This window comes from Stenotrophomonas veracruzanensis, assembly GCF_032911525.1.
GTDB classification, from domain to species: Bacteria; Pseudomonadota; Gammaproteobacteria; order Xanthomonadales; family Xanthomonadaceae; genus Stenotrophomonas; species Stenotrophomonas africana.
Genome location: NZ_JAWJTI010000017.1, coordinates 1 through 54,392, shown reverse-complemented (window position 1 = coordinate 54,392; position 54,392 = coordinate 1). Strand labels below are relative to the sequence as shown.

The 54,392-nt window shown below is 67.5% G+C and carries 56 protein-coding genes and 1 riboswitch (1 of these 57 running past the window's edge); of the genes, 20 read left to right on the top strand and 36 right to left on the bottom strand.

Features of this window, described 5'->3' with window-relative positions; all coding sequences use genetic code 11:
* Nucleotides 1–557, bottom strand: partial view of a dethiobiotin synthase gene (gene bioD, locus R1H25_RS12415; protein ID WP_241881813.1) — the 5' portion only. 130 nt of this gene lie to the left of the window's left edge; the window shows 557 of its 687 coding nt (coding positions 1–557); it begins with the start codon at nucleotides 555–557; its stop codon lies off the left edge, out of view.
* Nucleotides 558–625: 68 nt separating this feature from the next.
* Here bioD and R1H25_RS12410 point away from each other — a divergent pair, with 68 nt between their 5' ends.
* A complete protein-coding gene (locus R1H25_RS12410; protein ID WP_049444878.1) occupies nucleotides 626–1,108 on the top strand; it encodes a GAF domain-containing protein in 483 nt (160 codons plus the stop codon).
* Nucleotides 1,105–1,467, top strand: a complete 363-nt coding sequence (locus tag R1H25_RS12405; RefSeq protein ID WP_317223719.1) for a TfoX/Sxy family protein — start codon at nucleotides 1,105–1,107, stop codon at nucleotides 1,465–1,467. Before R1H25_RS12410 ends, R1H25_RS12405 begins: the two co-directional genes overlap by 4 nt.
* Before the next feature lie 86 nt (nucleotides 1,468–1,553).
* On the opposite strand, the gene R1H25_RS12400 is transcribed toward R1H25_RS12405, so the two are convergent.
* Nucleotides 1,554–2,132 carry a histidine phosphatase family protein gene (locus tag R1H25_RS12400; protein WP_032128728.1) on the bottom strand — a complete coding sequence of 193 codons (579 nt, stop codon included), beginning with the start codon at nucleotides 2,130–2,132 and terminating at the stop codon, nucleotides 1,554–1,556.
* A 142-nt stretch (nucleotides 2,133–2,274) separates the two neighbouring features.
* Nucleotides 2,275–2,498, top strand: a riboswitch (cobalamin riboswitch).
* Nucleotides 2,499–2,611: 113 nt separating this feature from the next.
* On the opposite strand from R1H25_RS12400, the gene btuB reads away from it, so the two are divergent.
* The gene (gene btuB, locus R1H25_RS12395; protein WP_317223718.1) at nucleotides 2,612–4,453 is read left to right on the top strand and encodes a TonB-dependent vitamin B12 receptor; all 1,842 of its coding nucleotides are present in this window, start codon (nucleotides 2,612–2,614) and stop codon (nucleotides 4,451–4,453) included.
* A gap of 99 nt (nucleotides 4,454–4,552) precedes the next feature.
* Here the strand turns inward: btuB and gph are convergent, their stop codons facing one another.
* The 3 genes from gph to R1H25_RS12380 form a co-directional block, all read right to left on the bottom strand.
* A complete protein-coding gene (gene gph / locus R1H25_RS12390; protein WP_317223717.1) occupies nucleotides 4,553–5,209 on the bottom strand; it encodes a phosphoglycolate phosphatase in 657 nt (218 codons plus the stop codon).
* A 64-nt stretch (nucleotides 5,210–5,273) separates the two neighbouring features.
* On the bottom strand, nucleotides 5,274–6,065 hold the full coding sequence (locus R1H25_RS12385) for a class I SAM-dependent methyltransferase (protein ID WP_107379062.1): 792 nt from the start codon (nucleotides 6,063–6,065) through the stop codon (nucleotides 5,274–5,276).
* A complete protein-coding gene (locus tag R1H25_RS12380; protein ID WP_032128732.1) occupies nucleotides 6,062–6,991 on the bottom strand; it encodes a LysR family transcriptional regulator in 930 nt (309 codons plus the stop codon). The genes R1H25_RS12385 and R1H25_RS12380 overlap by 4 nt, the downstream gene beginning before the upstream one ends.
* Before the next feature lie 107 nt (nucleotides 6,992–7,098).
* On the opposite strand from R1H25_RS12380, the gene R1H25_RS12375 reads away from it, so the two are divergent.
* Nucleotides 7,099–7,737 (top strand): NAD(P)-dependent oxidoreductase, encoded by a 639-nt coding sequence (locus R1H25_RS12375; RefSeq protein ID WP_049444869.1) that lies wholly within the window; start codon nucleotides 7,099–7,101, stop codon nucleotides 7,735–7,737.
* Nucleotides 7,738–7,828: 91 nt separating this feature from the next.
* A complete protein-coding gene (locus tag R1H25_RS12370; protein ID WP_317223716.1) occupies nucleotides 7,829–8,740 on the top strand; it encodes an MBL fold metallo-hydrolase in 912 nt (303 codons plus the stop codon).
* A 274-nt stretch (nucleotides 8,741–9,014) separates the two neighbouring features.
* On the opposite strand, the gene dinB is transcribed toward R1H25_RS12370, so the two are convergent.
* On the bottom strand, nucleotides 9,015–10,109 hold the full coding sequence (dinB, locus tag R1H25_RS12365) for a DNA polymerase IV (RefSeq protein ID WP_317223715.1): 1,095 nt from the start codon (nucleotides 10,107–10,109) through the stop codon (nucleotides 9,015–9,017).
* A gap of 191 nt (nucleotides 10,110–10,300) precedes the next feature.
* On the opposite strand from dinB, the gene fabA reads away from it, so the two are divergent.
* Nucleotides 10,301–10,816 carry a 3-hydroxyacyl-[acyl-carrier-protein] dehydratase FabA gene (gene fabA, locus R1H25_RS12360; protein WP_049445920.1) on the top strand — a complete coding sequence of 172 codons (516 nt, stop codon included), beginning with the start codon at nucleotides 10,301–10,303 and terminating at the stop codon, nucleotides 10,814–10,816.
* On the top strand, nucleotides 10,816–12,024 hold the full coding sequence (fabB, locus tag R1H25_RS12355) for a beta-ketoacyl-ACP synthase I (RefSeq protein WP_049445922.1): 1,209 nt from the start codon (nucleotides 10,816–10,818) through the stop codon (nucleotides 12,022–12,024). Before fabA ends, fabB begins: the two co-directional genes overlap by 1 nt.
* Nucleotides 12,025–12,265: 241 nt before the next feature.
* Here the strand turns inward: fabB and R1H25_RS12350 are convergent, their stop codons facing one another.
* The 3 genes from R1H25_RS12350 to R1H25_RS12340 are packed head-to-tail and all read right to left on the bottom strand — an operon-like array spanning nucleotide 12,266 to nucleotide 14,708.
* The gene (locus R1H25_RS12350; RefSeq protein ID WP_049445923.1) at nucleotides 12,266–12,949 is read right to left on the bottom strand and encodes an HAD family phosphatase; all 684 of its coding nucleotides are present in this window, start codon (nucleotides 12,947–12,949) and stop codon (nucleotides 12,266–12,268) included.
* Nucleotides 12,946–13,647, bottom strand: a complete 702-nt coding sequence (locus tag R1H25_RS12345; RefSeq protein ID WP_317223714.1) for a pseudouridine synthase — start codon at nucleotides 13,645–13,647, stop codon at nucleotides 12,946–12,948. Before R1H25_RS12345 ends, R1H25_RS12350 begins: the two co-directional genes overlap by 4 nt.
* Entirely contained in the window at nucleotides 13,644–14,708 is a 1,065-nt protein-coding gene (locus R1H25_RS12340; RefSeq protein WP_317223713.1) for a class I SAM-dependent methyltransferase, read from the bottom strand. Before R1H25_RS12340 ends, R1H25_RS12345 begins: the two co-directional genes overlap by 4 nt.
* A 156-nt stretch (nucleotides 14,709–14,864) precedes the next feature.
* Here R1H25_RS12340 and R1H25_RS12335 point away from each other — a divergent pair, with 156 nt between their 5' ends.
* Nucleotides 14,865–15,128 (top strand): hypothetical protein, encoded by a 264-nt coding sequence (locus tag R1H25_RS12335; RefSeq protein WP_005407925.1) that lies wholly within the window; start codon nucleotides 14,865–14,867, stop codon nucleotides 15,126–15,128.
* 70 nt (nucleotides 15,129–15,198) lie between these two features.
* Here the strand turns inward: R1H25_RS12335 and R1H25_RS12330 are convergent, their stop codons facing one another.
* Both R1H25_RS12330 and R1H25_RS12325 read right to left on the bottom strand, forming a co-directional pair.
* On the bottom strand, nucleotides 15,199–15,492 hold the full coding sequence (locus tag R1H25_RS12330) for a DUF3247 family protein (RefSeq protein ID WP_317223712.1): 294 nt from the start codon (nucleotides 15,490–15,492) through the stop codon (nucleotides 15,199–15,201).
* 20 nt (nucleotides 15,493–15,512) lie between these two features.
* Nucleotides 15,513–17,501, bottom strand: a complete 1,989-nt coding sequence (locus R1H25_RS12325) for an ATP-binding protein (RefSeq protein ID WP_317223727.1) — start codon at nucleotides 17,499–17,501, stop codon at nucleotides 15,513–15,515.
* A 244-nt stretch (nucleotides 17,502–17,745) separates the two neighbouring features.
* Here R1H25_RS12325 and R1H25_RS12320 point away from each other — a divergent pair, with 244 nt between their 5' ends.
* Nucleotides 17,746–18,309: a DUF3016 domain-containing protein gene (locus tag R1H25_RS12320; protein WP_208044160.1), complete on the top strand. Its 564-nt coding sequence runs from the start codon at nucleotides 17,746–17,748 to the stop codon at nucleotides 18,307–18,309.
* A gap of 380 nt (nucleotides 18,310–18,689) precedes the next feature.
* On the opposite strand, the gene alr is transcribed toward R1H25_RS12320, so the two are convergent.
* A complete protein-coding gene (alr, locus tag R1H25_RS12315) occupies nucleotides 18,690–19,757 on the bottom strand; it encodes an alanine racemase (protein WP_317223711.1) in 1,068 nt (355 codons plus the stop codon).
* Complete coding sequence (locus R1H25_RS12310; RefSeq protein ID WP_317223710.1) at nucleotides 19,736–21,040, bottom strand: D-amino acid dehydrogenase; 1,305 nt, start codon at nucleotides 21,038–21,040, stop codon at nucleotides 19,736–19,738. Before R1H25_RS12310 ends, alr begins: the two co-directional genes overlap by 22 nt.
* Nucleotides 21,041–21,189: 149 nt before the next feature.
* Here R1H25_RS12310 and R1H25_RS12305 point away from each other — a divergent pair, with 149 nt between their 5' ends.
* A complete protein-coding gene (locus tag R1H25_RS12305; RefSeq protein ID WP_019660918.1) occupies nucleotides 21,190–21,669 on the top strand; it encodes a winged helix-turn-helix transcriptional regulator in 480 nt (159 codons plus the stop codon).
* Nucleotides 21,670–21,724: 55 nt separating this feature from the next.
* On the opposite strand, the gene R1H25_RS12300 is transcribed toward R1H25_RS12305, so the two are convergent.
* Together R1H25_RS12300 and R1H25_RS12295 are read right to left on the bottom strand one after the other, a co-directional pair.
* Entirely contained in the window at nucleotides 21,725–21,907 is a 183-nt protein-coding gene (locus tag R1H25_RS12300; protein WP_317223709.1) for a lana protein, read from the bottom strand.
* Between the two features lie 144 nt (nucleotides 21,908–22,051).
* On the bottom strand, nucleotides 22,052–22,426 hold the full coding sequence (locus R1H25_RS12295; protein ID WP_057501662.1) for a hypothetical protein: 375 nt from the start codon (nucleotides 22,424–22,426) through the stop codon (nucleotides 22,052–22,054).
* A 140-nt stretch (nucleotides 22,427–22,566) separates the two neighbouring features.
* Between R1H25_RS12295 and msrB the strand changes: the two genes are divergently transcribed.
* The 5 genes from msrB to R1H25_RS12270 all read left to right on the top strand — a co-directional run bounded on the left by msrB (nucleotide 22,567) and on the right by R1H25_RS12270 (nucleotide 25,793).
* Complete coding sequence (gene msrB, locus R1H25_RS12290) at nucleotides 22,567–23,034, top strand: peptide-methionine (R)-S-oxide reductase MsrB (protein WP_005412124.1); 468 nt, start codon at nucleotides 22,567–22,569, stop codon at nucleotides 23,032–23,034.
* Between the two features lie 91 nt (nucleotides 23,035–23,125).
* Nucleotides 23,126–23,980 carry a flagellar motor stator protein MotA gene (motA, locus tag R1H25_RS12285; protein WP_005407915.1) on the top strand — a complete coding sequence of 285 codons (855 nt, stop codon included), beginning with the start codon at nucleotides 23,126–23,128 and terminating at the stop codon, nucleotides 23,978–23,980.
* Between the two features lie 3 nt (nucleotides 23,981–23,983).
* Nucleotides 23,984–24,922, top strand: a complete 939-nt coding sequence (motB, locus tag R1H25_RS12280; protein WP_049398339.1) for a flagellar motor protein MotB — start codon at nucleotides 23,984–23,986, stop codon at nucleotides 24,920–24,922.
* 93 nt (nucleotides 24,923–25,015) lie between these two features.
* Nucleotides 25,016–25,504: a hypothetical protein gene (locus tag R1H25_RS12275; RefSeq protein ID WP_317223708.1), complete on the top strand. Its 489-nt coding sequence runs from the start codon at nucleotides 25,016–25,018 to the stop codon at nucleotides 25,502–25,504.
* Between the two features lie 13 nt (nucleotides 25,505–25,517).
* Entirely contained in the window at nucleotides 25,518–25,793 is a 276-nt protein-coding gene (locus R1H25_RS12270) for a DUF4031 domain-containing protein (protein ID WP_032959248.1), read from the top strand.
* A 219-nt stretch (nucleotides 25,794–26,012) separates the two neighbouring features.
* Here R1H25_RS12270 and R1H25_RS12265 read toward each other — a convergent pair whose 3' ends face one another.
* On the bottom strand, nucleotides 26,013–26,555 hold the full coding sequence (locus R1H25_RS12265; protein ID WP_135966909.1) for a hypothetical protein: 543 nt from the start codon (nucleotides 26,553–26,555) through the stop codon (nucleotides 26,013–26,015).
* A 90-nt stretch (nucleotides 26,556–26,645) separates the two neighbouring features.
* Between R1H25_RS12265 and R1H25_RS12260 the strand changes: the two genes are divergently transcribed.
* Entirely contained in the window at nucleotides 26,646–26,894 is a 249-nt protein-coding gene (locus R1H25_RS12260; RefSeq protein WP_012509930.1) for a DUF3297 family protein, read from the top strand.
* Nucleotides 26,895–26,995: 101 nt separating this feature from the next.
* Here the strand turns inward: R1H25_RS12260 and R1H25_RS12255 are convergent, their stop codons facing one another.
* The 3 genes from R1H25_RS12255 to R1H25_RS12245 all read right to left on the bottom strand — a co-directional run bounded on the left by R1H25_RS12255 (nucleotide 26,996) and on the right by R1H25_RS12245 (nucleotide 29,993).
* The gene (locus tag R1H25_RS12255) at nucleotides 26,996–28,645 is read right to left on the bottom strand and encodes a Na+/H+ antiporter (protein WP_049443499.1); all 1,650 of its coding nucleotides are present in this window, start codon (nucleotides 28,643–28,645) and stop codon (nucleotides 26,996–26,998) included.
* A 117-nt stretch (nucleotides 28,646–28,762) separates the two neighbouring features.
* A complete protein-coding gene (locus tag R1H25_RS12250; RefSeq protein WP_049443501.1) occupies nucleotides 28,763–29,551 on the bottom strand; it encodes a dioxygenase in 789 nt (262 codons plus the stop codon).
* A 31-nt stretch (nucleotides 29,552–29,582) separates the two neighbouring features.
* Nucleotides 29,583–29,993, bottom strand: coding sequence for a DoxX family protein (locus R1H25_RS12245; protein WP_107379052.1), 411 nt, complete (start codon nucleotides 29,991–29,993; stop codon nucleotides 29,583–29,585).
* A gap of 96 nt (nucleotides 29,994–30,089) precedes the next feature.
* Between R1H25_RS12245 and R1H25_RS12240 the strand changes: the two genes are divergently transcribed.
* Entirely contained in the window at nucleotides 30,090–30,971 is an 882-nt protein-coding gene (locus tag R1H25_RS12240) for a LysR family transcriptional regulator (protein WP_088480663.1), read from the top strand.
* 19 nt (nucleotides 30,972–30,990) lie between these two features.
* Here the strand turns inward: R1H25_RS12240 and R1H25_RS12235 are convergent, their stop codons facing one another.
* Nucleotides 30,991–34,053, bottom strand: coding sequence for an EAL domain-containing protein (locus R1H25_RS12235; protein WP_317223707.1), 3,063 nt, complete (start codon nucleotides 34,051–34,053; stop codon nucleotides 30,991–30,993).
* Between the two features lie 176 nt (nucleotides 34,054–34,229).
* Here R1H25_RS12235 and R1H25_RS12230 point away from each other — a divergent pair, with 176 nt between their 5' ends.
* The gene (locus tag R1H25_RS12230; protein WP_317223706.1) at nucleotides 34,230–36,341 is read left to right on the top strand and encodes a M13 family metallopeptidase; all 2,112 of its coding nucleotides are present in this window, start codon (nucleotides 34,230–34,232) and stop codon (nucleotides 36,339–36,341) included.
* Nucleotides 36,342–36,491: 150 nt separating this feature from the next.
* Here the strand turns inward: R1H25_RS12230 and R1H25_RS12225 are convergent, their stop codons facing one another.
* The gene (locus tag R1H25_RS12225) at nucleotides 36,492–37,664 is read right to left on the bottom strand and encodes an MFS transporter (protein ID WP_317223705.1); all 1,173 of its coding nucleotides are present in this window, start codon (nucleotides 37,662–37,664) and stop codon (nucleotides 36,492–36,494) included.
* Nucleotides 37,661–38,875, bottom strand: coding sequence for an MFS transporter (locus R1H25_RS12220; RefSeq protein WP_317223704.1), 1,215 nt, complete (start codon nucleotides 38,873–38,875; stop codon nucleotides 37,661–37,663). Before R1H25_RS12220 ends, R1H25_RS12225 begins: the two co-directional genes overlap by 4 nt.
* 133 nt (nucleotides 38,876–39,008) lie before the next feature.
* On the opposite strand from R1H25_RS12220, the gene R1H25_RS12215 reads away from it, so the two are divergent.
* Nucleotides 39,009–39,596, top strand: coding sequence for a TetR/AcrR family transcriptional regulator (locus R1H25_RS12215; RefSeq protein ID WP_099589376.1), 588 nt, complete (start codon nucleotides 39,009–39,011; stop codon nucleotides 39,594–39,596).
* A gap of 110 nt (nucleotides 39,597–39,706) precedes the next feature.
* Here R1H25_RS12215 and R1H25_RS12210 read toward each other — a convergent pair whose 3' ends face one another.
* Nucleotides 39,707–40,636: an oxygenase MpaB family protein gene (locus R1H25_RS12210; RefSeq protein WP_317223703.1), complete on the bottom strand. Its 930-nt coding sequence runs from the start codon at nucleotides 40,634–40,636 to the stop codon at nucleotides 39,707–39,709.
* 310 nt (nucleotides 40,637–40,946) lie between these two features.
* Here R1H25_RS12210 and R1H25_RS12205 point away from each other — a divergent pair, with 310 nt between their 5' ends.
* Complete coding sequence (locus R1H25_RS12205) at nucleotides 40,947–41,561, top strand: hypothetical protein (RefSeq protein ID WP_049443519.1); 615 nt, start codon at nucleotides 40,947–40,949, stop codon at nucleotides 41,559–41,561.
* 39 nt (nucleotides 41,562–41,600) lie between these two features.
* On the opposite strand, the gene R1H25_RS12200 is transcribed toward R1H25_RS12205, so the two are convergent.
* The 13 genes from R1H25_RS12200 to R1H25_RS12140 form a co-directional block, all read right to left on the bottom strand.
* Nucleotides 41,601–41,945 (bottom strand): hypothetical protein, encoded by a 345-nt coding sequence (locus R1H25_RS12200; RefSeq protein WP_049443521.1) that lies wholly within the window; start codon nucleotides 41,943–41,945, stop codon nucleotides 41,601–41,603.
* 33 nt (nucleotides 41,946–41,978) lie between these two features.
* Nucleotides 41,979–42,749, bottom strand: a complete 771-nt coding sequence (locus R1H25_RS12195) for a LytTR family DNA-binding domain-containing protein (RefSeq protein ID WP_049443523.1) — start codon at nucleotides 42,747–42,749, stop codon at nucleotides 41,979–41,981.
* Nucleotides 42,739–43,998 (bottom strand): histidine kinase, encoded by a 1,260-nt coding sequence (locus tag R1H25_RS12190; protein WP_049443525.1) that lies wholly within the window; start codon nucleotides 43,996–43,998, stop codon nucleotides 42,739–42,741. Before R1H25_RS12190 ends, R1H25_RS12195 begins: the two co-directional genes overlap by 11 nt.
* A gap of 212 nt (nucleotides 43,999–44,210) precedes the next feature.
* Entirely contained in the window at nucleotides 44,211–45,860 is a 1,650-nt protein-coding gene (locus tag R1H25_RS12185; RefSeq protein ID WP_099589808.1) for a M28 family metallopeptidase, read from the bottom strand.
* A 426-nt stretch (nucleotides 45,861–46,286) separates the two neighbouring features.
* On the bottom strand, nucleotides 46,287–47,936 hold the full coding sequence (locus R1H25_RS12180) for a CsgG/HfaB family protein (protein ID WP_049443868.1): 1,650 nt from the start codon (nucleotides 47,934–47,936) through the stop codon (nucleotides 46,287–46,289).
* A 16-nt stretch (nucleotides 47,937–47,952) separates the two neighbouring features.
* Nucleotides 47,953–48,627, bottom strand: a complete 675-nt coding sequence (locus R1H25_RS12175; protein WP_049443870.1) for a hypothetical protein — start codon at nucleotides 48,625–48,627, stop codon at nucleotides 47,953–47,955.
* 99 nt (nucleotides 48,628–48,726) lie between these two features.
* Nucleotides 48,727–49,827 (bottom strand): hypothetical protein, encoded by a 1,101-nt coding sequence (locus R1H25_RS12170; RefSeq protein WP_317223702.1) that lies wholly within the window; start codon nucleotides 49,825–49,827, stop codon nucleotides 48,727–48,729.
* Nucleotides 49,818–51,014 (bottom strand): hypothetical protein, encoded by a 1,197-nt coding sequence (locus R1H25_RS12165; RefSeq protein WP_088480654.1) that lies wholly within the window; start codon nucleotides 51,012–51,014, stop codon nucleotides 49,818–49,820. Before R1H25_RS12165 ends, R1H25_RS12170 begins: the two co-directional genes overlap by 10 nt.
* A gap of 107 nt (nucleotides 51,015–51,121) precedes the next feature.
* Nucleotides 51,122–52,384, bottom strand: a complete 1,263-nt coding sequence (locus R1H25_RS12160; protein WP_317223701.1) for a sigma-70 family RNA polymerase sigma factor — start codon at nucleotides 52,382–52,384, stop codon at nucleotides 51,122–51,124.
* Between the two features lie 45 nt (nucleotides 52,385–52,429).
* Complete coding sequence (locus R1H25_RS12155; RefSeq protein ID WP_049443877.1) at nucleotides 52,430–52,786, bottom strand: DUF1428 domain-containing protein; 357 nt, start codon at nucleotides 52,784–52,786, stop codon at nucleotides 52,430–52,432.
* 24 nt (nucleotides 52,787–52,810) lie between these two features.
* Nucleotides 52,811–53,221, bottom strand: coding sequence for a VOC family protein (locus R1H25_RS12150; protein ID WP_088480652.1), 411 nt, complete (start codon nucleotides 53,219–53,221; stop codon nucleotides 52,811–52,813).
* A gap of 34 nt (nucleotides 53,222–53,255) precedes the next feature.
* On the bottom strand, nucleotides 53,256–53,678 hold the full coding sequence (locus R1H25_RS12145) for a VOC family protein (protein WP_005415090.1): 423 nt from the start codon (nucleotides 53,676–53,678) through the stop codon (nucleotides 53,256–53,258).
* A gap of 67 nt (nucleotides 53,679–53,745) precedes the next feature.
* Nucleotides 53,746–54,159: a YciI family protein gene (locus R1H25_RS12140; RefSeq protein WP_049443882.1), complete on the bottom strand. Its 414-nt coding sequence runs from the start codon at nucleotides 54,157–54,159 to the stop codon at nucleotides 53,746–53,748.
* Nucleotides 54,160–54,392 lie beyond the last annotated feature (233 nt).

Genomic DNA, 54,392 nt, shown 5'->3' with positions numbered 1-54,392 from the left:
GGGTCGATGTGGTTGCCGATCCAGCCCAGGCAATCCACGCCGCTGGCCTGCAGCGACTGCGCGGTCAGTCGCGCGTGGTTGACGCAGCCCAGCCGCATGCCCACCACCAGCAACACCGGCAACCGCAATGCGCGCACCAGGTCGAGCTGGTCGAGCGTGGCCGAGACCGGCGCCAGCCAACCGCCAACACCCTCCACCACCACCACATCGGCCTGCGCACGCAGACGTTCGAACGCCGCCATGATCGGCGCCAGCTCCACCTGCACGCCATCCTCGGCAGCGGCCAGCTCCGGCGCCAGTGGCAGGCGCAGCGCATACGGGTTCAGGTCGGCATAATCCGGCACCGGCCAACTGGCCGCCTGCAGCGCCAATGCATCCTCGTTGCGCAGGCCCTGGCCCAGGTCCTCGCTGCCGCTGGCCACCGGCTTCATGCCGACCGCGCGCAGTCCGCGCCGGCGCAGCGCATGCAGCAGTGCGGTGCTGGCCGCAGTCTTGCCGATCTCGGTATCGGTGCCGGTGACGAACAGGGCGGGCGGCAGCGTGGCGGGCAACGGCATCGACGGGCTCCAACGGGGCAACAGAGCGTGCATTATCGCCGGCCCGGCGCGCTTGCTAGACTGCAGGCATGTTCGCCAATGCCTCGCTCACCGGCAGCAAGCCGGAACAATACGCCCAGCTGCTGGAACAGGCCCGTGGCCTGGTCTACGCCGAGTCCGACCGCATCGCCAACGCGGCCAACCTCTCGGCACTGGTCTACCACGCCCTGCCCGACCTGAACTGGGTGGGCTTCTACCTGTACGACGGCAAGGAGCTGGTGGTCGGCCCGTTCCAGGGCCTGCCGGCCTGCGTGCGCATCCCGCTGGACAAGGGCGTGTGCGGTGCCGCCGCCAGCCAGCGCGTGACCCAGCGCGTGGACGACGTCGATGCCTTCCCCGGCCACATCGCCTGCGATTCGGCCTCGCGTTCGGAGCTGGTGGTGCCGCTGCTGCGCGGTGATGAACTGATCGGCGTGTTCGATATCGACAGCCCGAAGGTCGGCCGCTTCGATGCCGACGATCAGGCCGGCCTGGAAGCCATCGCCCGCGTGTTCATCGAGGCGCTGGGATGAGCACGCCGAAGCTGCGCAACATCGGCCCCAAGAGTGCGGCGTGGCTGCGCCAGGTCGGCCTGCGCAGCCGCGAAGACCTGGTTGCGATCGGTGCCGTGGGCGCCTTCGTCAAGGTCAAGCGCGCCGGCTTCAGGCCCAGCCTGAACCTGCTGTACTCACTGGAAGGCGCACTGCTGGACTGCCACTGGCAGGAACTGAGCGAGCCGCAGCGTGAGGCGCTGGTGCAGGATTACGAAGCGCGCATCGCCGCGCATCCGCTGAAGGCAGCCGGCCCGGCGTCGGGCCCGGTGCATGAGCAGCGCTTCGATGCTGACGATGACGCTGAGGACAGCGTGGCCGAGCGCGCGGACGAGGATTGACGGGTAGTGCCGGCCGCAGGCCGGCAACCTCAGGAACGTTACAAAGATCGTGCAGTTGCCGGCCAGCGGCCGCCACTACCGATGGGTCAGGGCTGCTGCAGTTCCAGCAACTCGCCCACCAGCCCGACCTCACCGCGTTCCAGCCACACCCGCAGGCGCGTGCCGTGGTCGATGCGCAGGGCCCAGCACAGCGACATCGGCAGGCCGCAGACCTGCGACAGCACCATGCGCAGCGGGCCACCATGGCTGACCACCAGCGTCGGTACCGGATCGTCATCATCGAGCAGGCGATCCAGCGCGCGCGCAATGCGCCGCTCGAAGTGGCCCCAGCTTTCACCGTTCGGCGGCGGGAACGCGTGCGGGTCGGCATGGAAGGCGGCCAGTGCATCCTCCGGGAGGTCGAACAGCGACTGCCCGTCCCAATCGCCGAAGTCCAGCTCTTCCCATTCCTCGTCCGCTTCCACGTCCAGCCCACGCGGGGTGGCCAGGGCCATCGCCGTGTGCAGCGAGCGCAGCCGCGGCGAACTGATCACCCGCTCCCAGGGCTGCGCGGCGTAAGCGTCGACCAGTTCCTGCGGCAGGCGGGCCAGCTGCGGCGGATCACTGCGGCCATCGAGGAACTCATCGCGACCGTTGCCGGCATGGCGGACCAGGTCGAGGATCATGCGCAAGTCCTGTACAGGCAACGCGGGAACAGCGGAAAACGGGCGGACATCGGCAACGGCACCACGGGATCGAGGGACCATTCTAAAGGCACAGCAAAGGCAGTCGAACACGTTCGACACTACGGGCCGCCTGCGATGCCGTAGACTGCGCGCACTTCCAGGTGACCTGCGGCCACGGCCGGCAGGTTGAAACGGGAAGCCGGTGACGCGTGATTCCACGCCATGCCGGCGCTGCCCCCGCAACGGTAAGCACGTCAGTTCCAGGCAACAACGCCACTGTGCCGCAAGCATGGGAAGGCGCCTGGACGGTGGCCTCGCGCCACCCGGCGGCAAGCCCGGAGACCGGCCCGGAAGCCTCAGGTCGCGATGCGGTGGGCATGGCGCTGGATGACGTGGCCTGTGCTGCGGCATCGGCGCGTGCCTGCCTTCGCGGCTCCTCCCCTTCGCCACGCGGGCGTGCGTGGCACCTGGAGTCCCCCATGAAGCTGCAGTCCCGAATGCTGTCCCCGGCCGTGCTGGCCGCCCTGCCCGCGCTGGCCCAGGCCGCCGATGACACCACCGCGCTCGACCAGATCCTGGTCACCGCCACCCGCACCCCCATCGCGCTGCAGGACAGCATCGCGCCGGCGCAGGTGATCGACCGCGCGCAGATCGAATCCAGCCAAGCCACCTCACTGCAGGAGCTGCTGCGCGGCCGCGCCGGCATCAACCTGACCAATGCCGGCGGCCTCGGCAAGCAGAGCTCGCTGTTCCTGCGCGGTACCAACTCGGGCCACACCGTGGTGCTGGTCGATGGCGTGCGCATCAACAGTGCCGACCTCGGCCTGGCCATGTACCAGGACCTGCCGCTGGCGCAGATCGAGCGCGTGGAAATCGTGCGTGGACCGCAGTCGAGCCTGTACGGCGCCGACGCCATCGGTGGCGTGATCCAGATCTTCACCCGCCGCAACCAGGGCGATTTCGCCCCGCACTTCCAGCTTGGCGGTGGCAGCAACGGCCTGCGTGAAGCCAGCGGTGGCATTGGCGGTGGTACCGAGCGCGGCTGGTTCGGTGCCGACATCGCCTACCAGCATTCCGATGGCATCGATGCCTGCCGCGGCTCGGCCACGCTGTTCGCCGGCTGCTTCGCCGACGAGCCCGACCGCGACGGCTACCGCAACCTGTCCAAGAGCCTGCGCGGTGGCTACACCTTCAACGACCAGTGGAACGTGGAAGGCAGCGCCCTGCGCGCCGACGGCAAGAACCATTACGACGGCTACTACAACTATTCGGAAACCCGCCAGCAGGTGCTGGCCGGCAAGGTGCGCTACACCCCTTCCGAGCGCCTGGCATTCACCGCAAACGTCGGCCGCAGTGACAACGAGTCGGACAACTTCGGTGATTTCGGTGCCCGTGGCAGCGCACAGACCCACCGCGACAGCGCCTCGCTGCAGGGCGACTTCGGCCTGGCTGAGGGCCAACTGCTGAGTGCCGGCGTGGACTGGAGTGAGGACAACCTGGATGGCAGCAGCGCGGGCTACCTCGTCGACAGCCGCCGCAACACCGGCGTGTTCGTGCAGTACCAGGGTCGCTTCGGCCGCCACCAGCTGCAGGTCAGCGCGCGCAATGACGACAACCAGCAGTTCGGCAACCATGCCACCGGCAGCCTCGGCTGGGCGATGCAGCTGGAGCATGGTCTGCGCGTCAATGCCAGCTACGGCACGGCCTTCAAGGCACCCACCTTCAGCGACCTGTACGACCCGTGGAGCGGCGTGCCGACGTTGAATCCGGAGAAGTCCAAGAGCGCCAACCTGGGCGTTTCGCAGCAGGGACAGGGCTGGCACTGGGGCCTGGACGTATATGAAACCCGCATCGATGATCTGATCACCTACGATGCGGCGACCTTCAAGATGCAGCAGGTGGAGAAGGCCCGCATCCGCGGCGCCGAACTGACCGGTGGCGTGCTGCTGGCCGGCTTCGACATCAACGCACAGCTCAGCTACACCGACCCGCGCAACCGCACCGGCGGCAGCACCCAGTTCGACAACTGGCTGCCACGCCGTGCGCAGCAGACCGGGCGCCTGGACATCGACCGTCGCTTCGGAGATTTCCGTGCAGGCCTGACCGTGCAGGGTGCCGGCAAGCGCTACGACGATGCCGCCAACGCGGTGAAGGTGGGAGGTTACGGCACGCTGGATCTGCGCGCCGAGTACGCGCTGACGCCGTCGTGGTCGCTGCTGGCGCGTGCCGCCAACGTGTTCGACCGCAGGTATGAGACGGTGGCGTGGTTCAACCAGCCCGGCCGCGAGTACCAGCTGAGCGTGCGTTACCAGCCGAAGTGACCGCAACGGTCATGGTAGTGCCGGCCGCTGGCCGGCAACATCATGATCTTCGGCAACGCGTTCCGGGCTGCCGGCCAGCGGCCGGCACTACCCCCTGCTTCAGCCCCGCAACCCCGGCAGTTCACGCAGGTCGTCGATCACCGCCACCGCCTGTGCGGTGGCCAGGTCCAGGCCACGCGGATAACCGTAACGCACCAGTGCGATCGGCATGCCGGCATCTTCGGCGGCGCGGTAGTCGGTCAACGAATCACCGACCATCAGGCAGGCGTCCACCGGCAGCCCGAAGTGCGCGGCGATGTGCCGCAGCGGTTCACCACTGGGCTTGCGCTGCGGCAGCGAATCGCCCCCCAGCACCAGCGCAAACACATCACCGATACCCAAGTGCTGCAGCAGCGGCGGCACCAGCGCTTCGGGCTTGTTGGTGCAGATCGCCAGCGGCACGTTGCGTGCACGCAGTTGTGCCAGCGCTTCACCCACGCCATCGAACAGACGTGGGCTGCGCAGCAGGCATTCGCGGTAGTGCACCATGAAGATCGGCATCACTTCGGCCAGGTCGATCACGCGGCCGACCGCCTGCAGGGCCTGCTCGACCAGGCGGCGCACACCGTCGCCGATCCAGCCCAGCACCGTGGTTTCCGGTACGCGTGCCACACCGATGTCCTCCAGCGTGCGGTTCAGCGCTTCGGCGATATCAGCTGCGCTGTCGACCAGCGTGCCATCAAGGTCGAACACGACCAGCGGATAGGGATACGACAAGGGACGGCACCTGCATGACGTGGGGCCGTCCATTGTACGCCGCTGGTTTTCGCACCGATCCGCCTCAACCGATGCGGCGCGCGCGGGTAGCCAGGAACGTGGGCAGGTAGCGGTCGATCAGGAAACGCGGCTGCGGCTGCCAGTCTTCCATGAAGCGATCGATGATGAAGCCGGCATCCAGCTGCCCGCCGATCAGTTCGGTCAGGCTGTGGCCGAAGGTCAGCGCATCGCCGCGGGCGAGTTTCGCCTCACGTTCTGCGGCGGGCAGGTCTTCCAGGTCCGAATAGGGAATGGCGTACTGCGGCCGGATCAGGCCCTGCGCATCGAGCTGCGGATCACGCGCGCCGACGAACAGCACCGGGTTGTAGAAGCTGGCCATCAACATGCCATCGCGCGCCAGCACGCGGCGGCATTCGGTCCACACCGGGCGCACGTCGGGTACGTACAGGTTGGAGATCGGATGGAACACCACGTCGAAGCTGTCGTTGGCGAATACGTGCAGGTCGCGCATGTCGCCCTGCACCGTGCGCAGCTGCAGGCCGTCGCGCGCCGCCACGCTGCGGTCCTGTTCCAGCTGCCCGTCGGAGAGATCGAACACGGTGACGTCGGCGCCCGCAGCGGCCAGCACCGGTGCCTGCTGTCCACCGCCCGAGGCTAGGCACAGGATGCGGCGGCCGCGCACATCACCCATCCAGTCCAGCGGCAACGCGCGGGGCGTCAGGTGCACCTGCCAACGGCCTTCGCGCGCGGCGGCAATCGTTGAACTTTCCACCGGGCGCGACCATTCGCGCACTTCGCTGGCCTGGCGGTCCCAGGCAGCACGGTTGTGGTCGATCAAGGCCTGTCCATGGTTCATGTGTTCTCCTTGCCCGGTGGGCGCCAATCCAGATCCTGGAAGGCCGGGCTGGCGAAGCACTCGCCCAGGAAATCCAGGAATCGCCGCATGATAGCGGGCTGCTGGCGCCGTGACGCGTACACGGCATGAATGCCGAGTTCGTCCAGACTGAATTCAGGCAGCAGTTCGATCAGCTCACCACTGCGCAGCAGCGGCGCCACCTGGTAGGTCGGCAGCATGGCGATACCGGCACCGGCCCGCACCGCCTCCAACAGCAGCGAGGCCTCGTTGGCGCTGATGTTGCCGCCTACCGCCACCGACAGCGAACGGCCGTCTCGGTGCAGCTGCCACAGGCTCTTGCCGACGTAGTGGTGGGTCAGGCAGTTGTGCGCGGCCAGATGCTCGGGAGCAGTCGGCGTGCCGCGTGCCTGCAGGTAGGACGGCGTCGCGCACAGCACCGAGCGGCAGGTGGCCAGCCGCCGCGCGATCAGGCTGGGATCGATCTGGCGCGCGATGCGCACGGCCAGGTCCACCCGCTCCTCCACCAGGTTCACCGTGCGGTCGACCAGCAGCAGCTCGATGCGTGCCGCCGGATGGCGCGCAACAAAGCCGGCCACCGCCCGCGCCAGGTGGCTCTGCCCGAACGACACGCTGGCAGTCACCCGCAGCGTGCCATGCGGCTCCGGATCATCGCTGGCCAGCTCGCCCTGCAGTTCCTCGCCGATCGCCAGCATCTGCCGGAAGCGCGCCAGCGCCGCCTCCCCGGGCCCGGTCAGGCTGACCCGGCGCGTGGTCCGGTGCAGCAGGCGCGCGCCCAGCCAGCCCTCGACCTCGGCCAGGTAGCGGCTGACCATGGCCCGTGACATGTCCAGCACTTCGGCGGCGGCGGTGAGGCTGCCGCGTTCGGCGACCTCGACGAACACGGTCATGGCGGTCAATCGGTCCATATGCTCGATCCATGCAACAAACAAGCGCGTTATACGCTGTTTTTCGAGCAACTGCAGCAGCCTAGAGTGGCGCCATTCCCACCCCACACCGCTCACGGAGTCCTGCCATGAAGATCGCCCTCGTTGGTTCCACCGGCAACATCGGCCGCCAGATCGCCCGCCACGCGCTGGCCCGCGGTCACGAACTCACCGTCATCGTGCGCAGCGCGCAGGACCTTCCGGCAGAACTGGCCGGCGCCCATCCGGTGATCGCTTCGCTGGATGACCAGGACGCGCTGGTTGCCGCCATCGCCGGCCACGACGTGCTGGCCAGTGCCTACGGCCCGCGCCCGGGCGATGACATCGGTCGCGTCGGCGAGGTCGCCGCGCAGCTGGCTGCCGTCGCACGCAAGGCCGGCGTGCCGCGCCTGGTGGTGGTCGGTGGCGCCGGCAGCCTGGAAGTCGCCCCCGGCGTGCAGCTGGTCGATACCCCCAGCTTCCCGGAGGCCTACAAGCCCTACGCGCTGGCCCACCGTGAAGCGTTCAACCGCCTGCAGGCAGTGGACGACCTGGACTGGACCTTCTTCTCGCCGGCCGCCGAAATCGGCCCGGGCGAAGAGCGCGGCCAGTACCGCGTGCAGCCCAAGGCTTTCCTCGCCGACGCCAGCGGCCACAGCCGCATCAGCTACGCCGACTACGGCGCTGCGTTCGTCGCCGAGCTGGAAGCGCACCAGTACCCGAAGCAGATCATCACTGCGGCGTACTGATCGACGCGCGTCCCTTGTAGAGCCAAGCCCGCGCTCGGCTCTACGCGAACCTGCAGCCGGGCATTGGCCCGGCTCTACACAAGGAATCCCCATGCGTACCGCTGCCCTGCTGCTTCCCCTCGCCCTGGCCGCCAGCTTCACCTGTGCGCCGCTGCTGGCCGCACCGGCCACCACGGCGCCGGCGGCGGCGACGAAATCCCAGCTGCACCTGCAGACCTTCCATCCCGGCCCGCAGGCGATGTTCTCGGTGTCCTCGGTGCTGATCGAAGGCCGCCACGATGCGATCCTGGTCAACGCGCAGTTCGGCGCCAGCGACGCGCGCAAGCTGGTCGAGCTGATCCGCGCCAGCGGCAAGCAGCTGACCACGATCTACATCAGCCACGGTGATCCGGACTATTACTTCGGCCTGGCCACCCTGCAGGACGCCTTCCCGCAGGCACGCATCGTCGCCACCGCGCAGACCGTCGCCCATATCCAGCAGACCCAGGCCGGCAAGCTGGCCTACTGGGGACCGAAGATGGGCGCCGACGTGCCGGCACGGATCGTGGTGCCGCAGGTACTGGACGGCGACGCCCTGCAGCTGGAAGGCCAGCGCCTGCCGCTGATCGGCCTGGATGGCCCGACCCCGGACCGCACGGTGCTGTGGGTGCCGTCGCTACGCGCGATCGTCGGTGGCATTCCGGTGGTAGCCGGCGAGCACGTGTGGATGGCCGATACGCAGTCGCCGAAGTCGCATGCCGACTGGCTGCAGACCCTGCAGCGGCTGCAGGCACTGAAGCCGAAGGTGGTGGTGCCGGGTCACTACGCGCCGGGAGTGGCGCTGGATGCCAGTGCGTTGCGCTTCACCGCAGACTACATCCGCGCATTCGATACCGAGGCGGCAAAGGCCAAGGACAGTGCGGCGCTGGTGAAGGCGATGCAGGCACGTTATCCGACGCTGGACGGCGGGGCGTCGCTGGAGTTGAGTGCGAAGGTAGCCAAGGGCGAGATGCAGTGGCCGTAAGGTAGGGGGTTCTTTTGCAGGGCTGCGCCCTGCACCCGCCGAATCGACGGCAACGGCAACGGCAAAAGCGGGCATTCCGGGGGAAGGCGGGGTGGGTCCGGTTGCGGGGGACGCCGTAAACCCGTCCATGGGCGCTTGGCCGCGGCATCCATGCCGCGGACACCCCCGCAACCGGACCCGCCCCGCCTTCGACAGGTTCCCGCTGCTGTTGTGGGTGCTGACCGTTGGTCGGCACGCGGCTGTTGGTGGGTGTCGACCTTGGTCGACACATGTATCAGGTCCGTGGGGAATCGTTCGTTGCGTGCTCGAACAATTCGCCCTGCACCACCGGTTCCTTTTCGCGGAAACCGCCGAGGCCGACGCCGACCAGCCGATAGCGGGTGTCGGCGGGCAGGTCGACGCGGGTGCGCAGGGCCAGCGCGATGTCGCGCAGTTCTTCCATCGATTCCGGCGGGCGCTCCGGGGTGAAGCTGCGGGTGAGGATGCGGAACTGCGCGGTCTTCAGTTTCAGCACCACGGTGTGGCCGACGCGTTCGGTCTTGCGCGTGGCATTCCAGGTCTTCTCCGCCAGCTGCACGATGGCCTCACCCAGATCTTCCAGCGGCAGATCCTCGGCGAAGGTGTCCTCCGAGGAAATCGACTGCACCTGCTGGTCCGGCTCCACCGGCCGCTCATCGATGCCGCGTGCGCGGTTGTACAGGCTGCGGCCGAAACTGCCGAACGCCTCTTCCAGATCGATCAAGGCCCACTGCCGCAGGTCGCCGCAGGTGACGATACCGCGTGCGGCCAGCTTGCCTTCCATCACCTTGCCGACGCCGGGCACCCGGTTCACCGGCAACGGCAGCAGGAACGCGTCCACCCGCTGCGGGGGGATCACGAACTGGCCATCGGGCTTGCGCCAGTCCGAAGCGATCTTGGCCAGGAACTTGTTCGGCGCGATCCCGGCTGAAGCAGTCAGGTTCGTTTCCTCGCGGATCTGCGTGCGGATGGTACGGGCGATGTCGGTGGCCAGTTCGATACCGCTCTTCGGCTCGGTCACATCCAGGTAGGCCTCGTCCAGCGACAACGGCTCGACCAGGTCGGTGTGACGCAGGAAGATCGCGCGTACCTGCTGTGACACCGCCTTGTAACGCGCGAAATCCGGCGGTACGAAAATCGCGTCCGGGCACAGGCGCTCGGCGCGCACCGCGGGCATCGCCGAGCGCACGCCGAACACGCGGGCCTCGTACGAGGCCGCGCACACCACCGAGCGTGCGCCGCGCCATGCCACAACCACCGGCTTGCCGCGCAGTGACGGATCGTCGCGCTGCTCCACCGACGCGTAGAACGCGTCCATGTCGACGTGGATGATCTTGCGCAGTCGGGTCATGTCAGGCGGAAAGGGCGGGGGCGTGCCGAACGGGCCACACGCCGAAGTATGGTCGTTGCACATCAACAGGATGCGCGTATTCCATTGAAAACACTACGGTTGCGTACGGTTAAAATGTTTGATCGGCGCAGTTTCCACGGGCATCCTCGAGCGCTTGTTTCCCTGTTTCCCCGCTTCCAGGATTGTGCTTCATGACCCGTCTCCACGCGTTCAACCGCGAACAGCTGCTGGCCAGCGCACGCGGTGAACTGTTCGGCGCCGCCGCCGGCCGTTTGCCCAACGATCCGATGCTGATGTTCGACCGCATCACCGACATCCGCGAGGACGGCGGACCGCATGGCAAGGGCATGGTACGCGCCGAACTGGATATCCGCCCGGACCTGTGGTTCTTCGGCTGCCACTTCATCGGCGACCCGGTGATGCCCGGCTGCCTCGGCCTGGATGCCATGTGGCAGCTGACCGGCTTCTTCCTCACTTGGCTGGGCGCCCCCGGCAAGGGCCGCGCACTGGGCTGCGGCGAGGTGAAGTTCACCGGCCAGGTACTGCCGGAAGCCAAGCGGGTGCGCTACGAGATCGACATCAGCCGCGTCATCAACCGCAAGCTGGTGATGGCCCAGTCGGACGCCCGCATGTACGTGGATGACCGCGAAATCTACAGCGCGCGCGACCTGCGCGTCGGCCTGTTCACTGAAACCGGGAGCTTCTGATGCGTCGCGTCGTCATCACCGGCATGGGCATCACGTCCTGCCTCGGCAATGATCTGGATACCGTTTCGGCCGCGCTGCGCGAAGGGCGCTCGGGCATCACCGCCCTGGCCGACCACGCCGAAGCCGGCCTGCGCAGCCAGGTCGGCGGCCGTGTCGACCTCGACCTGGACGCATTGATCGACCGCAAGCAGAAGCGCTTCATGAGTGATGCGGCGGCCTTCGCCTACCTGTCCATGCGCGATGCCATCGCCGATGCCGGGCTCAGCCCCGAGCAGGTCAGCAACCTGCGCACCGGCCTGATCGCCGGTTCCGGTGGCGGCTCCAGCGAGTGGCAGATCGGCGCGGTCGACCTGCTGCGCGAACGTGGTGTGCGCAAGGTCGGCCCGTACATGGTGCCGCGCACGATGTGCTCGACGGTCTCGGCCTGCCTGGCCACCGCCTACCAGATCAAGGGCGTCAGCTATTCGCTGTCGGCCGCCTGCGCGACCTCGGCACACTGCATCGGCGCCGCCGCGGACATGATCCGCCATGGCGCTCAGGACATCATGTTCGCCGGTGGCGGTGAAGACCTGCACTGGTCGATGAGCGTGATGTTCGATGCGATGGGCGCGCTGTCGACCAGCTTCAACGAGACCCCGGCCAGCGCCTCGCGTCCGTACGACAAGGACCGCGACGGCTTCGTCATCGCCGGTGGCGGCGGCATGCTGGTGCTGGAGGACTACGACCACGCCGTTGCGCGCGGCGCGCACATCCATGCCGAGCTGATCGGCTATGGCGTGACCTCCGACGGCGCCGACATGGTCGCGCCGTCCGGCGAAGGCGCGGTGCGCTGCATGAAGATGGCGCTGCAGGGTGTCGATCGTCCGCTGGACTACCTCAACACCCACGGCACCTCCACGCCGCTGGGCGACGTCACCGAGCTCAATGCGATCCGCGAAGTGTTCGGCGATGCGGTACCGCCGCTGTCCTCGACCAAGGCGCTGTCCGGACATTCGCTGGGTGCGGCCAGCGTGCACGAGGCGATCTACTGCCTGCTGATGATGCGCGATGGCTTCGTCGCCGGTTCGGCCAACATCGGCGAACTGGACCCGAAGGTGGAGAGCTTCCCGATCCTGCGCGAGAGCCGCGAGCAGAAGCTGGATACGGTGATGTCCAACAGCTTCGGCTTCGGTGGCACCAACGCCGCGCTGGTGTTCGGGCGGGTGTGATGGGGCAGGTGTGCCGACCAACGGTCGGCACCCACCAACGGATGTAGAGCCGAGCCATGCTCGGCTGCATTGAAAAGCGTGCCAACCAAGGTTGGCACCTACCGGGGCATTGGGCGTGCCAACCAAGGTTGGCACCTACCGGGGCATTGGGCGTGCCAACCAGGGTTGGCACCTACCGAAGCATTAGGGTGTGCCGACCAACGGTCGGCACCCACCGTCAGGGGCGGTCGGCACCTACCGGTTACCTCGGCAGCAGCGGCAGCAGCAGCGCGTGCGCGTCCACCAGCGAGCCGACGATGCGGTGGCCCAGTGCGCGCAGCTCTTCGTCAGGATGCACCAGGTCCGGCACCTGGATCACGGTCATGCCGGCCGCCAATGCCGCGCGCGTACCGGCCGGTGAGTCTTCCAGCGCCAGGCAGCGTTCCGGGGCCTGGCCCAGCCGCTGCGCGGCCAGCAGGTAGATGTCCGGCGCCGGTTTCGGCCGCGCCACGTCGCCACTGGTGATCACCGCATCGAAATACGGCAGCAGGCCGGCAGCGGCCAGCTTGCGGTTGGCCCGCGGCTGCCGCGTGGTGGTTGCCACCGCGCGCGGTACCGCGTGCGCCTTCAGCAGTTCCAGCAGCTCCAGGATGCCCGGCCGCAGCGGCAGGCCGGTCTGCGTGCGTGCTTCGTACAGCTCATGGCAACGTGCCGCCACTGCGTCGATCACGCTGTCCTCGATCCCCTGCGCACGCAGCAGCGCGTGCGTATCGCGATCGCCGAGGCCGACCATGCGCAGGAACACCGCCTCGTCCAGGCCCAGCCCGAATTCGTCGGCGGCCTCGCTCCAGCAGGCCAGCGAGACGCGCTCGCTGTCGATCATCAGGCCGTCCATGTCGAAAATGACGGCGTCGGGGAGGAACGGCAGCGCAGCAATGGTGGTCATGGAGCGAACAGCGTATCCAGGTCAGTGGAAGTGAGCTGCCGCCATTGCCCCTCGTCCAGTCCCTGCAGGTCCAGCCCGCCAACACGACTGCGGTGCAGGGCCTGCACGTGGTTGCCGGTGGCGGCGAACATGCGGCGTACCTGATGGTAGCGGCCTTCGTGCAGCACCAGGCGCGCGCGACGCGCATCCAGCACTTCCAGTTCAGCCGGCAGCAGGGGCGTCTTCTCGGACTCCAGCATCAGCGTACCGCTGGCGAACAGCGCTGCCTCGTCGCCGCGCAGGTCGTCGTTCAACTCGACCTCATAGACTTTCGGCAGCTTCGACTTCGGCGAGATGATCCGGTGCAGCAGGCTGCCATCGTCAGTCAGCAGCAGCAGGCCACTGGTCTCGCGGTCGAGGCGGCCCACCGTGGACAGCACCGGATCGCGGTCGCGGAAGCGCGGCGGCAGCAGGTCGTAGATCAGGCGGCCGGTGTCCTTGGTCGAGCAGGTGTAGCCGGCCGGCTTGTGCAGCGCGATCGACAGGCCCACCGGCGGGTCCAGCGGCTCGCCATCGACCCGGATCGCCTCGTGCGGCACCTGGTCGTCGGCATACAGCACCTCGCCGTCGGCGTCGGTGACGCGGCCTTCGCGGAACATCCACTGCACCTGCTTGCGGCTGCCATAGCCCAGGTTGGCGATGAGCTTGACCAGCTTCACTTGCCCTTCCCCTTCACCGCTTCCACCAGCTTGAAGCCATCGCGCTCGGCGACCACGCGCACCGCGCCAAAGCTCTCGTTGAGCGTGTACTCGTACGGCAGATGGCGGTTGGCCACTACGTACAAGCGTCCGCCCGGGCGCAGCGCCTGCGCGGCCACGGCGATGAAGCGCTGGCCGATGTCAGGACGGTCGGCGCGCGACGGCGTGTGGAACGGCGGATTGCTGATGATCACGTCGTAGCCCGGCTCGATGCCGGCGGTGACGTCGCGCCACAGGAAGCGCAGCGGCAGCGGGCACGGCGGCGGTGCCAGATTCAGTTCGGCCAGGGCCAGCGCGCGCTGCTCGGCTTCGTACAGGTCCAGCGCGGTGATCTTCGGGCAACGCTCCAGCAGCTCGCGCGACAGGTAGCCATAGCCCGCGCCGAGGTCGGCAGCACGCCCGGCCAGGTCGGCCGGCAGGTGCTCGGCCAACAGCGCGGACGCCGGGTCGATGCGATCCCAGGCGAACACGCCCGGGCGGCTGAGGAAACGGCCGCCGACGATTGGACGCACCGCATCCAGTGCCGACCAGCGCTTGGCCAGGTCGGCGTCGTGCTGGCCCTGCATCGGGGCGGTCCAGTACACGCGGCAGTGGTTCTTGGTCAGGCTGCCGCCGAGGCCGGTCAGCTGCTTGAGGTCACCCTCGCCCGAGCGTGCGCCTTCGTTGTTGGACTGGCAGGCAACGATGCGGCCGCCCTCGGCGACCAGCGCCAGCGCGCGGGCGAACAGCGCGCGGGCTTCCTCACGCTGGCGCGGCGGCAGCACCAGCACCAGCGGGTAGCGGCCCTTGCCGGCCACATCATCCAGCTGGCCGCTGACGGTCCAGCCGGCGGCCTGCTGCAGCGGCTGCGCGAACGGGGCAAAGCTCTGCTCGCAGTGCACCTCGCGGTTGCCGGCCGCTTCGCGCAGCGGCCAGCCGTCGCGGGCACGCAGGAAGGCCACCGGGCCCTCCGGCCAGCGCAGGGCGCCTTGGGAGAACGGCAGGAACAGGGTCTGCAGGGGGGCGTCGTCGCTGGAGGCCATCGGCGCGGGTACTTCAAGCGTGAGGGCCGTCCATTGTACCGGCTTGGCCGGGCCGGCCCCGGCAGCCGCTTTGCGAAACCCGAACGGGGCCTTGATCTGCCAGCAACATTGGAACGTTCAGGGTAGAGGCTCCCCCGGAAACCCAGGAGAACCTGCATGCGAGCCTTGTTCGTCGGTGGCGTGGTCGACAACAGTGAAATGGACCTGGAAGGCAGCCATCCGCCCGTGCATTACCCCGAGGACACCGGCGGCGGCCACTCACGCTACCGGCTGCACCAGGTCGGTCATGGCGCCGACGGCAGCGTGGCCTATGCGGTGTACGGCGCACCGGATCTGGCCGATGACGAAGTGGCCCGGGTGGCGGAAGAACGCGCCTATGCGCGCCGGTTCGAGGCGACGCCGACGTTGTTCGAGCATTGACACACCGGTAGCGCCCGAGCCCACGCTCGGGCGACGGCGCAGCCGAGCGTGGGCTCGGCTCTACATCCGATCAAGGCGCCCTGGGTGGCAGGCGGTCGACGCTGGCGATTTCATCCAGCCACACATGATGCTGTTGCACCGGCGTGTCGTAGTCATCCAGGCGCAACTGGCCGTTGCTGCCTTCGTCGCCGGCTTCGTTGCGGTACTGCTGCACGGTCGGTTTCACCGCCACGGTGCCGAGCAGGCGGCGGCCATCGTGCAGGGTCAGCTGCACCTGCGTTTCGCCCTCCAGCTGCGGCAGCAGGGCTTCCAGGCGCGCGATCTGCGCCGGATCGGTATGGACGCGGGGAGCTGTACGGGACATCGGCGACCTCCTGTGAATGCTCAGTGCAGCGCGCTGTCGGCGCGCGGCACCTGTACCTTGCGCACGGCCGACACCAGCTGCGCCACCGAATAGGGCTTGGCCACGTGCTCCTGGAAGCCAGACGCCAGCGCTCGGCGCCGGTCATCGGCACGCGCCAGTGCGGTCACAGCCACCGCCGGCAGCGTCAGCGCGTCCACGCCCATGTCCTCGCGCAGCGTGCGCACCAGGCCATAGCCATCCATGCCCGGCATGCCGATGTCGGTCAGCATCACGTGGTACTGCAGATGCCCGGTATCGGCCAGCAGCGCCAGCGCTTCACCGGCCGAGCTGGCTGCCGACACGCTCGCGCCCTGCTCTTCCAGCATGCGCCGCAGGTACTCCAGCACTTCCGGCTGGTCTTCCACCGCCAGCACGTGCATGCCACGCAGCGGATACGGCTCGACAATCACCGGCTCCAGGATCGGCCCGCTGATCACTTCGCGCAGCGGCCGCCGTTCGGCATCGGGAATGTGCTGCGGCAGGCGTACGGTGAAGGTGGCGCCGTGGCCATGGCCCTCGCTGGCAGCGGTGACGGTACCGCCATGCAGTTCGACCAGCTGCTGCACGATGGCCAGGCCCAGGCCCAGGCCGCCATGGCGTCGGGTGGTGGTGCCATCGGCCTGGCGGAAACGGCTGAACAGGTGATTGAGGAATTCGGGCGCAATACCGTCGCCGGTGTCACGCACGGTGATCACCCAGTGGTTGCCGTCGGCCTGCAGCTGCAGGTCGATGCGGCCTTCGGCCGGGGTGAACTTGATTGCATTCGACAGCAGGTTCCACAACACCTGCTGCAGACGGGTGGCATCGCCCAGCACCAGGCAGGGCTGCTCGGGCAGCAGCAGGCTCACGTCCAGTGCCTTGCCTTCGGCGACCAGCTCCTGCGCGCCGATGGCTTCGCCCAGCAGGTCGCGCAGGTCCAATATCTCCACCTCCAGCTGCACCTTGCCCAGCAGCATGCTGCTGAGGTCGAGCATGTCCGAGATCAGCCGCTTTTGCGCACCGGCGCTGCTGGCGATCACATTCAGGCCCTTGTACAGCGGGCTGGTGTTGTCCACGCGCTGCAGCAGCAACTCGCTCCAGCCGAGGATGGTGGTCAGCGGCGTACGCAGCTCATGCGACAGCGTGGCCAGGAATTCGTCCTTCAGCCGCGCCATGTTCTCGGCGGCGCTGCGCGCGGCACGCTCGGACTGCAGCAACTCCTCGCGGGCCAGTTCGATCTCGCGGCGTTCGGTCACGTCCGGGCTGCTGCCGGCCAGGCCGATGAAGCGGCCCATCCGCGAGAAGCGCGGGCGGGCGTTCATTTCCAGCCAACGCCATTCGCCATCGGCGCGCCGGGCCCGCACCAGCGCATGCATCGACCGCTGTGCCTTCAGTGCTTCCTGTAGTTCGTACTCGAACACCGATGCATCGTCCGGATGCACCAGGCCGCGCCAGACATCTTCCGGCACGCGTGTTTCGTCACCGCCGAAGAACTCACTGAAAGCGCTGTTGACGAAACGGGCATGGCCGCGCTCGTCGAGCACCCACACCGGCATCGGCAGGCCGTCGGCCAGCGCACTGAAGCGGGCTTCGCTTTCGCCCAGCTCCACTTCCATCTGCTTGCGTGCGGTGATGTCGAAGAACAGGATGCCGACCTTGTCCTCGCCCGGACGGCCCACGCGCACCGCATCGACCGCGAACGAACGGCCCAGCGCACGCGCTTCCATCTCGAACTGGGCGGGGCGGCCACTGCGCGCGACTTCGCCGTAGATGCGGAACCAGTCTTCCTCGTGATTCGGCTCCAGCAGGCTCATGCGCTGGCCGCAGGCGTCCTTCAGGCCGGTGTGCCGTTCGAAGGCATCGTTGACCTCGATGAATCGGTAATCCACCGCGCGGTCCCCCTCGAACAGCACCTGGATCACGCAGAAACCCGCGTTGATGCGCTCAAGCACGCCATGATGCAGGTCGGGTTCGGGCGCCGGCACCATCATCGGCGGGCGCTCCACTAGGGGCGGCAGTGTGGACAAGGGCGTCTATGCAGGCCGGATTGGAAGCACAGCATCTTCCAAAGCGCGTATTCACAGCGTCAAGCGACATCAGTCATGGTTGACGTCGATGAATTGGCGGCAACCACCCTTGCGCGCGACGCATTCGGCCATTGCGGCGGTCCGGCCACAGGATCACACTCGATCCGTGATCAACATCGTCCCCAGCTCGGGGACGCAGGAGACCGTCATGAAACGCTCACTCGCGATTGCCCTGCTGGCAGGCGCCCTGGTGGCGGGCGGCGCCAGCGCTGCACCGCGCACCGTAACCGATGCGGACGCGCCGCGCGCATTGCAGGCCGATGGCCCGGTCAGCGTGAAATGGGAGGATCCGGCCAAATTCACCGAGATCCGCCAGAGCACCAACCGCTTCGAAGCCGAACGCGGTGATTGGGTACAGCAGCTGGCCCGCTACCTGCAGACCACCGCTGCCAAGCCGCTGCAGCCTGGGCAGACCCTCGATGTGACCCTGGTGGACATCAAGCGTGCCGGTGACTACGAGCCGTGGCACGGCCCACGTGGCCGCGACATCCGGATCATGCGCGACATCTACCCGCCGCGGATCAGCCTGCAGTACACGTTGAAGGACGCCAGCGGCCGTATCGTCAGCGAGGGCGATGCGCGCCTCAGCGATACCGGTTACCTGCACAACCTGGGGCTGAGGAGCGACAGCGATCCGCTGCGCTACGAGAAGCGCCTGATCGATGACTGGGTCAGGCGCCAGCTGGCCAGCCAGGCGACCGCCGCGCGTTAGGCCCCTCGATAGGTGTCGACCTTGGTCGACACGCATTACACGGCGCCGACCAAGGTCGGCTGCTACCAGAGCCGCGCATGGCGACCGCTGCACACCAAGCCCCCGGTAGGTGTCGACCTTGGTCGACACGCATTACACGGCGCCGACCAGGGTCGGCCGCTACGAGAGCCGCGCATGGCGACCGCTGCGCACCAAGCCCTCGGTAGGTGTCGACCTTGGTCGACACGCATTACACGGCGCCGACCAGGGTCGGCCGCTACGAGAGCCGCGCATGGCGACCGCTGCGTGCCAAGCCCCCGGTAGGTGTCGACCTTGGTCGACACGCATTCACGGTGCCGACCAAGGTCGGCCGCTGACCAGAGCCGAGCGTAGGCTCGGCGCTACACGTACACCTTCGCCACGCGCTTGACCGCGCACGGCAGCTGGTACGCGCTCACGCCACAGCGCGGCGCCAGCTCGGACAGCGTCGGTGCGCTGCCCCACAGTTCCACCACGCTGCCGATGCCGGCCTGCGGATGGGCAGTCAGGTCCACGGTCAGCATGTCCATCGACACGCGGCCGATCAACGCACCGGGCTGGCCGTCGATCAGCACCGGGGTGCCGTTCGGCGCGAACTGCGGATAGCCATCCGCGTAACCCAGCGCGACCACGCCAACGCGCGTGCGCACCTTCGACACGAAGCGGGCGCCATAGCCGACCGGTTCACCGGCCTCGATCCAGCGCTCGGCGATCACCTTGGACTGCATGGTCATCACCGGGCGCAGGCGCGCGGTGATCTCCGTGGCGTCCGGCAGCGGGTTGGCGCCGTACAGCATCAGGCCCGGGCGCACCCAGTCGCTGCGTACATCCGGCCAGCCCAGCAGCGCGGGCGAATTGCACACGCTGGTCTCGCCTTCCAGGCCATCAATGGCGCGGGCGAAGGTCGAGGCCTGTTCATGGGTGCGCTCGCTGTCCAGCTCGTCGGCACGTGCCAGGTGAGTCATCAGCACGATGCGCTCGACCTGCGGCAGCGCGGACAGGCGCGCGTGCGCCGCGCGGAAGCTGTCCACGTCCAGGCCGAGGCGATGCATGCCGCTGTCCAGCTTCAGCCACACCGTCAACGGGCGCGGGCTGTCGAAGGCGGCGACGGCCTCCAGCTGCCACGGCGAACCAACGGCGAACCAGAAATCATGCTCGGCCACCAGCGCCATGTCGCTGGGTTCGAAGATGCCTTCCAGCAGCAGGATCGGCGCATGGATGCCGGCCTGGCGCAGTTCCAGCGCTTCTTCGATGGTGGCCACGCCGAAGCCATCGGCCTCGCCTTCCAGCGCCTGTGCACAGCGCACCGCGCCATGGCCATAGGCATCGGCCTTGATGATCGCCAGGGCCTTGCCACCGCCCAGTTCACGGGCGAGCCGGTAGTTGCTGCGCAGAGCGCCCAGATCGATCAGCGCGCGGGCAGGACGCATGTGCGGTTCTCGTGTTGCGGCGCGTGACCGTACTGGCCGTAGCGGAAAATATCCAGACCTTCGGTGCTGATCTGCGGCTGGCGCGCGCTCATCAGGTCGGCCAGGTAGCGGCCCGAGCCGCACGCCATGGTCCAGCCCAGCGTGCCGTGGCCGGTGTTGAGGTACAGATTGCGGAACGGCGTGGCGCCGATCACCGGCGTACCGTCCGGCGTGGCCGGGCGCAGGCCGGTCCAGAACTGCGCACGCGACAGGTCACCGCCCTTCGGGTAGAGGTCGCTGACCACCAGCTCCAGGGTTTCACGGCGGCGCTGCGACAGCGACAGGTCGAAGCCGGCCACTTCGGCCATGCCACCGACACGGATGCGGTCGTCGAAACGGGTGACCGCCACCTTGTAGCTCTCATCGAGGATGGTCGAGGTCGGTGCCATCGCCGGATCCGTGATCGGCAGGGTCAGCGAGTAGCCCTTCAGCGGGTACACCGGCAGGCGCATGCCCAATGGTGCGACCAGCGCCGGCGAATAGCTGCCGAGCGCGACCACGAAGCGGTCGGCGGTTTCCAGCTTGCCGTCGATGCGCACGCCGGTGATGCGGTCGCCATCGAACTCCAGGCCGGTGATGTCCTGGTCGAAGCGGAACTCGACACCAGCATCCACGCACATCTGCGCCAGGCGGCGGGTGAACAGCTGGCAGTCGCCGGTCTGGTCACGCGGCAAGCGCAGCGCGCCGACCAGGCCATCGACATGCTCCAGCGCCGGTTCGGCCTGGATGATGCCGGCGCGGTCCAGCACCTCGTACGGCACGCCGTACTGGGCCAGGATCTCGATGTCCTGCGCCGAGGCATCCAGCTGCTGCTGGGTGCGGAACAACTGGGTGGTGCCCAGGTCGCGGCCTTCGAATTCGATGCCGATCTGCGCGCGCAGCTCGTTCAGGCAGTCGCGGCTGTATTCGGACATGCGCACCATGCGCGCCTTGTTGATCGCGTAGCGCTCATGGGTACAGTTGCGCAGCATCTGCCACAGCCAACGGTACTGGGCCAGGTCCATGCCCGGCTTGATCGCCAGCGGTGCGTGCTTCTCGAACAGCCAGCCGATCGCCTTCTTCGGCACGCCCGGGGCCGCCCACGGCGAGGTGTAGCCGAACGACAGCTGGCCGGCATTGGCGAAGCTGGTTTCCAGCGCCGGTCCGGGTTGGCGGTCGATGACCGTGACTTCAAACCCGGCCTGTCGCAGATACCAGGCACTGGTGGTGCCGATCACGCCGCTGCCGAGAACTAGGACTCGCATGGGACTTCTCCAACCCGATCATTCCCTGCACTGGAGCGTGCCGGGACCACAATTGGGGAAGTATAGACAGCCATTCCCAGTTGATTTGCCTGTTTTGAAATCAACCGGCAGGATGTTCCCCTGCAATTCATTCCCCAAGGTTGACGGCCATGGCCACCCGTATCCGCGAACTGGACAAGATCGACCGCAAGATCCTGCGCATCCTGCAGGCCGAGGGCCGTATCTCCTTTACTGAGCTGGGCGAGCGGGTCGGCCTGTCGACCACGCCGTGCACCGAGCGCGTGCGTCGATTGGAGCGCGAAGGGGTTATCACCGGTTACCACGCCCACCTCGACCCGGCTGCGGTGAAGGCCAGCCTGCTGGTGTTCGTCGAGATCAGCCTGGCCTACAAGTCCGGCGACATCTTCGAGGAGTTCCGGCGCGCGGCGCTGAAGTTGCCCAACGTACTGGAGTGCCACCTGGTGTCGGGCGACTTCGATTACCTGCTGAAGGCGCGGATCAGTGAAATGGCCTCCTACCGCAAGCTGCTCGGCAGCACCTTGCTGACGCTGCCGCATGTACGTGAGTCGAAGAGCTACATCGTGATGGAAGAGGTGAAGGAAACGCTGAGCCTGCCGATTCCGGATTGAGGCGTTCGCAGGATGGGGTCAGAGCCCGCTGCGCGGGATCCGACCCCTGGGTCCGTCAGCGCTGCTGCGGATGCTTCTGCGAGCGCTGTTCCTGCTGCTTGCCGCCCTTGTGCTGCTGCGGCTCCATCTGCTGTTGTTGTTGCTGCTGCTGTTGCTGCGAATTACGGCCCTGCGGTTCCTTGCCGGGATGACGGTTCTGCTGGTTTTTCATGATCGCGATCCAGTGGACGAAGGACATGCGGCGGCGGAATGCCGACGCAGGGCCACGGTGGTCCCGGAACGGTTAATCGCAGGCGAAAAAGCAGTGATCTCCAGGAGGCTGTTTTCGTGCGTTCAGTCCGCACAGCGTGCGGTCGCTGCACACCCGGGTTGGCACCAGTGGTCAGCGCTTGATCTGCTGGCCGTCACCGGCCGGCACGCTGTCGTAATAACGGCCGGTACGCGAGTCGAATACGCGGTTCGGGCCGGCCGGGCGCACGCCCGGCACGATGCGGCCATTGCGGTCATAGACCTTGTCGGCCGGCTTCGGTACCGGCGCCGGCGCGATCCGGGCGGGGCCGGTGGACTTGATCGGCTGCGCCGGCTGCGGCGAGGGCAGCACCTGCGGCTGCGGGCGGGCAGCCTGTGGTGGCGGTACCACCGGTTGCGGTGCCACGGTGGTGGCACTGCGGGTGGCGGTCGGGTCGGCGGTGGGCACCTGCGCCAACGCCAGCGTGGGCAACAGGGCCATCAACAACAGGGACAGGGTCGGTTTCATGTCACGCTCCGGCGTGGTTCGCATTCACCTTGCGCCTGCACCTGTGTGCCGGCCATGAACGGCCATCACACTTGCAAGCGCGCGCCGGCACCCCCACGTTTTCCGGCATCCCCAGGCCATCGACCCCACGGAGCGCCGCCATGACCGCCTTCGACCTGACGCCCCCCACTGCCACCCAGACCGAGGCGCTGGTTGCCGGTCTCAGCAGCGAGGAACGCCGCGTGCTGCTGCAGCACGGCACCGAGGCGCCGTTCTGCGGCGTATTCCTCGACAACAAGCGCGAGGGCGTCTACTGCTGCCGTCTGTGCGCACTGCCGCTGTTCCGCTCCAGCACCAAGTTCGATTCCGGCACCGGCTGGCCCAGCTTCTTCGCCCCCTTCGACCCGGCGCACGTGCGCGAGATCCGCGATACCAGCCACGGCATGGTCCGCACCGAGATCACCTGCGCGCGCTGCGGCAGCCACCTGGGCCACGTGTTCCCGGACGGTCCGCCGCCCACCTACGAGCGCCACTGCCTGAACTCCGTCTCACTTTCGTTCACCGGCAATGGCGAGCCCTGGCCCGACCCGTTGCAGCGTGGCGGCGCCGAAAGCGGCGTAGCGGGCTGAGACACCCCGCTGACCGATTTCACAGAATTCCCTCTTCAGAAAATCGGGCGACGGGCCGACAAGGAGATATCCCCTCTCCTTGCGTCGCCCCATGCTCATCATCGTTGGATTCCTGGTCGTCATCATCAGCGTGATCGGGGGCTATCTCGGTGCCCACGGCCGCCTGGGTGCCCTCTGGCAGCCCTACGAGCTGGTCATCATCGGCGGCGCCGCGCTCGGCGCCTTCCTGGTCGGTACCCCGGCCAAGACGGTCAAGCAGACCCTGCAGGCCATGGTCGGCGTGTTCAAGGGCCCGCGCTACAAGCAGCAGGACTACATCGACGTCCTCAGCCTGCTCTATGAACTGCTCAACAAGGCCCGCCGCGAAGGCTTCATGGCACTGGAAGACCACGTCGAGCGCCCGGCCGAGAGCGCGCTGTTCGGCAACTACCCCAAGGTGCAGGCCGACCACCACCTGATCGACTTCATCACCGACTGCCTGCGCCTGATGATCGGCAGCAACATCGAGCCACATGAGCTGGAGCCGCTGCTGGAACTGGAGCTGGAAAAGCACCATGCCGAGGCCATGGCACCGTCGCAGGTGCTGACCAAGGTCGCCGACGGACTGCCCGGTTTCGGCATCGTCGCCGCAGTGCTGGGCATCGTCATCACCATGGGCTCGATCGGCGGCGACATCGTCGAGGTCGGTGGCCACGTGGCCGGCGCGCTGGTCGGTACTTTCCTCGGCATTCTGCTGGGCTACGGCTTCGTCGGCCCGATGGCGGCCGCGATGGAGGCCCGCGCCGAGCAGGACAGCCGCATCTACGAATCGGTGAAGACCGCCCTGCTGGCCTGCCTGCGCGGCTACAACCCGAAGATCGCGCTGGAATTCGCCCGCAAGACGCTGCCGTCGAACGTGCGTCCGGCCTTCTCCGATTTCGAGCAGCATCTGAAGACGGTCAAGTAAGCCATGGCCGAGACCAAGCCCACCGTCATCGTCCGTCGGGTCAAGAAGGCCGGGCACGCCGCCCATCACGGTGGTTCGTGGAAGGTGGCCTATGCCGACTTCGTGACCGCGATGATGGCCTTCTTCCTGGTGCTGTGGCTGATGGCCACCACCAACAAGAACGACCGGGCGGCCATTTCCGAGTACTTCCGCAACCCCAGCCCGCTGAGCGGGCAGAACGCCACACCGGCGCCCGGCATGGCCGGCCCGGGCGGCGCCAGCACCTCGATGATCAAACTCGGCGGTGCCACCGACATCTCGCGGGGCAGCAGCAACGATCCCTTCCAGAACCAGAAGGAAGCGGTGCCGCAGCCGGTGGACCAGCAGCAGCGCGACAAGCAGCAGCTGGAAGCACTGATGAAGGAACTGCAGGAGGCGATCAGCAAGAGCCAGGCACTGGAGCCCTTCAAGGACCAGCTGCTGCTGGACCTGACCCCGGAAGGCCTGCGCATCCAGATCGTGGACAAGCAGAACCGGCCGATGTTCGACCTCGGCAGCGCCACGCTGAAGCCGTATACGCAGCAGATCCTGCACGAGCTGGCCAACTACCTGAACCACGTGCCGAACCGGATCAGCCTGACCGGCCATACCGACATCACCGCCTATTCCGCCGCACGCGGCTACGGCAACTGGGAACTGAGCGCCGACCGTGCCAATGCCGCACGGCGCGCACTGGTGGACGGCGGGCTGGAGGACAGCAAGATCACCCGCGTGGTCGGCCTGTCTTCGTCGGTGCTGTTCGACAAGGCCGACCCGCAGAACCCGATCAACCGCCGCATCAGCATCGTGGTGATGACCCAGGCTGCCGAGGCCGCTGCACTGGCCGGTGCCGGCCCGCAGGTGGGACTGTCGGCGCCGGCCGCCGATCCGGACGTGCAGGCCGCACAGGGGCCGGCAAAGTAAACGGTGGGTACGACCTTGGTCCGCACCTGCCAAGGGCATCACCCGGCACACCCGCTACAATGGCGGTCTTTCCGTTTTCAGGTGACCCACCCCATGTCCCAGTCCTCCAAGGCCAAGCGCGACAAGCGCAAGAAGCAGCAGGCCAAGCGCCCGTTCCTCCGCCTGAACGCCCAGCAGCAGGTGCAGAACCATGCCGTGCTGACCAACGAAGACGGCCAGGTGGTCGCGGCCATCGGCCTGCAGGGCCGTGAGTGGCTGCTGGCCATCGGCGGCCAGACCATGGGCAACGCCGAGAACCCGGTGCCGATGCTGGCCATGCTCAAGCACCTGGCCAACGTGCAGGAGAAGGAAGGCCGCAAGGTCAACCTGGAGTACTCCGAACTGCTGCAGAAGCTGCTGGACACCCTGGCGGCCGAATCCGAGCAGACCGCTGACGAATACCTGGACAAGCTGGTTGCCGAGTTCGAAGGCGTCGACGCTGCTGAAGGCGAAGAAGGCGAAGCCGTCCAAGGCGACGCGGCCGAAGAAGCCGCTGCCGAGGCCGCCCCGGCCGCTGACAGCGACAGCAAGCCGCAGGCCTGAACCGGCCGCGGCGGTGACGGTCTACGTCGATGACGCGGTGCATCCCTGGCGCGGACAGCGCTGGGCGCACCTGATGGCCGACACCCTGGCCGAGCTGCACGCGATGGCGGCGCAGCTCGGCATTCCCCCGCGGGCCTTCCAGAACAAGGCCAGCGGTGCTCACTACGACGTCACTGCCGAGCTGCGCGCACAGGCAATAGCGCTCGGTGCGCGGGCGATTTCCCGGCACACCGACCGTGACCTGGTCAAAGCGGTGATTGCCAACGCCAGGGCGCAGTACCGGCCGTAGGCCACGTCGCGGGTTCGCCGGACACCAACCGGCACCGACAGGGTAGAGTCGACTGTTAGTCGACTGCTCTCCAATCCGGCCGCGAGAACCCCGCGCTGCGCGCGATAGTCGACTAACAGTCGACTCTACCCCGTCGGGTCGTCCCCAGCGGATCACCCCGTCAGGCCGCACCCAGCAGATCGTCCCCGCCGGGTCGTGCCCGGCGGATCGGCCCATCGCTCAGAACGGGTCGCTGCCCAGCCGGATTTCGACGTTCAGCAGCGAGCACAGCGCCAGCATCGCGTCATCGTCGCGGGTCAGCGCCATCACGCCGGTGAAACCGTCGCTGCCGGCATCCACGCTCCACAGCGTGTAGTTGTGCTCGCGCAGGCGGTCGAAGGCGGTGGACATCAGCTGCACGCCGTCCAGGCCTTCGGCGAAGTCCTCGTCATCCAGGTCGCCGCCCCAGTCCAGCTGCAGGTTGAAGCGCGCCGACAGCTCGTTCACCGCCGACTGCAGCGATTCCAGGTCATCACGTTCCACCTCGAAACCGGACTGCCAGGCGATGGCCGTGAACAGGGCCGGCAGCCAGTCGCTGTCAGCCTCCAGCGGCTGCCCGTCCTCGGCCAGGTGCTCGCGCCAGCGGTTGAACTGCTGCAGGGCCAGCTCTTCGTCGCCCGGGTTGATCAGCACCAGCAGGTTCCAGACCCGCGCCTCGAAGCCCTCCTCGTCGAAGTCGTGGATGTCTTCCTCGAAGTCGAAATAGTCGCTGTTGTCAGGCATGGCGGAACGTCCTCTGGGGCAGGCGGGCATTCTACGGTTTATCCTGTGCCGCTGAAGCCGGCCTTGGTGGCCGTCACTGTGAATGAAGCGATGAGCGATACCCCTCCCGACCATCTGGCGATCAACCCGGCCAGCCCCTTCCATGATGCGCAGGCGCTGGAGCGCGGCGTCGGCGTGCGTTTCAACGACGTCGAGCGCGACAACGTCGAGGAATACTCGGTCAGCGAAGGCTGGATCCGCGTGCAGGCCGGCAAGGCCCGCGACCGTCGCGGCAACCCGATGACCATCAAGGTCAAGGGCAAGGTCGAGGCGTATTTCCTGGAAACGAAGCCGGAGTAACCGGCTTCTGTAGAGTCGAGCCATGCTCGACTGCTTTCCGTTCCGGGTCCATGATGCCTGGGGCAGGAGCAGTCGAGCATGGCTCGACGCTACACCCGCCGTCATTCGCGCTTGCGCGATTCCAGCAGGTCCAGGTTGCGGATCAGGCGCCGCGAGATCTCATCGGAGATCACCCCGCGCCGGGTCAGCCGGAACAGTTCCTCGCGCTCGGCATTCAGGCCGGCGCTGCGCAGCTGGCGGTACCCCATTTCCATGCGCCGTACCTTCTCCGGGTCCACGTCGGGCCCATCACTGTCGCGCTCCAGGTGGCGCTGGTACAGCAGGCTCACCCGCGAGGCGGCGTCGTTGTAGAGCTGCACGTTCTCGGTGTTCTGGTTCATCACCATCTGCTGGCGCATACGCTCGACCCCGGCCAGTGCGGCCTTTGATGACAGCCGGCGCGCCAGATCCTCTTCCTTGCGTTCACCCGAGTCGGACGGCAGCTGCAGGCCCTTCAACAGCCGCGGCAGCGCGATGCTGGCGCCCAGCAGCGAGAACAGGATGACCGACGCGGCCAGGAAGATCACCAGGTCACGCGCCGGGAACGCACTGCCATCGGGCAGGAACAGCGGCAGGGTCAACACACCAGCCAGGGTGATCGCACCGCGCACGCCGGCCACCGAGGTCGCCACCACGATGCGCCAGTTGGGTGCCTCGCCCCGCTCCAGGCCGCGACGGCGCGCGCGCAGCAGGTTCCAGCGCAGCGACAACCACACCCAGAGCAGGCGCAGTACGACCAGTGCCAGATTGATCACCACCACATACACCAGCAGCCACCACGCACTCTGGTGGCCGCTCTCGTTCATGGTGGTGGTGGCGCGTTCGACGATGCCCGGCAGCTGCTCGCCCAGCAGCACGAACATGATGCCGTTGAAGCTGAACTGCAGCATGTTCCAGACCCCGGCGCGCTGCACGCGCATGCTGCCGGAGACGCGGCCGGTCAGCTCGACATAGCTCATCGCGATACCGGCGGCGACCGCAGCCAGAATGCCCGAGGCATGGATCTCTTCGGCCAGAAGGTAGGCCGCGAACGGAATGAGCAGGTTGACCAGCATCGCCGCGCCCGGCTCTTCGCCGAAGCGGCGCCACAGCCAGCGCTGGAACGTGGACACACCCAGCGTCACCGCCACGCCTACCGCCAATCCCGCCACCGCCACCCACACGAAGGTCAGCGAGGCCGTGGCCAGCGAGAAGGTGCCTGTCATCACCGCCGCCACTGCGAAGCGGAAGCAGACCAGGCCGGACGCATCGTTCAGCAGCGACTCGCCCTCGAGGATGTGCATCAGGCGCTTGGGAATCGGCGCCTTGGACGCGATCGCACCCACTGCCACCGGATCGGTCGGTGACACGATCGCGGCCAGCGCGAAGCACACCGCCAGCGGCATCACCGGAATCAGCCAGTGGATCAGGAAGCCGGCGCCGATGACGGTGAACACCACCAGGCCGAAGGCCAGCTCGAGGATCGCGCCCTTGTCGCGGAACAGGCCCTGCTTGGGAATGCGCCAGCCATCCAGGAACAGCAGCGGCGGCAGGAACAGCAGGAAGAACACCTCCGGCTCCAGCGCGTGGCCGCGGTTGAACACCCCGGCGATGACCGCGCCCAGGCCGATCTGCACCAGCGGCAGCGGCAACGAAAACGGCAGGACGCGAACCAGGTAGCCGCTGGCGACAACGGCCACCAGCATCGCCAGGACGACTTCAATGGTATGCATGCTTCTTCCAGGAAGCGGCGCGCGGGGAGGCTTGAAGGCCAGCGCCGGAAACCCGGAAAAAACTACCACATGCGGCCACGACCGCGACGGCCGGGGCCGTCGCGCGTCAGCCCCGGCTCATGCCCCGTCGAAGCGGTACAGGTCCATTGCCAGGAAGCCAGCGTCGATGCCGGCATCGATGCGACGCGCACCGAAGCCGCCCTCGCCCGCCGCGCCCATCGCGAAGAACAGCGGCAGCAGGTGCTCGTCGGTCGGGTGCGCACGTTCGGCGAATGGCGCCTGCCGGCGGTAATCCAGCAGCGCCTGGCGGTCATCAGCGGCCAGGCGCTGCTCCACCCATTCGATGAAGGGCCGGACGTACGGCGCTTCCTTGCCGTCCTGGTAGTCGCCCCAGTCGTGCAGGTTGTGGGTGATGCTGCCGGAGCCGACCAGCAGCACGCCCTGTTCGCGCAGCGGCGCCAGCGCGCGGCCCAGCGCGAACTGATGCTCGGGGCCGAGCAGCGGCTGGATCGACACCGGCACCACCGGGATGTCGGCCTGCGGGCGCAACAGCCGCAGCGGCACCCACGCACCGTGGTCCAGGCCACGCTGCGGGTCGAGCGCCACCGGCAGGCCGGCGGCAGCGATGCGGCCGGCCACCTCTTCGGCCAGCGCCGGGTCACCCGGCGCCGGGTACTGCAGTTCGAACAGCGCGCGCGGGAAGCCGCCGAAATCGTGGATGGTTGGCGGCTGCGGATGCGCCCCGACCAGCGGCTGCCGGCCCAGCCAGTGCGCCGAGGCCATCACGATGGCGCGCGGCGTGGGCAGGTCGCGCGCCAGCTCGGCCAGGCGCACGCCGACCTGGCCCGGATGCAGGGCAGTCATCGGCGAACCATGGGAGATGTACAGCGAAGGCAGGCGGGACATGGAATTCTCCAGTTGCAGGATCAGGCGGCGATCAGCGCGAACGCAGGGTCCACTTGCCGTCGCCAACCAGGAACAGCACCACCAGCGCCAGCGCCCAGAACGCCGGGTATTCCCAGCCGCCGCCAGCATTGGCGAAACCGAAGCCGTTGGCGCCGTGCACGGTGACGATGGTGCCCAGCAGCAGCGGCACGCCGACCAGGCCCACCCAGCGCGCGTAGACGCCCAGCAGCAGCGCGGCAGTGATCACCAGCTCGACGCCGATGGTGACGTAGCCAAGCACGCCGGGCAGCCCCAGCGACTCGAAGAACGCCGCCGTACCGGCCGGGGTGAACACCAGCAGCTTGGTCAGCGCATGGACCAGGAACAGCACGCCCAGGGCCAGGCGCAGCAGGGTGGCGCCATACGGCGCCAGCGGCGAAACAGGAGGGGTCGTGGCGTGCATCGGAAAGCACCTTGAAGGGAATGGGCACAGGTTATTGCGCCTTCACGGGCCGATAAATACGATCGTTTGACCGTATTTATTTCAGAAGGCGCAACAATGGACACCCTCGAGGCGATGCGCGTGTTCGTGGCGGTGGTCGAGCGCAACGGCTTCAGTGCCGCCGCCCAGGCGCTGGACATGTCCACCGCCGGCGTCACCCGCCAGGTCGCCGCACTGGAAAAGCGCCTGTCGACCCGCCTGCTCCACCGCACCACGCGCCGGGTCAGCCCGACCAGTGCCGGCGCCGCCTACTACGCCCAGTGCGTGCGCCTGCTGGCCGAGTTCGACGCACTGGAGGCCAGCATCGGCGCGCAGGCGCTGGAACCCTCGGGCACGCTGCGCATCAACGCGCCGGTCAGCTGGGGCATCGCCCGCCTCGGCCCGTTGCTGGCCAGCTACCGCGAACGCTTCCCGCAGGTAGAACTGGACCTGGCCCTGTCCGACCGCCTGGTGGACATGGTCGAGGAAGGCTACGACGTGGCCATCCGCATCACCCGCGAGCCCAGCCCCACGCTGATCGCACGCCGCCTGGGCGAATCGCGGGTGAGCCTGTGCGCCGCGCCGTCCTACCTCGCCGCACACGGCACCCCGCAGACCCCGCAGGAACTGCAGGAACACGCGTGCCTGAGCTACAGCTACTGGGCCGCCGGCAACAACTGGCCGTTGCAGGGACCCGGCGGTGAAGTGAAGGTGGCAGTGAGCAGCCTGCTGCACGCCAACAACGGCGACGTGTTGCGCGAAGCCGCGATCGCCGGCATGGGCGTGATCCTGCAGCCGGACTTCCTGCTGGAAGACGCGCTGGCCGATGGTCGTCTGGTGCGCGTGCTGCCGGAGTGGGAGGCCTCGCCGATCGGCATCTTCGCGGTCTACACCAGCCGCAGCCACCTCGCGCCGAAGGTGCGCAGTTTCATCGACCATCTGGTGGAAGCCGGGGTGTAGCCGAGCCTGGCGCTACCAGTTAGGCCACCACCTCATCCAGCGCGTCGATGATCCGTTCCAGCGGTGCCGGCCGCCCCAGCAGGTAACCCTGCACCTGGTCGCAACCGTGCGCAGCCAGCCAGTCCAGCTGCCCCGGCGTTTCCACGCCTTCGGCGATGATGGTCAGGCCCATGCTGTGGCCCAGCGACAACAGCGCGCGGCAGATCGAGGCATTGCGTGGATTGGTTTCCACATCGGCAACAAAACTGCGGTCGATCTTCAGGATGTCCAGCGGCAGGTGCTGCAGGTAGGACATGCTGGAATAGCCGGTGCCGAAGTCATCCAGCGACACACTGATGCCCTGCTCGTGCAGGCGCTGCATGGTCTGCATCGCCTGCGCCGGCTTGCGCATCAGGCTGCTCTCGGTCAGCTCCACGTGCAGTGCCCCGCGGGCCAGGCCGAACTCCTGCTGGGCGCGGGTGAACTCGGCCACCAGGTCGCTGTTGAAGAACTGCACGGCAGACACATTGACCGCGATCGGCAGCTCGCCCCAGCCGGCCTCGACCAGCCGCCGCTGCGCCTTGGCCGCCGCGCGGATCACCCAGCGGCCCAGCGCCAGGATCAAACCGGTCTCCTCGCACAGCTGGATGAACTCGTTGGGCGGAATGAAGCTGCCATCGGCCTGTGGCCAGCGCAGCAGCGCCTCCAATGCCGCCGGGCTGCCATCGCTGGCGTGCCGGATCGGCTGGAAGTACAGCTGGAACTCGTTGTCGATAGCGGCGTGGATGCGCCCGGCCAGACGCAGGCGATCGGCCAGGCGCGTGGTCACCGCCGCGTCGAACCAGACCACCACGTTGCCCTCGGCGCGCGCGGCGTGTGCGGCCTGCGCAGCCATGCCGATCACCTGCTCGGCCGAGTGGCCATCACCCGGCACATGCACGGCCAGACCGATGCGCGGCTCGAACTGGTGCAGCGAATCCTTGCCCCGCATCGGTGCCGACACGATCTGCAGCAGATCGTCCAGCACGCGCTGGGTATCGTGCTCGTCCCCGATGGCGAACACGAAGTCCTCCGCCGGCTGGAACGCCAGCGTGCCACATCGCGCGCCCAGGCCACCGAGCCGGGTCGCCATCGACTGCAGCACCGCATCGCCAATCTCGCGGCCCAGCGTATCGGCCACCAGCTGCAGGCCGCGCAGCTGCACGAAGGCGATGGTGTAGCCCGCTTCCTGCTCGTCCAGCTGCTCGGTCAACGCGCGCACGTTGAGCAGGCCGGTGGCCGGGTTGTGCCGCGCCTGGTAGGCCAGGTCACGTTCGTAGGCCAGCCGCTCGCTGACATCCTCGGCCAGCACCAGGCACGCAGGCTGACCATCGAAATCGAGCCGCGACAGATGGGCGCGCACTTCGAACACGCTGCCGTCCTTGCGCCGGTGCAGGCGCACGGTGGCGTCCTGCAGTTCGCCGACACGGGCCTTGGCGATCGCACCCTTCACCTCGTCCCAGCCCTCGCGCGGGCGGATGTCGAGGATGCTCATCGCCAGGAACTCTTCGCGGCTGAAGCCATACTGGCGCACGGCCGCATCGTTGACCTCGATGAAGCGCAGCGTGTCCGGATCGAACACCCAGAACGGCGCAGGATTGCGGTCGAACAGCAGGCGGAAACGGCGCTCCACTTCGCTCATCTGCTCGCGGGCCTGGTAACGCTCGGTCAGATCGCTCAGCGCACCGATCATGCGCCGCTCGCTGTCGGCGACTTCCACCCGCTGCCCACGCGCGCCGACCCAGCGCACCTGGCCACCGGGCAGCACCAGGCGGAACACCTCGTCGAGTACCGCACCGCCGGCGAACGCCTGGTCGAAGGCCTGCTGCAGCCGTGCGGCATCATCGCGGTGCACGCGCGCGAAGAAATCCGCTACGGGCAGCGCATCGGTCTGCACGCCGAAAATCTCGCGGGCCAGTGGCGACCAGCGCAGCAGCGCGGCGTCCTCGTCCACATACCAGGTGCAGATGCGGCCCACCTGGTGGGCCAGGCGCAGCTCGGCGTGGCCCGCCTTCAGTTCCTCGGCCATCGACTGCTGGCGGCGGGTACTGCGGCGCACGGCATACAGCAGCACCAGCAGCACCACGATGTAGGCCAGCACGATCGCCACCGACGCCTGCAGGTACGGCCACCAGGGTGCCAGCACGTCCTCGTCGGCCAACCCGACCTGCACCGCCAGCGGACTGCGCTCCAGCGTGCTGATGGTGATGATGCGCGGCACCCCGTCCACTGCGCCCGGCAGGCTGCCCAGCTCGACCACCGCCCGCTTGCCGAGCAGGTCGCGGCGCGGCAGATCGTAGCGGCGGCCGACCGTGCCATGTGGGTCGGGCACGCGGGCCAGCATGTAGCCTTCCGCGTCGCTGATCGAGACCAGTCCGTTGGGGCCCACATCGAGGCCACCGATGATGCGCTGCAGCTCACCGCAGCGCAGCCGTGCCAGCAGCCAGCGGTCGCCCGTCATCGGCAGCGCCAGCGGCACCACCCAGCCATCGTTGCTGGCGCGCTGGGGTGGGCCGATGTACAGCGCGCTGCCGTGGCCACGGCGTTGCGGGTCGGTCCACAATGGCAGGTTGAGATCGCCCTTGCCGGTGGTGATCGAGCGTCCATGGCGATCAAGCACGACAATGCTGTGCAGTTCGGCATGGCGGCGCAGCACGCCGTCGATCGAGGCATCCAGCAGTGCCGGGGCCTGTGCGGGCACGCTGCGGAACAGTTCGGCGGCGTCGGCTGCGATGCCGGACATCGCCCGCTCAAGGTTGCGCAGCTCAAGCGCCAGCAGGCGCTCGCTGCCCACTGCCAGCGCGCGGCTCTGGCGCTGCGCGGCCTCCAGCCGGCGCTGGTGGTCGTTGATCAGCATGATGGCCAGGCCAGCCACCAGCAACACGCCCAGCAGCACTCCGCCCCAGGTAATGGCGCGCAGTGGCCGGGCCAACGCCCGTTTCAGCGCGGGCATCGGTTGATCTTCCTTGTGCTGTCGGCTGGCTTCATGCGCGAACGAATCCTCCACGTCCCCGACCTCAACGGCCGGCGGACGCCATTCTTGACGCCTGACCCGCCCCGCCATGGCTACCTCCCCGTGTCCGCGCAGGGCTCCTGTGGCCAGCATGCACCACGCCGGTGACGGCGTGAAGATCGTTTCCGCGCGTTCAGCCAGATCCTGCACAGGACCGGCGGCCCCCTGGGACGGCGGGCCGGGCCGGGGCGGATTAGACTTGGCGTTTTCCGCTGCAAGAGAAGTCCATGTCCAAGCTGCGCCGTCCCACCCTGGCACTGGCCATCGTTGCCAGCCTGTCCCTGGCCGCCTGCGACCGTCCGGCCGAACCGACGGCCGGCAACGCCGCGCCGGCCGATGCCGCGCCCGCTGCGGCCAAGCCGATGCTGGGCAGCTTCGGCTTTGATGCCAGCGGCATGGACCGCAGCATTGCCGCCGGCGACGACTTCTTCGGTTTCGCCAACGGCACCTGGGTCAAGAACACCGAGATCCCGGCCGACCGCTCGCGCTTCGGCAGCTTCAACGTCATCGCCGAGAAGACCCTGGCCGACACCCGCGCCATTCTCGAAGGCGCCGCCGGCAACACCCAGGCCAGCGGTGACGACAAGCTGATCGGCGACTACTACGCGGCTTACATGGACGAGGCCGGCATCGAGCAGCACGGCATCGCACCGGTGCAGCCGCAGCTGAAGGCCATCGAGGCCATCACCGACAAGGCCGGCCTGGCCCGCACCCTCGGCGGCGAAATGCGTGCCGACGTCGACCTGCTCAACGCCACCAATTTCTACACCGACCGCCTGTTCGGCCTGTGGGTGTCGGTGGACATGCTGCAGCCGGACCGCACCGCGCCCTACCTGGTGCAGGGTGGCCTGGGCATGCCGGACCGTGATTTCTACCTGGGCGGCGGCCGCATGGCCGAGCTGCGCAAGCAGTACCAGGCCTATATCGCGCAGATGCTGCAGCTGGCCGGCGTTGCCGACCCGGCCGGCAAGGCACAGCGCATCCTCGCGCTGGAGACCAAGATCGCGCGGGCGCATGCCACCCAGGAAGAAACCAACGACGTGACCAAGGGTGCCAACCCCTGGACCCAGGCCGACTTCAATGCCAAGGCGCCGGGCATGGACTGGAACGCCTTCCTCGATGCAGCCGCGCTGGGCAACCAGCAGGACTTCATCGTGTGGCAGCCCAAGGCCGTGGCCGGCCTGTCCAGGCTGGTCGCCACCGAGCCGCTGGACGCCTGGAAGGACTACCTGGCCTTCCACGCGCTGGACCGCGCTGCCGCCTACCTGCCGAAGAAGTTCGCCGATGCCCGCTTCGCCTTCCATGGCACCGCGCTGAGCGGCACGCCGCAGCAGAGCGACCGCTGGAAGCGCGCCGTGGATGACGCCAACCATGCGGTCGGCGAAGCCATCGGCAAGCGCTATGTCGAGAAGCACTTCGACGCCAAGACGAAGGAGCGCGCGGACGAGATGGCGAAGAACATCATCGCCGCCTTCGCCAAGCGCATCGATGCGCTGTCGTGGATGTCGCCGCAGACCAAGGCGCATGCCAAGGCCAAGGTGGCCGGCCTGACCGTGGGCATGGGTTATCCGGAGAAGTGGCGCGACTACACCGGCCTGGAGATCCGCCGCGATGACGCACTGGGCAACGCGCAGCGCGCCGAGCTGTTCGAATACCAGCGCAACATCGCCAAGCTGGGCAAACCGGTCGACCACAGCGAGTGGGCGATGCTGCCGCAGACCATCAATGCGATGAACGTGCCGCTGGAAAACCGCCTGGTGTTCCCGGCCGCGATCCTGCAGCCGCCGTTCTTCGATGGCGCCGCCGACGATGCGGTGAACTACGGTGCGATCGGCGCGGTGATCGGCCACGAGATCAGCCACGGCTTCGACAACGCCGGCGCGCTGTTCGACGAGACCGGCAAGCTGCACAACTGGTGGACCGCCGAGGACCTGAAGCAGTTCAACGCGGCCGGTGATGCGCTGGCTGCACAGTTCAGCAGCTACGAACCGTTCCCGGGCGTGCATGTGAACGGCAAGCTGACCCTGGGCGAGAACATCGCCGACGTGGCCGGCCTTGGCACCGCCTACGACGCCTACCAGCTGTCGCTGCAAGGCAAGCCGGGCCAGACCCTGGAAGGCTTCACGCCGGACCAGCGCTTCTTCCTCGGCTTCGCCCAGGCGTGGCGCAGCAAGAGCCGCGAGCAGGCGCTGCGCAACTCGCTGCTGACCGATGTGCATGCGCCGGGCCAGTTCCGCGCACTGACCGTACGCAACATCGACGCCTGGTACCCGGCGTTCGAAGTGAAGGAAGGCCAGAAGCTGTACCTGGCCCCGGACAAGCGGGTCAAGGTGTGGTGATGTAACCGGAACGGGCGCCGCAAGGCGCCCGTTTCATTTCCCGGTAGCTGCCAACCTTGGTTGGCGAATGCCCCGCTCGGGTGGATGCCGACCGTGGTCGGCCTATCTACAGGTCTACAAGCCTACAAACCATTCACGCATGGCGTGGATCTACCGGCGGGTGGTGGCAATCACCAGCGTGGCGACCATGGCAAGCCCGGCCGCGGCCCACAGATTCGCATGCAGGCCCACGCCATCCAGCAGTCGTCCCCCGCTCCACGCGCCCATTGCGATGCCGATGTTGAACACACCCACATACAACGCGGTGGCGACCTCCACGGCCTGGGGCACCGCTCTCATCATCCAGCTCATCAGGCCCACCGACACACCGCCATAGGCAAGGCCCCACAGCAGCAGCACCGCGATGCCAGCGGACGGTGTGCTTCCCACCCACAGGAACAGCAGAGGCGTCAGCAGCAGGCCAGACGCGATCGCCAGCAACGTACCGCGCGGATGGCGCGCAGCCAGCGGCCCCGCGATGAAGTTGCCCGCAATGCCAGCCAAACCATAGGCGAACAACAACGCGCCGATCCACGACGCATCCATGCTCGATACAGACGTCAGCAGCGGCCTCACGTAGGTAAAGGCAACGAAGTGCCCGGCTACCAGCAGCAGGGTCAGCCACAGCCCGCGTTGCAGGCCACGGTGGCCAAGCTGCTGCACGAACTGCTGCGGCCGCACGGATGTGCAGACTGGCAACGCAGGCACCACCCGCAGATGCAGCAGCATCACCGCCGCACTGAACAACGCCATCGCCACGAACGCGCTGCGCCAGCCCAATGCATCTCCGATCAGCGCGCCCAGCGGAACGCCCAGCACCGATGCCGCGGCCACGCCTCCGAAGATGATCGAGGTGGCCAGGCCGATGCGCTGCGCAGGTACCAGGCGCGCTGCGAGCCCACCGGCGATGGCCCAGATGCCGCCCATGCAGAACCCCACCAGCACCCGCGCGGCCAGCAGCCAGCCGATGCCCGGTGCCAGCGCCGAGGCAACGTTGGCGACCAGCAGCAGCCCCAGCAACGCACACAGGATGCGACGACGATCGATGCCACCGGCCGCGATCACCACCAGCGGTGCGAGCAGTGCCGCCAGCAGTGCCGGCAGCGAGATCATCAGGCCGGCGGTCCCGGTGGACGCACCGAGATCTTCGGCGATCGGGGTCAGCAGGCCCACCGGCAGCATTTCGGTGGTGACCACCGAGAACGTGGCGAGGCCGATGGCGGAAACCGCCCACCACGGATGACGAGGCACGGGCGCGGCATGCGCAGGCGATGAAGCGCTCACGGGACGATGCCTTCAGGGGATGTGGACGCCGCAGACGGGCGCAGCGCACGTTGCGCGAGCACGGCGGACAGCACCACACCACCGCCTGCCACCAGCGCAACGACAAAGCCGCTGCGCACGCCCCCCGCATCGACGCTCTGCCCGGACAGCGCCGCGCCCAGCGCCACGCCGATGTTCAAACCGGCCAGCAACCAGGTCATGCCCTCGGTCAGGCGCGATTCGGGTACGTGCTGTTCGACCAGCGACATCGCCACGATCATCGTCGGCGCGAAGAACGCTCCGGCCAGCAGCACGGCAATGGCCAGCGCCGGCAGGTCGCCGACCCACAGCAGCGGCAACGTGGTCAGTGCGGTGGCCGCTGCTCCGATCAGCAACAGGCGCTGCAACGGTGCCTGCAGCTTCAGCGCACCGAACAGCAGGCCCGCTGCGCCGCTGCCCAGCGCATAGGCCGACAGCACCGCGCTGGCGGCTAGCGGCTGCCCCCGCTGTTCGGCGAAGGCCACGCTGGTGACGTCGACGGTGCCGACAATCACGCCCATCGCCAGCATCAGCAGCGCCAGCAGGCGGATCTCCGGTTGCCGCAGCAGCGAGCGCGAGGATGTTGCACCTTCGTAGTGCTGCAGCGCCGGCTCGGTACCCCGCTGCAGTACCAGTGCAGCGACGCCGACCACCAGCAGCAGGGCGGCCGCCAGCACCCCAGCCTGTGGCCATACCGCCACCGACAATCCGACTGACAACGGTGGCCCGACGATGAAGGTCACCTCGTCGAACACGGTCTCCAGCGAGTACGCGGTCTGCAGCTGCGGGCGTCCGCGATGGATCGCGGTCCAGCGCGCGCGCACCATCGCCGACACGCTGGGCATGCAACCGGCCAGCATCGCCGCAATGAACAGCGTCCAGTCCGGCGCGGCCAGCAGCGTGCACGCGAGCAGCAACAGCAGACCGGCCGCACTGACCGCCGTGGCCCACGGCAGCACCCGGCCCTGCCCGTGCCGGTCGACCCAGCGCGACACCTGCGGCGACAGCAACGCGTAGGTCAGCACGAAGGTGGCCGACACCGCACCGGCCAAGGCATAGCTGCCGCGCAGCTGGGACAGCAGGGTGATGATGCCGATACCGGTCATCGACAGCGGCAGGCGTGCCAGCAGCCCGGCCAGGGCGAGGCCGGCGGTGCCGGGGGCCGCGAACAGGTCGCGATAGGGGGTGGCCATCAGGTTCTCCAGGGCAGCGACTTGCCTGGCGCACGGGGCGCCACGACAATACATACAGAGCGTATGAATAAGAGGCTACATTCATACGCACCGTATGTAAATAATCATGCACTGCGTATGTAAGGAGCTCCGGATGGTTCGTCGCACCCGCGCCGAGATGGAAGAAACCCGCGCCACCCTGCTGACCACCGCCCGCCGGGTGTTCAGCGCGCATGGCTATGCCGCCACCTCGATGGACGATCTGACCGCCCAGGCCGGGCTGACCCGCGGCGCGCTTTACCACCACTTCGGCGACAAGAAGGGTCTGCTGGCGGCTGTCGTCGCCCAGCTCGATGCCGAGACCGACCAGCGCCTGCAGGCGATCAGTGATACCGCCGACGATGCCTGGGAGGGCTTCGTGCAGCGTTGTCGTGCCTATCTTGAGATGGCACTGGAGCCGGAGATCCAGCGCATCGTGCTGCGCGACGCGCGTGCGGTGCTGGGTGGCGCCTCACCGGAATCGCAGCGCCACTGCGTGCACTCGATGCAGTCCCTGATCGAACAGCTGGCTGCCCAGGGCGTGGTGGCGCCGGTGGATGCACAGGCGCTGGCGTCGCTGATCTACGGCAGCCTGGCCGAGGCCGCGTTCTGGATTGCAGAGGGCGAGGATGGCGGCGCGCGCCTGCGGCAGGCGACGGCGGCGCTGGAGATGCTGTTGCGTGGGTTGAAGTCGGCCGGGTGAAGCCCATCCACGCATGGCGTGGATCTACGGCGGCATCCGCTCTGGTGGAGGCCAACCTTGTTGGCGCTTCTGCGGCACCGCGCGCAACGCGTGCCAACCAAGGTTGGCACCTACCGGAGCAGTTCGGGCCACTCGCGCAGGGCTTCCACCGGCACACCCATCCGCGTGCAGGCGCGGCTGGCCAGGCCATCGGGCAGTGCGCGGCGGAACAGCGGCGCCATGCCCTGCATCAGCTTCGCCGACGCGGCCGCCTGCGCACGCTGGCGGGCATTGCGTTCCAGCATGCCCTCAGCCCAGTCCGGCAGCAGCGCCGCACCGGCGCCGAGGAACACTTCGCGCGACAGCCCCGGCACCGGTACCGGCAAGCGCACGCCGGACAACACCTCCAGCACTTCGCGCGAGCGTTCGTCCACGCGCAGCTCAGGCTGCCGCGCGCAGAAGTACGCCGCCACTTCCGCCTCACTGCGGGGCACATCCACCGCACCCAGTGCCTCGGCCACGCAGCGGTATTCGTCATAGTAACGATCGGCCATGTGCGCCGGCACCTCGCGTCCGTACCGACGGAAGCCCTGCAGGAAACCAAACGCTTCCGTCACGTGCACCCAGGTCAGCAGTTGCGGATCATCGGCGGCATAGGCCTCGCCCTGCGCGGTCTGGCCGCGGATCTGCGCATGGATGCGGCGTACCTTCGCCACCAGCGTCTCCACTTCGCCGGCAGGCGCATAGCTGGTGCCGGCAACAAAGGCGGTGGTGCGGCGCAGGCGTCCCACCAGGTCCTGGCGGAAGTTGGAATGGTCGTAGACTCCGGCCAGCGCGCGCGGGTGCAGGGTCTGCAGCATCAGCGCGCACAGGCCACCGGCCAGCATCGACGGGAATTCCGCATGCAGTCGCCAGGTCACGCTGTCAGGTCCGAACCAGCCCGGGTCGCCCAGCGGGTGGTCGTAATCGATGCCGCTCTGGCCACGCGGGAAGGCCTCCAGGACCCAGCGCCGGATCGGCGCGGTCACGGGGCGGGAGAGTCGCTGCAGCAAAGCCGGCATCACAGGTCCAGGAAAGGCGGAAGAACGGCCACGCCTTGCGCGGTCGGCCCCGATTCTGGTCGATCACGACGCCGACGGCGAGCCTCCGGGCTCAGCTACGGTTTCATGTGCGCCCGCAGCACGTTTCACCCTGCGACATCCTGTCGCAGGCTGCGGTCGTGATGCTGCAGTGCACCAACGTTCACCCATTCAGACAAGACCCTTACGCCGCTAGGCATTGCGCCCATTGCACGGCTCGCTGGAAGTGCTAGAACTGAACCCGCCACAACCGTCCAACGCTGATCGACGCACGTTCCACAAGGAGCCAGCCATGATTGCTTTGTTCAAGGGTTTGGGAATTCTGCTTCGCGACAACGAGCTCTACAGCAGCCCGTTCGACAAACAGGTTGCGCATTGGCGCAATCTCAGCGAGCAGCAGATCCGCGATGAAGTGGCGGTGCTGGCGCAGGCCAAGTGCCAATGGCTGATCGCCTCGATCGTCGGCTGGCAGGCAGCCTCGCTGCTGATTCTTGGCCTGATTGCCAACTACCTGTGGCGTGACGACTTCCATATCACGTTCACCCGCGTGGTAGTTGTGTTCGGCTCGTGGGTCTCGATTCTGTTCGTGATCTGGTTCATGGCCAACATGTTCGATCAGCAGGCCGGTTTCGAACGTTGGATGAAGGCGTTCAACAGCCGCGCCCGCATCAGCTCCAAGGCCGACAGCGTCGAGCACGTGGCCGAGGCGCTGGAGTTGGCCGAGCACTATCCGGAAGTGCTGGACTACAAGCAGGCGGTCACCGCCAGGCGCGAACTGCGCCATGAGGACATCCGCATCATGACCGAGATCGGGCGCATGAAGCAGCACTCAGAACTGGTCGGTCGCCTCAACCACGTCGGCGAGAACGAGCACCACCATGACCTGACACTGCAGCCTGCCTACTGACCCTTCAGGGAAGCGGGGGGACCCACAATGCCACCGTGGTCACTCACGGTGGCATTGTTCTATCGGTTCTTCGCTGACGCATTGGGCGAAGCCCTTCGGCAGGTCACTGAACTCCCGGGTGGTGCCGGCCGCCAACGCGAACGACCGTATCGGCGCTTTCGCACAGGCGGCGTCAGGACGACAGGCCGGATCCAGCACCAGGTAATGGCACTGACCGCTGCGGCTGGCCATGCACTCGAAACGCGCCACGCCATTCACTACCGTGCGCTTGCTGTACAGCGTGTCCACCCCATTGGCCGTGGTGCGGGTGATCGCGGTTTCTGTGGACTTCTGGCAACCGGAAATTGCCAATGCGGCGAGGCCTACGAGCAGGAAAAAACGCATGCAATGCTCCTGGTAGCGGAAGGTGCGGCGCGGCTACATGCCGCGGAACAGGCTCATGAATGGTTGGCTGACAACCAGCGTCTCGGCACGCCCCCGCAGCCGCAGCACGCCGCGGCCGGTGTCGTCGCGGCTGACCGCCGCCACCGCCTTCATGTTGACGATGGTCGAGCGATGGATCTGGCGGAAGTGCTGCGGATCGAGCACGTCCAGCAGTTCGCGCAACGGCGTGCGCAGCAGGCTCTCACCGGCCGCGGTCACCACGGTGGTGTACTTGTTGTCGGCGCGGAAATAGGCCACGTCCTCCAGCATGATCAACTGCGTCTCGCGGCCGTTGCTGGCGGTGATCCAGGCCAAGGGGGGGCGCTCGGCAGCGCCCTGCGATGGCCCCAGCCGCTGCAGCAGACGTTCGAGCACGGCATCGTCCTGGCGCGTTGATGGCAGCCGCGACAGGATGCGTTCGCGCGTGGCCAGCAGGCGCTCGTCGCTGACCGGCTTCAGCAGGTAATCCATCGCGCCCTGCTCGAACGCGTCGATGGCGTACTGGTCGTAGGCGGTGACGAACACCACCTGGGTACGCGGACTCAGCTCGGACAGCGAACGCGCCACCTCGATACCACTGATGCCGGGCATGCGGATATCGAGGAAGGCAATGTCCGGCTGTTTCTCGGCCAACTGTTCCAGCGCACTGGCGCCATCCTCGCACTCGGCCACCAGCCTCAAGTCCGGCCACAGCCGGCGCAGCTGTTCCACCAGTGAGTGCCGGAGCAGTTCTTCATCTTCAGCAATCAGCGCTTCAAGCGGCATGGCTGCGCTCCTTGTTCGACTGCGGCAGGGTCATGGTCGCGGCCACGCCGCTGGGGAAGTTGGCGACGATCGCCACACCGGCCTGCTCGCCGCAGGTCAGGCGCAGGCGCTCGCGCAGATTCTTCAGGCCGATGCCGGTGCCGCTGGTGCCCTGGCCGAAGCCGAGGCCATCGTCGGCCACGGTCACGGTCACATGGTCATCAAAGCCACGCGCCAGGATCCAGATCGTGCCACCGCCGGGCTTGGGTTCCAGGCCATGCTTGATCGCGTTTTCCACCAGCGTCTGCAGCGCCATCGCCGGCAGGTGCACGCCGTGCAGTTCGTTGGGCACCTGCACTTCCACTGCCAGCCGCGCGCCCATGCGGATACGCAGAATCTCCAGGTAGGCGCGGGTGCGCTCCAGCTCCACGCCCAGCGTGGACACCGATTCGTCCACCTGCGGCAACGAGCTGCGCAGGTACTGGATCAGGTGGCCGAGCATCTGTTCGGCACGCGCCGGGTCGGTGCGGGTCAGCACCTGCGCGTTGGCCAGCGTGTTGTACAGGAAGTGCGGTTCCACCTGCGCGTGCAGCAGATTCAAGCGCGCCACCGACAGCTCCTTCTCTACCTGGGTCTGTTCGGCGGCGGCCTGCTCATCGCGACGCTGGTCGGCCACGCGGCGGCTGATCGCACGGGTGACCGCTTCGGCGTTCTCGAAGTTGCTGCCCTCGTCCAGCGCCAGCAGGTCGGCCCACCAGCCCGCATCCGGTTCAAACAGCAGGGTGACGGTGCTGGTGCCCTGCCCTGGCGTGACCGTGGCCAGCACGCTGTTGCGCTTGATCGCCAGCCGCGCCGGCAGGTTCCAGCGCGAGGGCTGGCGGCCATTCCAGAGGTCGACCCGGCGAACGTAAGCGCGCACCTGCAGGCTGCCGGCCGAACTCTCAACGTCTTCGACACGCGGCAGCTCGGCGATTGCCGCTTCCACCACGGCGTAGGCCTGGCCGGCATCCATCGGCAGTTCCACCTGGCGGCGCTGGCGCCCGGACAACGTGGTCGAATCCAGTCGTCCGGCAACCAGCCACACCCGGCGTATATGGGTGATCGCGCTGCCCAGCGCGGAGATCATCAGGAACATCGCCAGCAGGCCGAAGACCCAGCCCGGGCCGTCGTTCATGCCGCTGAAGATGCCGCTCCAGACCATGCCGGCGACGAACAGCGCCGCAGCCCAGGCCAGCAGGTGACGGAACATCAGAGAGAGGCTGGCGAACACGGCGGCGCCTTGGAGGAAGGGGGTGAGCCGAGCATAGGGCGGCCCGCCGGGCAAACAAGCGGGCTGCGACGAAGGGCCGGAATCCGGGGATGGAAGCCGCTACGGAAATGCCGGGCATGGCCCGGCGTTTCCCCGGAGGGGCAATGCCGGGCATGGCCCGGCGTTTCCCCGGAGGGGCAATGCCGGCCAGCGGCCGGCACTACCGAACGCCGTTATTTGCGCTGGTCGGCGCTGGCGTCACGCACGGCGCGGAACGACTCGTCCCGGCTCCAGTTCGGCCAGCTGCGCGAGTTGGCCAGCTGGTTGCCCAGCGTGTACAGCACTTCCAGGTCGCGGGCGGCACCGGCGAACACCCAGTCCGGCTGCCACTCGTCGCCCTGCTGGTGGTAGCGCTTGGCGGTGTAGTCCTCGGACGCCTTCTTGCCTGCGGCCACGCCGCCGTCCACCCAGTCCTGGCCAGCCGACCAGGACAGCGCCGGCACGCCACGCTTGGCGAACGGGAAGTGATCGGAGCGGAAGAACAGGCCGGCTTCCGGCTTCGGGTCCGGCGTGTAGCGGATATCCCAGCCCTTGGCCACGTCCTTCAGCTGGTCCAGCAGTTCGAAGCGCGCGGCACCGTAGATGCCGAAATCACGCGACGGACCGAACGGCGCCATGCCGTCCATGTTGATCACCGCCACGGTCTTTTCCAGCGGATACAGTGGATGGGTGGCGTAGTACTCCGAACCCAGCAGGCCCTTTTCCTCGGCAGTGACCGCCAGGAACACCACCGAGCGCTGCGGGCGCTTCTGCTTGGCGAAGCCGCGCGCCAGCTCGATCAGCGATGCGGTACCGCTTGCGTTGTCCAGCGCACCGTTGAAGATGCGGTCGCCACGCGCGTCCGGCTCACCCACGCCGATGTGGTCCCAGTGCGCGCTGTAGATGATCGTCTCGTCCGGGTGGCTGCTGCCTTCCAGGCGTGCGGCCACGTTGTGCGAGGTGATCACTTCGGTCTTCACTGCGTACTTCGCGTCCAGGCTGGCGCCGGTCAGCGGCACCGGAGTGAAGTCGCGCTGCTGCGCCTTCTTCTTCAGCGCCTCGAAGTCCTGGCCGGCCGAGCGGAACAGCTCCACCGCCAGATCGCGCTGGATCCAGCCTTCCAGCAGCGGGTGGCTGTCGGCCGGGTTGTCGCGCACCACATCGAACATGGTGTTGGTATTGGAACCGGCCACGGTGGCCCAGCCGTACGACGCCGGGGCGGTCTCGTGCACGATCAGCACGCCCAGCGCCCCCTGGCGGGCGCCTTCTTCGTACTTGTAGGTCCAACGACCGTAGTAGGTCATGCCCTTGCCGTCGAAATCACCCTGGCCCGTCTCGAAGTCCGGGTCGTTGATCAGCACGACGGCGATCTTGCCCTTCAGGTCCACGCCCTTGAAGTCGTCCCAGTTGCGCTCCGGGGCCTTCACGCCGTAGCCAAGGAACACCAGCGGAGCCTTGCTGATGTCGACGTTGCTGGCGCCGTTCATGGCGGCGCGCACGGCAATCTGCTTGCCCTGCTCCAGCGCAACGGTCTTGCCGCCCTGGTGCAGCGCCAGCTGCGGTGCGCCGACGATGTCGCCCTTGCGCAGCGGCACGGCCTGGGTCCACAGGCGCTTGCCGTCCTTGAGGTCACCGCCGGGCTGCAGGCCGGCATCGGCGAACTGCTTGCTGAGATAGGCGATGGTCTTCTCTTCGCCGGCGGTGGCCGGCGAGCGGCCTTCGTAGGCGTCGGAGGCCAGTTCCTTGACGTCGGCGGAGATCCGCGCACCGTCGAATTTCGGGGTGGCCGCCATCAGTGCGCTCGACACCGACAGGGCCAGCAGGCCCAGTGCTACTCGTTTCATTGCTCTCTCCAGCAGGGAAATCCTTCTGGAGTGTAATGGGATTCGGCAGGGCTGCGCCCTGCACCTGCAGAAGCAACGGCAACAGCAACAGCCGAAGCAACAGCGGCATTCTGTGGGATGGCGGGGTGGGTCCGGTTGCGGGGGACGCCGTAAACCCGTCCTTGGGGGCTTGGCCGCGCCTTGCTCGTGTGCGCTGTCCTGCGCACACGGCAAGACCGGGGTTGGGCGTCCTGCCCAACCCGCCCGAGGCATGCCTCGGGCCCATGCCGCGGACACCCCCGCAACCGGACCCACCCCGCCTTCGACAGCTTCCCGCTGCTGTTGGTAGGTGTCGACCTTGGTCGACACGCACGGAAACACGAAGGGGCCAGATCCCTTTCCCGGCGGGAAAGGTCTCTGACCCCATCTGTGTGTTGCTTGAGCCTGTTACCAGTTCGGGTCTTCGGCCGGGGCGGCAGCAGGCTTGGGCTTCGGCTTGGCGGCCGGGCGGGCGGCGGCGGGAGCGGCCGAGGCAGTCGCACCTGCGGCAGCAGCAGCCGGCTTGCTGCCCAGCTTCTGGCGCAGTTCGATCTGGCCCGGACGGAAGCCGCCGCGCATCGCGTCGACGCCGTCTTCGATGGTGCCGTACGAGGTCTGTGCGGCCACGCGGTCGATGCGGATGGTGCAGCACGGGTGTTCGCTGCGGCCCAGCGAGCGGCCGGTCTGCGGGTCCTTCAGTTCTTCGCCCAGACGCACGGCCTGCCAGCGCTGGCCGGCCTGCACGGTGTCACCGCCCTGGCTCAGCACGACCTGGTCACCGTCCACAGAAACCACCGACACCGGGAACAGCGTGGTGACGATGGTGGTGCCGATCTGGCCGGACAGCGACTCCATCATCGCCGCGGCCATGTTGCGACCGTTGACCACACGCGGCAGGGTGCTCGGACCGGTCGAGGCCAGCTGGTGGTCGAAGCTGTCGGACATCACCACCTGGCCGGTGGTGGCGTTGATCAGGCGCAGGGTGATGCGGCCGCCACCGGAATACGAGGTCACCTGGCGGTCGGACATGCGCAGGTTGCGCACGCTGCGCGGGTACTCGAAGCGTTCGATGGTCGGGATCAGGATCAGGTCCGTCGCCAGCTGCTGGCCCACGCGTGCGGTGTCCTGCAGGCGCACGTTGCCGCTGTTGATGTGGTCGATCTCGGCCTGCAGTTCGTCGCCGAACTCGCGGTCCAGCACGATGAAGCGCTGGGTCTGGGTCAGCGTGTCGGACAGGCGCGCACGGATCGCGTCGGCCACTTCATCGGCATCCACGCGGCCATCGCCCACGGCGTAGCTGCCGGCCTTGGTACGCGGCAGGGCGACCACGATCTTCGGCTTGCCCTGCTCGTCCGGCGCACGGTACTGGGCGATCTGCGCGCGCACGCGCACCTTCCAGTAGCTGCGCATGCTGCGATGGGTCACGTCGGAATCGAACGAACTGGCGCCACGCTTGGCATCGACGTTGACCTTCTCGTCGTAGCTTTGCTTGACGCTGGCCGAGGCCGAACCACTCTTGGCCGAGGCTTCGCCAGATGCACTGGCCGACGCCGAGCCCTTGAAGCTCCAGCCTTCGTCGCTGGCGCGCACGCGGGCGATGGTTTCCTCGTCCAGCTGCCGCACTTCATCCTGCGACAGGATTTCATAGCCCAGCACCGCGCCCTGCGAGCCGGCGATCATCTGCTGGGTGAACGCGTCGGCGCGGATATCGCCGACGTGTTCGTCATCCACATCCACATGCAGGCCTGCTCGCAGGCTCTGCATCTGGCTGGCCACGCGTACGCCGTTGACCTGCGCCACCGCCGACTGCAATGCCGCCAGCACCGCCAGTTCCGGGGTGCTGCCGATGCCGTCGGCTTCGCGCGCGACCTGGGTGGTGCCGCCGAAATCCGGCGTGCCACGCAGGGGCGCTGCTTCCACTGGCGCATTGCTGGCCAGTGCACTGGTTGCCTTGTCCTTGGCGGGTGCGGGCGCTTCGGCCGGGGTGTCCTGCTTGCCGCACGCTGCAAGCAGCGCGGCAGCCAGGCCCAGGCCGATCAAACGGTAGGTCATACGCATGGAGATTCGCCTCGGATCAGAGCTTGTCGAGCATCGAATCGGCGTTGGACGGCACCTTCACCTTGCTCTTCTTGGCAAAGGTCACGGCCGACTTGGTCGAGCCGTACAGGCCCTGGATGAAGCCCGGCGATTCCTTGGCCACCCATGCACCGGCGGCCAGCTTGCGGCCGACGGTGGCCAGCTGGGTCGCGCCCAGGTTCTTCATGCCTGCGGTGAAGTTGCTGGCTTCGCCGCCCAGCTTCTGCGCTTCGGCGGCTGAGGACAGCAGCGAGACCAGGCCTTCGGCGTAGTGCTGCTTGGATTCAGCGTTCAGTTCCGGCTGTGCGGCCTGGCGCTCGTTGATCGCCGCCTGCGCAGCTTCGCTGACCGACACCGACTTCTTCATTGCATCGACGCTGACCGAACCCGACGACAGCGCCTGGCGCTCGGCTTCCAGCAGCTGCACCTGCTCGGCCAGGCCGAAGGCGCGGGCGAACGAGGTCTGGGCCTGCAGCGAGTGCGACTGCGAGGTAACGAAACGACGCACCAGCGCTTCCTGCGCGGCTTCGTCCGGGGCGGCGGCGCTGGAGGCGCTGCTGGAGGTGCCGGTGGCGGCACCGGCCAAGTCCTTCAGCTTGCCCAGGCCAGCATGGGCGGGCATCGACAGGGTGGCGGCAGCGATGGCCACGACAAGAGCGGTATTGCGGATCATGTGAGTGTCCTTTGGAAGTGACGGCCGCGAAGCGGCACGTGGGAAATCGGTAACCCCAGGGCGATGCCAAGCGAGCTCGGCACCCACCTGGCTGGCGGATCAGCGGACCGCTTTGACGTTCAGTTCGTTGATCATCTGCTGCGCGGCCTTTTCAGCCGCCAGCTGCAGCGCGTTGGTACGGGCGACGGTTTCATTCGGGCCGGTACCGGAGAACTGCACCGGGCCCACCGACGACACGGTGCGCGGGAAACGACCGGTCACATCCAGCACCTTGCCGGTGACCGTGACGAACACGCGGGTGTTGCCACTGGCCGGGTCACGGTCGCGCATGCCGACGTCGAGGGTGCCGACAGCGATGTACGGAATGTTGGCCGCACGGATGCCGTTGGCGGTATCACGCAGGGTGGCCGGGGCCAGGTCGTTGCCGGTGCTGAAGTCCTTGCGGATGCGCTCGATGCTGAGCAGGCCGCGCGACTCGCCTTCCACGTATTCGGCTTCAACCACTTCGTAGCCGGCGGCGCTGAAGGCACCGGTCATTGCCGTGTTCACTTCGGCCGCGTTGGCCACCTTCCAGCTGATGTTGTCGCTGCGCTGGGTGGTGCTGCCGCCGCTGGTGACCGACATCGACGCGTTCTGGTTGATGCTGCCGTTGGTGCTGACCGAGTTGCCACGGAAGCTGTCGCCTTCACGGGTGTTCTCGTTGTAGCTGGAGCTGACGTCGGTGCGGCGGTATTCCTTGTCCTGGAACGACTGCACGGTGTCCTGCGAGCGCGCCATGAACAGGAAGGTCAGCAGCGAGCGCTGGGCGGCGGTGGCCCCGGCCACGGCCGAGCCGGCATCCAGCTTGGTCTGCAGCAGGGTGGTGTTGATCTCGGCGCGGACGGTGACGGTGTAGGTCTTGGCCTTCTTGTCTTCGGTGTCCGACAGCTGCACGGCACTGAGCACGTAGCGGTCGATCTCGCCGATGAACTCGGCGCGACGTGCTTCGAACAGGCGCAGCTTGGCCGCACCGGTTTCGGCGATGTACGCCTCCAGTGCATTGACCTTGGCCTTGTTCAGGGCCTGGGCGCGGGTGTCGGCACTCAGGCGCAGGCCATAGCTGGCCGAACCGGTACCACGCGAACTGGCGGTCTGTGCAGCGACCGGCAAGGCCACCACCAGGGCGATGAGGATGAGCAGGATGGTACGCATCAACGACATGACTTGATCAACTCCTGAAGGGCTTGGGTCTGCTGCTGCAACGGGCGGCCGCCCGGCTTCTGTTCGTCCAGCCAGCCGCGCGAATCGGCGCGCTTGGCGGCAGCGCCGGCGAAGGCGTCGAAGCCGGCCAGCAGGGTTTCGTAGCTGGCCGACCACTGGTCAACCTGCCACTGCGTGACCGGCACTACCTTGGTGGCCCCCTTGCGCAGCGGCTGTTCGAAATAGACCTTGCCGGAGAACGGCTCGGTCACCTTGGCGGTGAAGAACGCGCCGAACAGCATCGTCTTCATCGCCGGGGTTTCTTCGATCACGCCGTTCTTCAACGCATCCACCTGCAGGTTGATGACGTAATCCGGCTCGGGGATCTTCAGCTGGTAGACCTTGCCGTCGGCAAAGCGCGCCGCCATCGCACCACCGATCGCCTGACCCGAGGCCGGCGGCAGCAGGCCGACACCGGTATTGGACGACAGCGTCTTGGACAGTTCATGGGCCAGCGTGGCGCGCAACGGCGCTTCCCACTTCGGGTCGGGCAGCTTGGCGCGGACCGCATCGGACAGGGTCACGCCACCCACCTGCAGGCGGCGCACCGCCGCGTCGGGCAGCTTGGCCTGGGCGAGGCTGGCCGCGAGTACCTGCGACAGGCTGGTCGCAGCGTTGCCGTACAGCAGATCGGCGACGATTGCGTCGATATCGTCGTTGTCCGGCCGGTAATCCTGCACGTCGATGCGCTGCAGGGTCAGCGGATAGGACGCGATCACCTGGCGCTCGCGGAAGTCGAAGAACAGCGCCTGCAGCGCCACTTCCACCAGCACCTTGTACTGGTCACCGATCGGCTCGATCGAGACCAGTTCGCGGTCCAGTGCTGCGGCCAGCACGGTGGCACTGGTGGTGCCGTCGAGCATCGCCACCGGCTGGTCGATCAGTTCCAGGTTGGCCGGCGGGCGACGCTTGAGCCCCTGCGCCAGGGTCTGGTTGAGCGGGATCAAGCCACGCTTTTCCAGCACGGCATGCGCATGCGGCGTGGTCGCCTGCACGGCAGCGGCATCAGCGGTATAGGCAAAACCGGCCCAATAGGCCTGCTGTGATTTGTCTGCCGCCTGCACGGCCATCGGCCATACGGCCAGGCACAGGGCACAGGCAAGCAGGCGCGCAAAAGCGCGCGATGCGCTCTTCGTCCTTGAATACATCCAACCGCTCCTCGGTCATTACGCACGGAAAGCGGACGCTCATGCGCCCACTGGGCGCGAAACATAACGGCTCGCGGGCCTGCCGACAAGTGCTGCCTTCGTCGAGGTCACTCCGCGGGGGGCAGACCGGCCCTTTGCCGCAGCAGGCCGCGCTCTGCCTGGTTCTGGCTGAGTTGGGCGGCTTCCGCAAAAGCGTGACGTGCATCCTGCTCCCGCCCCAGCTGCTGTAGTAGTTCACCGCGCACCACATGCAACGGCGCGTAGTCACGCAGGCGCGTATCGTCCAGCAACGGCTGCAGCTGCGCCCAGGCCGCGAAGGTACCGTCGCTTCGCAGTATCGCCACCACGCGGTTCAATGCGACAACCGGCGAGGGCTGCACCTGCAGCAGCTGCGTATAGAGTGCTGCGATGCGCGGCCAGTCGGTATCCTCGGGGCGACGCGCCGCTGCATGGCACGCTGCGATGCGCGCCTGCAGTACATAGGGATCATCAGCACCACCGGCGGCCAGCGCGCGCGCCAGCACCTGCTGTCCGCGTTCAATCTGCAGCCAGTCCCAGCGCGCGCGGTTCTGCTGGTCCAGCAGCACCGGCACGCCCTGCGCATCCGTCCTTGCTGCGGCACGCGAGGCCTGCAGCTCCATCAGCGCCAGCAGGCCCAGCACCGGCGGCACCGGCAGCCGGTGCGCCAGGATGCGTGCAAGCCGAAGTGCCTCCTCGCACAGTGCCGGTCGCATCCAGTCATCGCCGGCACTGGCCGCGTAGCCCTCGTTGAACACCAGGTAGATCGCCTCCAGCACCGACGCCAGCCGCTCGGGCATCGCGTCAGCACGCGGGACCTCGTAGGGCACCTGCTTCTGCGCCAAGGTGCGCTTGGCGCGCACGATGCGCTGGGCGATGGTCGGCTCGGGCTGCAGGAAGCCACGGGCGATCTCGGTCGTGGTCAGTCCACCGAGCAGGCGCAGGGTCAGTGCCACCCGTGCGTCGGCTGGCAGCACCGGATGGCAGGCCACGAACATCAGCCGCAGCAGATCGTCACCCAGGTCATCCTCCAGCGCCTGGCTGTCATCGGGTGCCGGCAGCGCCGCTGGATGCAGTTCCTCGCCCCACTGCGCATGCTGCTGCGCCACCCGCTGGTGCTGGCGCAGCACATCAATGGCACGGTTGCGCGCAGTGGTCATCAGCCAGGCTCCGGGGTTGTCCGGGATGCCCTGCTCCGGCCAGCGCTCCAGCGCGGCCAGCCAGGTGTCCTGGGCCAGCTCCTCGGCACGGCTGACATCGCCCCCGAGCAGCCGCGCCAGGCGCGCGATCAACACCGGCGACTCCATCCGCCAGAGGGTTTCCAGACGCTGCGTCAGTGCGGGATCGAGCATGCGCCGATCACAGCACGCACGCCCGGCCCGCACAAGCGCCACAGCTCACGCTTCAACAATCGGCTTGAAGCCGCCCCAGAACATGCGCTGGGTATCGAACGGCATGTCCTTCGGGCCCAGCGACGCCAGCCGTGGGTCGGCCATCACCCGGGCGTTGACGCGGTCGCGCGCCGCGCGCGAGCGAAATACCACGAAGGCGACGATCACCGTTTCACCGGGCTTGGCCTTGACCGCCCGCGGGAACGACGTGCGCTTTCCCGGTTCCACATCGTCGGCCACGCACTCCATGTACTGCAGCGCGCCATGGTCCTTCCACACCGCACCGGCCTTGCGGGCAAGGCGGCGGTAGGCCGCCACCTTGTCCTGTGGGCACGGCAGCACGTAAGCATCCACGTAAGCCATGAGGGTTCTCCCTTGCGGCGACCGTCAGCCCGGCTCGCCGTCCATGTGTGCGATTTCCCAGAGATGACCATCCAGGTCCTGGAAGCCACGCTGGTACATGAAGCCCAGGTCGCGCGCCGGCTGCGGTTCGCTGGCGCCGGCGGCCAGTGCCTTGTCCACCAACTCGTCAACTGCCTTGCGACTGGGTGCCGAGAGCGCATTGATCACTTCCGTGTGGGTGTGCGCATCGGCAATCGGCTTGTTGGTGAACTGCTGGAAAAAAGGTTGGGTCAGCAGCATCACGTAGATGCTATCGCTGATGACCATGCCAGCCGCATCGTCATTGGTGTAGGTTGGATTGAAGCTGTATCCCAACGCGGTGAAGAACGCCTTCGACTTCTCCAGGTCCTGCACAGGCAGGTTGACGAAGATCATCTGCGGTTGCGGTGCACTCATCGGTGAAGCTCCTTGTGGCTGAAGAAAAGAGGGATCAGGGCTGCTTCATGCAATTGACCATCCACGGCTTGCCGTAGCGGTCGATCAGCATGCCCCAGCGGTGCGCCCAGAACGTTTCGGCGATCGGCATCTGCACCTGGCCGCCTTCGGCCAGCGCCGCGAACACGCGCTCGGCTTCTTCGATGCTGTCAACGTCGACATTGATGGTGGTCGAACCACCCTCGCCACCGCCTGGACCGTCGGCTGCCATCACGATGGCGCTGCCGATTTCCAGCTGGCTGTGCGCGACGTGGTCCAGGGTTTCCGGCGGCATCTCGTTGCAGCCCGGCGAACCATCGGAGGGCGGCATGTCGCGGTATTTCATTTCCGAGGTGACCTGACCACCGAGTGCCTTGGCATAGAACGCCATCGCCTCATGGGCCTGGCCGCTGAAGCCGAGGAAGGGAATCAGTCTCATGGCAATACTCCGTTGTGCGTTTCAGGTCAGTAGTGCCGGGTCGTGCCCGGCAGGGAGATGAATCGGGTCAACCTTCCAGCTGTGCACGCAGACGCTGTTCCTGCTGCTGTAATTCGGGGGTGAAGGCCTCACCGAAGTCTTCGGCGGAGATCAGCGGGCGAAGTTCCAGCGTGCCGCCACTGTTGAACGGCGCACGGCTGGCCCATTCAACGGCCTCGTCCAGCGAGCGCACGTCCCACAGCCAGAAGCCAGCGATCTGGTCGCCGGCGGGGCCGAACGGACCGGCCTCGACCTTGGGCGCGCCGCTGCCGAAGTGAATGCGGCGGCCGCGCTGGGTGGCGTGCAGGCCTTCACCGGCCAGCATGATGCCGGCGGCCACGAGTTGTTCGTTGAAGGCGCCCATTTCGGACAGTTCCTGTTCGCTGGGCATGCGGCCGGCTTCGGAGTCGGCGTTGGCCTTCACGATCACCATCACTTTCATTGCGGTCTCCCGTGGGGACGCGTGGTGCGTGCCCTTCACTGGGTACAACGAACCAGGGTCATCGGAATCGACATGTTTCCGGAAATTTTTTTTCTGCGTGGAAAGCACGCCTTCGGCGGGAGTCGGCGAACGGCGGAGCCCCTCCGTGGCGGGTTTGGGTTGGTTGCTGAAAGCGGGTTTCCTGCGGATGGGCCGGGGGGGGGGGGTTGGCGGGGTATCCGCGCCATGGATGG

What these genes read in the sequence shown, in the direction of transcription:
- R1H25_RS12410 (WP_049444878.1), top strand. Translation starts at nt 626, where the DNA reads ATGTTCGCCAATGCCTCGCTCACCGGCAGCAAGCCGGAACAATACGCC.
- R1H25_RS12405 (WP_317223719.1), top strand. Translation starts at nt 1,105, where the DNA reads ATGAGCACGCCGAAGCTGCGCAACATCGGCCCCAAGAGTGCGGCGTGG.
- R1H25_RS12400 (WP_032128728.1), bottom strand. Translation starts at nt 2,132, where the DNA reads ATGATCCTCGACCTGGTCCGCCATGCCGGCAACGGTCGCGATGAGTTC.
- btuB (WP_317223718.1), top strand. Translation starts at nt 2,612, where the DNA reads ATGAAGCTGCAGTCCCGAATGCTGTCCCCGGCCGTGCTGGCCGCCCTG.
- R1H25_RS12385 (WP_107379062.1), bottom strand. Translation starts at nt 6,065, where the DNA reads ATGAACCATGGACAGGCCTTGATCGACCACAACCGTGCTGCCTGGGAC.
- R1H25_RS12380 (WP_032128732.1), bottom strand. Translation starts at nt 6,991, where the DNA reads ATGGACCGATTGACCGCCATGACCGTGTTCGTCGAGGTCGCCGAACGC.
- R1H25_RS12375 (WP_049444869.1), top strand. Translation starts at nt 7,099, where the DNA reads ATGAAGATCGCCCTCGTTGGTTCCACCGGCAACATCGGCCGCCAGATC.
- R1H25_RS12370 (WP_317223716.1), top strand. Translation starts at nt 7,829, where the DNA reads ATGCGTACCGCTGCCCTGCTGCTTCCCCTCGCCCTGGCCGCCAGCTTC.
- dinB (WP_317223715.1), bottom strand. Translation starts at nt 10,109, where the DNA reads ATGACCCGACTGCGCAAGATCATCCACGTCGACATGGACGCGTTCTAC.
- fabA (WP_049445920.1), top strand. Translation starts at nt 10,301, where the DNA reads ATGACCCGTCTCCACGCGTTCAACCGCGAACAGCTGCTGGCCAGCGCA.
- fabB (WP_049445922.1), top strand. Translation starts at nt 10,816, where the DNA reads ATGCGTCGCGTCGTCATCACCGGCATGGGCATCACGTCCTGCCTCGGC.
- R1H25_RS12350 (WP_049445923.1), bottom strand. Translation starts at nt 12,949, where the DNA reads ATGACCACCATTGCTGCGCTGCCGTTCCTCCCCGACGCCGTCATTTTC.
- R1H25_RS12340 (WP_317223713.1), bottom strand. Translation starts at nt 14,708, where the DNA reads ATGGCCTCCAGCGACGACGCCCCCCTGCAGACCCTGTTCCTGCCGTTC.
- R1H25_RS12335 (WP_005407925.1), top strand. Translation starts at nt 14,865, where the DNA reads ATGCGAGCCTTGTTCGTCGGTGGCGTGGTCGACAACAGTGAAATGGAC.
- R1H25_RS12330 (WP_317223712.1), bottom strand. Translation starts at nt 15,492, where the DNA reads ATGTCCCGTACAGCTCCCCGCGTCCATACCGATCCGGCGCAGATCGCG.
- R1H25_RS12325 (WP_317223727.1), bottom strand. Translation starts at nt 17,501, where the DNA reads ATGATGGTGCCGGCGCCCGAACCCGACCTGCATCATGGCGTGCTTGAG.
- R1H25_RS12320 (WP_208044160.1), top strand. Translation starts at nt 17,746, where the DNA reads ATGAAACGCTCACTCGCGATTGCCCTGCTGGCAGGCGCCCTGGTGGCG.
- alr (WP_317223711.1), bottom strand. Translation starts at nt 19,757, where the DNA reads ATGCGTCCTGCCCGCGCGCTGATCGATCTGGGCGCTCTGCGCAGCAAC.
- R1H25_RS12310 (WP_317223710.1), bottom strand. Translation starts at nt 21,040, where the DNA reads ATGCGAGTCCTAGTTCTCGGCAGCGGCGTGATCGGCACCACCAGTGCC.
- R1H25_RS12305 (WP_019660918.1), top strand. Translation starts at nt 21,190, where the DNA reads ATGGCCACCCGTATCCGCGAACTGGACAAGATCGACCGCAAGATCCTG.
- R1H25_RS12300 (WP_317223709.1), bottom strand. Translation starts at nt 21,907, where the DNA reads ATGTCCTTCGTCCACTGGATCGCGATCATGAAAAACCAGCAGAACCGT.
- R1H25_RS12295 (WP_057501662.1), bottom strand. Translation starts at nt 22,426, where the DNA reads ATGAAACCGACCCTGTCCCTGTTGTTGATGGCCCTGTTGCCCACGCTG.
- msrB (WP_005412124.1), top strand. Translation starts at nt 22,567, where the DNA reads ATGACCGCCTTCGACCTGACGCCCCCCACTGCCACCCAGACCGAGGCG.
- motA (WP_005407915.1), top strand. Translation starts at nt 23,126, where the DNA reads ATGCTCATCATCGTTGGATTCCTGGTCGTCATCATCAGCGTGATCGGG.
- motB (WP_049398339.1), top strand. Translation starts at nt 23,984, where the DNA reads ATGGCCGAGACCAAGCCCACCGTCATCGTCCGTCGGGTCAAGAAGGCC.
- R1H25_RS12275 (WP_317223708.1), top strand. Translation starts at nt 25,016, where the DNA reads ATGTCCCAGTCCTCCAAGGCCAAGCGCGACAAGCGCAAGAAGCAGCAG.
- R1H25_RS12265 (WP_135966909.1), bottom strand. Translation starts at nt 26,555, where the DNA reads ATGCCTGACAACAGCGACTATTTCGACTTCGAGGAAGACATCCACGAC.
- R1H25_RS12260 (WP_012509930.1), top strand. Translation starts at nt 26,646, where the DNA reads ATGAGCGATACCCCTCCCGACCATCTGGCGATCAACCCGGCCAGCCCC.
- R1H25_RS12255 (WP_049443499.1), bottom strand. Translation starts at nt 28,645, where the DNA reads ATGCATACCATTGAAGTCGTCCTGGCGATGCTGGTGGCCGTTGTCGCC.
- R1H25_RS12250 (WP_049443501.1), bottom strand. Translation starts at nt 29,551, where the DNA reads ATGTCCCGCCTGCCTTCGCTGTACATCTCCCATGGTTCGCCGATGACT.
- R1H25_RS12245 (WP_107379052.1), bottom strand. Translation starts at nt 29,993, where the DNA reads ATGCACGCCACGACCCCTCCTGTTTCGCCGCTGGCGCCGTATGGCGCC.
- R1H25_RS12240 (WP_088480663.1), top strand. Translation starts at nt 30,090, where the DNA reads ATGGACACCCTCGAGGCGATGCGCGTGTTCGTGGCGGTGGTCGAGCGC.
- R1H25_RS12235 (WP_317223707.1), bottom strand. Translation starts at nt 34,053, where the DNA reads ATGGCGGGGCGGGTCAGGCGTCAAGAATGGCGTCCGCCGGCCGTTGAG.
- R1H25_RS12230 (WP_317223706.1), top strand. Translation starts at nt 34,230, where the DNA reads ATGTCCAAGCTGCGCCGTCCCACCCTGGCACTGGCCATCGTTGCCAGC.
- R1H25_RS12220 (WP_317223704.1), bottom strand. Translation starts at nt 38,875, where the DNA reads ATGGCCACCCCCTATCGCGACCTGTTCGCGGCCCCCGGCACCGCCGGC.
- R1H25_RS12215 (WP_099589376.1), top strand. Translation starts at nt 39,009, where the DNA reads ATGGTTCGTCGCACCCGCGCCGAGATGGAAGAAACCCGCGCCACCCTG.
- R1H25_RS12210 (WP_317223703.1), bottom strand. Translation starts at nt 40,636, where the DNA reads ATGCCGGCTTTGCTGCAGCGACTCTCCCGCCCCGTGACCGCGCCGATC.
- R1H25_RS12205 (WP_049443519.1), top strand. Translation starts at nt 40,947, where the DNA reads ATGATTGCTTTGTTCAAGGGTTTGGGAATTCTGCTTCGCGACAACGAG.
- R1H25_RS12200 (WP_049443521.1), bottom strand. Translation starts at nt 41,945, where the DNA reads ATGCGTTTTTTCCTGCTCGTAGGCCTCGCCGCATTGGCAATTTCCGGT.
- R1H25_RS12195 (WP_049443523.1), bottom strand. Translation starts at nt 42,749, where the DNA reads ATGCCGCTTGAAGCGCTGATTGCTGAAGATGAAGAACTGCTCCGGCAC.
- R1H25_RS12185 (WP_099589808.1), bottom strand. Translation starts at nt 45,860, where the DNA reads ATGAAACGAGTAGCACTGGGCCTGCTGGCCCTGTCGGTGTCGAGCGCA.
- R1H25_RS12180 (WP_049443868.1), bottom strand. Translation starts at nt 47,936, where the DNA reads ATGCGTATGACCTACCGTTTGATCGGCCTGGGCCTGGCTGCCGCGCTG.
- R1H25_RS12175 (WP_049443870.1), bottom strand. Translation starts at nt 48,627, where the DNA reads ATGATCCGCAATACCGCTCTTGTCGTGGCCATCGCTGCCGCCACCCTG.
- R1H25_RS12170 (WP_317223702.1), bottom strand. Translation starts at nt 49,827, where the DNA reads ATGTCGTTGATGCGTACCATCCTGCTCATCCTCATCGCCCTGGTGGTG.
- R1H25_RS12165 (WP_088480654.1), bottom strand. Translation starts at nt 51,014, where the DNA reads ATGTATTCAAGGACGAAGAGCGCATCGCGCGCTTTTGCGCGCCTGCTT.
- R1H25_RS12160 (WP_317223701.1), bottom strand. Translation starts at nt 52,384, where the DNA reads ATGCTCGATCCCGCACTGACGCAGCGTCTGGAAACCCTCTGGCGGATG.
- R1H25_RS12155 (WP_049443877.1), bottom strand. Translation starts at nt 52,786, where the DNA reads ATGGCTTACGTGGATGCTTACGTGCTGCCGTGCCCACAGGACAAGGTG.
- R1H25_RS12150 (WP_088480652.1), bottom strand. Translation starts at nt 53,221, where the DNA reads ATGAGTGCACCGCAACCGCAGATGATCTTCGTCAACCTGCCTGTGCAG.
- R1H25_RS12145 (WP_005415090.1), bottom strand. Translation starts at nt 53,678, where the DNA reads ATGAGACTGATTCCCTTCCTCGGCTTCAGCGGCCAGGCCCATGAGGCG.
- R1H25_RS12140 (WP_049443882.1), bottom strand. Translation starts at nt 54,159, where the DNA reads ATGAAAGTGATGGTGATCGTGAAGGCCAACGCCGACTCCGAAGCCGGC.